This is a genomic window from Exiguobacterium sp. s16 (assembly GCF_018618115.1).
Lineage (GTDB): Bacteria > Bacillota > Bacilli > Exiguobacteriales > Exiguobacteriaceae > Exiguobacterium > Exiguobacterium mexicanum_A.
Genome location: NZ_JACSLM010000002.1, coordinates 173,014 through 230,142, shown reverse-complemented (window position 1 = coordinate 230,142; position 57,129 = coordinate 173,014). Strand labels below are relative to the sequence as shown.

58 protein-coding genes and 1 other annotated feature (2 of these 59 cut by a window edge) are annotated in these 57,129 nt (G+C 51.9%); of the genes, 18 read left to right on the top strand and 40 right to left on the bottom strand.

Annotated elements, in window-relative coordinates; translation table 11 throughout:
- The 12 genes from pnpS to dnaE form a co-directional block, all read right to left on the bottom strand.
- A protein-coding gene (gene pnpS / locus KNP86_RS04660) for a two-component system histidine kinase PnpS (protein WP_214753049.1) crosses the window boundary here: on the bottom strand, positions 1–815 show its 5' end (the start). The gene continues 913 nt to the left of window position 1, outside the view; only the first 815 of its 1,728 coding nucleotides appear in the window; the start codon lies at positions 813–815; its stop codon lies off the left edge, out of view.
- Complete coding sequence (locus KNP86_RS04655; protein WP_214706348.1) at positions 812–1,516, bottom strand: response regulator transcription factor; 705 nt, start codon at positions 1,514–1,516, stop codon at positions 812–814. Before KNP86_RS04655 ends, pnpS begins: the two co-directional genes overlap by 4 nt.
- A 195-nt stretch (positions 1,517–1,711) precedes the next feature.
- Positions 1,712–2,647 carry a malate dehydrogenase gene (gene mdh, locus KNP86_RS04650; RefSeq protein WP_214753047.1) on the bottom strand — a complete coding sequence of 312 codons (936 nt, stop codon included), beginning with the start codon at positions 2,645–2,647 and terminating at the stop codon, positions 1,712–1,714.
- Between the two features lie 30 nt (positions 2,648–2,677).
- Positions 2,678–3,946, bottom strand: a complete 1,269-nt coding sequence (icd, locus tag KNP86_RS04645) for an NADP-dependent isocitrate dehydrogenase (protein ID WP_034779982.1) — start codon at positions 3,944–3,946, stop codon at positions 2,678–2,680.
- Positions 3,947–4,064: 118 nt separating this feature from the next.
- Positions 4,065–5,177, bottom strand: a complete 1,113-nt coding sequence (gene citZ / locus KNP86_RS04640; RefSeq protein WP_034778221.1) for a citrate synthase — start codon at positions 5,175–5,177, stop codon at positions 4,065–4,067.
- Positions 5,178–5,362: 185 nt separating this feature from the next.
- A complete protein-coding gene (locus KNP86_RS04635; protein WP_034778223.1) occupies positions 5,363–5,827 on the bottom strand; it encodes a DUF441 domain-containing protein in 465 nt (154 codons plus the stop codon).
- 66 nt (positions 5,828–5,893) lie between these two features.
- Positions 5,894–7,636, bottom strand: coding sequence for a pyruvate kinase (gene pyk / locus KNP86_RS04630; protein ID WP_214753045.1), 1,743 nt, complete (start codon positions 7,634–7,636; stop codon positions 5,894–5,896).
- Positions 7,637–7,731: 95 nt separating this feature from the next.
- Positions 7,732–8,700: a 6-phosphofructokinase gene (gene pfkA / locus KNP86_RS04625; RefSeq protein WP_034778227.1), complete on the bottom strand. Its 969-nt coding sequence runs from the start codon at positions 8,698–8,700 to the stop codon at positions 7,732–7,734.
- Positions 8,701–8,860: 160 nt separating this feature from the next.
- Positions 8,861–9,796, bottom strand: coding sequence for an acetyl-CoA carboxylase carboxyltransferase subunit alpha (locus KNP86_RS04620; RefSeq protein WP_034778229.1), 936 nt, complete (start codon positions 9,794–9,796; stop codon positions 8,861–8,863).
- Complete coding sequence (accD, locus tag KNP86_RS04615) at positions 9,789–10,643, bottom strand: acetyl-CoA carboxylase, carboxyltransferase subunit beta (protein ID WP_034779984.1); 855 nt, start codon at positions 10,641–10,643, stop codon at positions 9,789–9,791. Before accD ends, KNP86_RS04620 begins: the two co-directional genes overlap by 8 nt.
- Before the next feature lie 14 nt (positions 10,644–10,657).
- Complete coding sequence (locus tag KNP86_RS04610; protein ID WP_034778231.1) at positions 10,658–11,212, bottom strand: FadR/GntR family transcriptional regulator; 555 nt, start codon at positions 11,210–11,212, stop codon at positions 10,658–10,660.
- A gap of 75 nt (positions 11,213–11,287) precedes the next feature.
- A complete protein-coding gene (dnaE, locus tag KNP86_RS04605; RefSeq protein WP_214753043.1) occupies positions 11,288–14,458 on the bottom strand; it encodes a DNA polymerase III subunit alpha in 3,171 nt (1,056 codons plus the stop codon).
- Between the two features lie 103 nt (positions 14,459–14,561).
- Here dnaE and KNP86_RS04600 point away from each other — a divergent pair, with 103 nt between their 5' ends.
- Positions 14,562–14,753 (top strand): YtzJ family protein, encoded by a 192-nt coding sequence (locus KNP86_RS04600; RefSeq protein WP_034778236.1) that lies wholly within the window; start codon positions 14,562–14,564, stop codon positions 14,751–14,753.
- Between the two features lie 18 nt (positions 14,754–14,771).
- Here KNP86_RS04600 and KNP86_RS04595 read toward each other — a convergent pair whose 3' ends face one another.
- Positions 14,772–15,737, bottom strand: a complete 966-nt coding sequence (locus KNP86_RS04595) for a DHH family phosphoesterase (RefSeq protein WP_214706652.1) — start codon at positions 15,735–15,737, stop codon at positions 14,772–14,774.
- Positions 15,738–15,814: 77 nt separating this feature from the next.
- Here KNP86_RS04595 and KNP86_RS04590 point away from each other — a divergent pair, with 77 nt between their 5' ends.
- Entirely contained in the window at positions 15,815–16,129 is a 315-nt protein-coding gene (locus KNP86_RS04590) for a YtpI family protein (RefSeq protein ID WP_233004412.1), read from the top strand.
- 45 nt (positions 16,130–16,174) lie between these two features.
- Here KNP86_RS04590 and KNP86_RS04585 read toward each other — a convergent pair whose 3' ends face one another.
- Complete coding sequence (locus KNP86_RS04585; RefSeq protein WP_034778238.1) at positions 16,175–17,485, bottom strand: DRTGG domain-containing protein; 1,311 nt, start codon at positions 17,483–17,485, stop codon at positions 16,175–16,177.
- Between the two features lie 161 nt (positions 17,486–17,646).
- Here KNP86_RS04585 and KNP86_RS04580 point away from each other — a divergent pair, with 161 nt between their 5' ends.
- The gene (locus tag KNP86_RS04580; protein ID WP_034778239.1) at positions 17,647–18,744 is read left to right on the top strand and encodes a M24 family metallopeptidase; all 1,098 of its coding nucleotides are present in this window, start codon (positions 17,647–17,649) and stop codon (positions 18,742–18,744) included.
- A gap of 44 nt (positions 18,745–18,788) precedes the next feature.
- Here KNP86_RS04580 and KNP86_RS04575 read toward each other — a convergent pair whose 3' ends face one another.
- A complete protein-coding gene (locus KNP86_RS04575; protein ID WP_214753041.1) occupies positions 18,789–19,511 on the bottom strand; it encodes a metallophosphoesterase family protein in 723 nt (240 codons plus the stop codon).
- Positions 19,512–19,523: 12 nt separating this feature from the next.
- The gene (locus tag KNP86_RS04570; protein WP_034778243.1) at positions 19,524–20,249 is read right to left on the bottom strand and encodes an SDR family oxidoreductase; all 726 of its coding nucleotides are present in this window, start codon (positions 20,247–20,249) and stop codon (positions 19,524–19,526) included.
- Positions 20,250–20,432: 183 nt separating this feature from the next.
- Between KNP86_RS04570 and KNP86_RS04565 the strand changes: the two genes are divergently transcribed.
- Complete coding sequence (locus KNP86_RS04565; protein ID WP_021065608.1) at positions 20,433–20,870, top strand: universal stress protein; 438 nt, start codon at positions 20,433–20,435, stop codon at positions 20,868–20,870.
- Positions 20,871–20,923: 53 nt separating this feature from the next.
- Here KNP86_RS04565 and KNP86_RS04560 read toward each other — a convergent pair whose 3' ends face one another.
- From KNP86_RS04560 to tpx, 4 genes are all read right to left on the bottom strand, one after another.
- Positions 20,924–21,520 (bottom strand): 3D domain-containing protein, encoded by a 597-nt coding sequence (locus KNP86_RS04560; RefSeq protein ID WP_214753039.1) that lies wholly within the window; start codon positions 21,518–21,520, stop codon positions 20,924–20,926.
- Positions 21,521–21,951: 431 nt separating this feature from the next.
- On the bottom strand, positions 21,952–23,163 hold the full coding sequence (locus tag KNP86_RS04555; RefSeq protein ID WP_021065605.1) for an acetate kinase: 1,212 nt from the start codon (positions 23,161–23,163) through the stop codon (positions 21,952–21,954).
- A gap of 126 nt (positions 23,164–23,289) precedes the next feature.
- Positions 23,290–24,177: a class I SAM-dependent methyltransferase gene (locus KNP86_RS04550; RefSeq protein WP_214753037.1), complete on the bottom strand. Its 888-nt coding sequence runs from the start codon at positions 24,175–24,177 to the stop codon at positions 23,290–23,292.
- 99 nt (positions 24,178–24,276) lie between these two features.
- Entirely contained in the window at positions 24,277–24,765 is a 489-nt protein-coding gene (tpx, locus tag KNP86_RS04545; protein WP_131471299.1) for a thiol peroxidase, read from the bottom strand.
- Between the two features lie 155 nt (positions 24,766–24,920).
- On the opposite strand from tpx, the gene KNP86_RS04540 reads away from it, so the two are divergent.
- Positions 24,921–25,739, top strand: a complete 819-nt coding sequence (locus tag KNP86_RS04540) for an NAD kinase (protein WP_034778250.1) — start codon at positions 24,921–24,923, stop codon at positions 25,737–25,739.
- A 48-nt stretch (positions 25,740–25,787) separates the two neighbouring features.
- Here KNP86_RS04540 and KNP86_RS04535 read toward each other — a convergent pair whose 3' ends face one another.
- Positions 25,788–27,368: an amidohydrolase gene (locus KNP86_RS04535; RefSeq protein ID WP_034778251.1), complete on the bottom strand. Its 1,581-nt coding sequence runs from the start codon at positions 27,366–27,368 to the stop codon at positions 25,788–25,790.
- Positions 27,369–27,442: 74 nt separating this feature from the next.
- Positions 27,443–29,173 carry a septation ring formation regulator EzrA gene (gene ezrA, locus KNP86_RS04530; RefSeq protein ID WP_214753035.1) on the bottom strand — a complete coding sequence of 577 codons (1,731 nt, stop codon included), beginning with the start codon at positions 29,171–29,173 and terminating at the stop codon, positions 27,443–27,445.
- A 237-nt stretch (positions 29,174–29,410) separates the two neighbouring features.
- Here ezrA and KNP86_RS04525 point away from each other — a divergent pair, with 237 nt between their 5' ends.
- Both KNP86_RS04525 and rpsD read left to right on the top strand, forming a co-directional pair.
- Positions 29,411–29,893, top strand: coding sequence for a GAF domain-containing protein (locus KNP86_RS04525; RefSeq protein WP_138859180.1), 483 nt, complete (start codon positions 29,411–29,413; stop codon positions 29,891–29,893).
- A gap of 223 nt (positions 29,894–30,116) precedes the next feature.
- On the top strand, positions 30,117–30,716 hold the full coding sequence (rpsD, locus tag KNP86_RS04520) for a 30S ribosomal protein S4 (protein WP_029595169.1): 600 nt from the start codon (positions 30,117–30,119) through the stop codon (positions 30,714–30,716).
- Positions 30,717–30,760: 44 nt separating this feature from the next.
- Here rpsD and KNP86_RS04515 read toward each other — a convergent pair whose 3' ends face one another.
- Together KNP86_RS04515 and tyrS are read right to left on the bottom strand one after the other, a co-directional pair.
- Positions 30,761–31,384 carry a GTP pyrophosphokinase gene (locus KNP86_RS04515; protein WP_034778254.1) on the bottom strand — a complete coding sequence of 208 codons (624 nt, stop codon included), beginning with the start codon at positions 31,382–31,384 and terminating at the stop codon, positions 30,761–30,763.
- 106 nt (positions 31,385–31,490) lie between these two features.
- Positions 31,491–32,738: a tyrosine--tRNA ligase gene (tyrS, locus tag KNP86_RS04510; protein ID WP_214753033.1), complete on the bottom strand. Its 1,248-nt coding sequence runs from the start codon at positions 32,736–32,738 to the stop codon at positions 31,491–31,493.
- A gap of 47 nt (positions 32,739–32,785) precedes the next feature.
- Positions 32,786–32,983 (bottom strand) — a binding site (T-box leader).
- Between the two features lie 168 nt (positions 32,984–33,151).
- On the opposite strand from tyrS, the gene KNP86_RS04505 reads away from it, so the two are divergent.
- Positions 33,152–35,629: a transglycosylase domain-containing protein gene (locus KNP86_RS04505; RefSeq protein ID WP_214753031.1), complete on the top strand. Its 2,478-nt coding sequence runs from the start codon at positions 33,152–33,154 to the stop codon at positions 35,627–35,629.
- Between the two features lie 44 nt (positions 35,630–35,673).
- Here the strand turns inward: KNP86_RS04505 and acsA are convergent, their stop codons facing one another.
- Positions 35,674–37,380, bottom strand: coding sequence for an acetate--CoA ligase (gene acsA, locus KNP86_RS04500; protein ID WP_034778256.1), 1,707 nt, complete (start codon positions 37,378–37,380; stop codon positions 35,674–35,676).
- Positions 37,381–37,535: 155 nt separating this feature from the next.
- On the opposite strand from acsA, the gene KNP86_RS04495 reads away from it, so the two are divergent.
- The 3 genes from KNP86_RS04495 to KNP86_RS04485 are packed head-to-tail and all read left to right on the top strand — an operon-like array spanning position 37,536 to position 39,976.
- Entirely contained in the window at positions 37,536–38,165 is a 630-nt protein-coding gene (locus KNP86_RS04495; protein ID WP_034778259.1) for a GNAT family N-acetyltransferase, read from the top strand.
- A gap of 12 nt (positions 38,166–38,177) precedes the next feature.
- The gene (locus tag KNP86_RS04490) at positions 38,178–38,810 is read left to right on the top strand and encodes an acetoin utilization AcuB family protein (protein ID WP_214753029.1); all 633 of its coding nucleotides are present in this window, start codon (positions 38,178–38,180) and stop codon (positions 38,808–38,810) included.
- Positions 38,807–39,976, top strand: a complete 1,170-nt coding sequence (locus KNP86_RS04485) for an acetoin utilization protein AcuC (protein WP_034778261.1) — start codon at positions 38,807–38,809, stop codon at positions 39,974–39,976. The genes KNP86_RS04490 and KNP86_RS04485 overlap by 4 nt, the downstream gene beginning before the upstream one ends.
- Positions 39,977–40,025: 49 nt before the next feature.
- Here the strand turns inward: KNP86_RS04485 and ccpA are convergent, their stop codons facing one another.
- The 4 genes from ccpA to KNP86_RS04465 form a co-directional block, all read right to left on the bottom strand.
- The gene (ccpA, locus tag KNP86_RS04480; RefSeq protein ID WP_034778263.1) at positions 40,026–41,039 is read right to left on the bottom strand and encodes a catabolite control protein A; all 1,014 of its coding nucleotides are present in this window, start codon (positions 41,037–41,039) and stop codon (positions 40,026–40,028) included.
- Positions 41,040–41,165: 126 nt separating this feature from the next.
- Positions 41,166–42,257: a bifunctional 3-deoxy-7-phosphoheptulonate synthase/chorismate mutase gene (locus KNP86_RS04475; protein ID WP_034778264.1), complete on the bottom strand. Its 1,092-nt coding sequence runs from the start codon at positions 42,255–42,257 to the stop codon at positions 41,166–41,168.
- 138 nt (positions 42,258–42,395) lie between these two features.
- Positions 42,396–43,106 carry a YtxH domain-containing protein gene (locus KNP86_RS04470; RefSeq protein WP_034778265.1) on the bottom strand — a complete coding sequence of 237 codons (711 nt, stop codon included), beginning with the start codon at positions 43,104–43,106 and terminating at the stop codon, positions 42,396–42,398.
- 22 nt (positions 43,107–43,128) lie between these two features.
- On the bottom strand, positions 43,129–43,653 hold the full coding sequence (locus tag KNP86_RS04465; RefSeq protein WP_034778266.1) for a DUF948 domain-containing protein: 525 nt from the start codon (positions 43,651–43,653) through the stop codon (positions 43,129–43,131).
- Between the two features lie 172 nt (positions 43,654–43,825).
- Between KNP86_RS04465 and KNP86_RS04460 the strand changes: the two genes are divergently transcribed.
- Positions 43,826–44,938, top strand: coding sequence for an aminopeptidase (locus KNP86_RS04460; protein ID WP_034778267.1), 1,113 nt, complete (start codon positions 43,826–43,828; stop codon positions 44,936–44,938).
- A 39-nt stretch (positions 44,939–44,977) separates the two neighbouring features.
- On the opposite strand, the gene KNP86_RS04455 is transcribed toward KNP86_RS04460, so the two are convergent.
- The 6 genes from KNP86_RS04455 to KNP86_RS04430 form a co-directional block, all read right to left on the bottom strand.
- On the bottom strand, positions 44,978–45,433 hold the full coding sequence (locus KNP86_RS04455) for a Dps family protein (protein ID WP_251130426.1): 456 nt from the start codon (positions 45,431–45,433) through the stop codon (positions 44,978–44,980).
- A gap of 98 nt (positions 45,434–45,531) precedes the next feature.
- Positions 45,532–46,839 (bottom strand): UDP-N-acetylmuramate--L-alanine ligase, encoded by a 1,308-nt coding sequence (murC, locus tag KNP86_RS04450; RefSeq protein ID WP_034778269.1) that lies wholly within the window; start codon positions 46,837–46,839, stop codon positions 45,532–45,534.
- An 88-nt stretch (positions 46,840–46,927) separates the two neighbouring features.
- Positions 46,928–47,878, bottom strand: coding sequence for a hypothetical protein (locus KNP86_RS04445; RefSeq protein ID WP_034778271.1), 951 nt, complete (start codon positions 47,876–47,878; stop codon positions 46,928–46,930).
- A 53-nt stretch (positions 47,879–47,931) separates the two neighbouring features.
- Positions 47,932–48,552, bottom strand: coding sequence for a YtpR family tRNA-binding protein (gene ytpR / locus KNP86_RS04440; RefSeq protein ID WP_034778273.1), 621 nt, complete (start codon positions 48,550–48,552; stop codon positions 47,932–47,934).
- 48 nt (positions 48,553–48,600) lie between these two features.
- The gene (locus tag KNP86_RS04435; RefSeq protein WP_034778276.1) at positions 48,601–49,392 is read right to left on the bottom strand and encodes a DUF1444 family protein; all 792 of its coding nucleotides are present in this window, start codon (positions 49,390–49,392) and stop codon (positions 48,601–48,603) included.
- 5 nt (positions 49,393–49,397) lie between these two features.
- On the bottom strand, positions 49,398–49,709 hold the full coding sequence (locus KNP86_RS04430) for a thioredoxin family protein (protein WP_034778277.1): 312 nt from the start codon (positions 49,707–49,709) through the stop codon (positions 49,398–49,400).
- 114 nt (positions 49,710–49,823) lie between these two features.
- Between KNP86_RS04430 and KNP86_RS04425 the strand changes: the two genes are divergently transcribed.
- Complete coding sequence (locus KNP86_RS04425; RefSeq protein ID WP_084592832.1) at positions 49,824–50,156, top strand: hypothetical protein; 333 nt, start codon at positions 49,824–49,826, stop codon at positions 50,154–50,156.
- 50 nt (positions 50,157–50,206) lie between these two features.
- Here KNP86_RS04425 and KNP86_RS04420 read toward each other — a convergent pair whose 3' ends face one another.
- Positions 50,207–51,223, bottom strand: coding sequence for a PTS sugar transporter subunit IIC (locus tag KNP86_RS04420; protein WP_034778278.1), 1,017 nt, complete (start codon positions 51,221–51,223; stop codon positions 50,207–50,209).
- 125 nt (positions 51,224–51,348) lie between these two features.
- On the bottom strand, positions 51,349–52,422 hold the full coding sequence (locus KNP86_RS04415) for a M42 family metallopeptidase (protein WP_034778279.1): 1,074 nt from the start codon (positions 52,420–52,422) through the stop codon (positions 51,349–51,351).
- A gap of 136 nt (positions 52,423–52,558) precedes the next feature.
- On the opposite strand from KNP86_RS04415, the gene KNP86_RS04410 reads away from it, so the two are divergent.
- The 4 genes from KNP86_RS04410 to dhaM all read left to right on the top strand — a co-directional run bounded on the left by KNP86_RS04410 (position 52,559) and on the right by dhaM (position 54,919).
- A complete protein-coding gene (locus tag KNP86_RS04410) occupies positions 52,559–52,861 on the top strand; it encodes a PepSY domain-containing protein (RefSeq protein ID WP_021065576.1) in 303 nt (100 codons plus the stop codon).
- Between the two features lie 104 nt (positions 52,862–52,965).
- Positions 52,966–53,943: a dihydroxyacetone kinase subunit DhaK gene (gene dhaK / locus KNP86_RS04405; RefSeq protein WP_034778280.1), complete on the top strand. Its 978-nt coding sequence runs from the start codon at positions 52,966–52,968 to the stop codon at positions 53,941–53,943.
- A gap of 24 nt (positions 53,944–53,967) precedes the next feature.
- Positions 53,968–54,558, top strand: a complete 591-nt coding sequence (gene dhaL, locus KNP86_RS04400) for a dihydroxyacetone kinase subunit DhaL (protein WP_034778286.1) — start codon at positions 53,968–53,970, stop codon at positions 54,556–54,558.
- Positions 54,551–54,919, top strand: a complete 369-nt coding sequence (gene dhaM, locus KNP86_RS04395; protein WP_285800834.1) for a dihydroxyacetone kinase phosphoryl donor subunit DhaM — start codon at positions 54,551–54,553, stop codon at positions 54,917–54,919. Before dhaL ends, dhaM begins: the two co-directional genes overlap by 8 nt.
- Positions 54,920–54,943: 24 nt before the next feature.
- On the opposite strand, the gene KNP86_RS04390 is transcribed toward dhaM, so the two are convergent.
- Both KNP86_RS04390 and trmB read right to left on the bottom strand, forming a co-directional pair.
- Positions 54,944–55,453, bottom strand: coding sequence for a hypothetical protein (locus tag KNP86_RS04390; protein WP_235420207.1), 510 nt, complete (start codon positions 55,451–55,453; stop codon positions 54,944–54,946).
- Positions 55,454–55,558: 105 nt separating this feature from the next.
- On the bottom strand, positions 55,559–56,206 hold the full coding sequence (trmB, locus tag KNP86_RS04385; RefSeq protein WP_034778289.1) for a tRNA (guanosine(46)-N7)-methyltransferase TrmB: 648 nt from the start codon (positions 56,204–56,206) through the stop codon (positions 55,559–55,561).
- A 135-nt stretch (positions 56,207–56,341) separates the two neighbouring features.
- On the opposite strand from trmB, the gene cydS reads away from it, so the two are divergent.
- The gene (gene cydS, locus KNP86_RS15835) at positions 56,342–56,452 is read left to right on the top strand and encodes a cytochrome bd oxidase small subunit CydS family protein (protein WP_021065570.1); all 111 of its coding nucleotides are present in this window, start codon (positions 56,342–56,344) and stop codon (positions 56,450–56,452) included.
- Between the two features lie 45 nt (positions 56,453–56,497).
- On the opposite strand, the gene KNP86_RS04380 is transcribed toward cydS, so the two are convergent.
- Positions 56,498–57,129, bottom strand: partial view of a phosphotransferase family protein gene (locus KNP86_RS04380; protein ID WP_034779996.1) — the 3' portion only. The gene runs 163 nt beyond the window's last position; only the last 632 of its 795 coding nucleotides appear in the window; its start codon lies beyond the right edge, outside the window; the stop codon is at positions 56,498–56,500.

Below are 57,129 nucleotides of genomic sequence, written 5' to 3'. Positions count from 1 at the left end.
TATTGGAACATGTCACGATACGAGCGGTTGACGAGCGTCACGATGCCACGTTCGTCGACCAAAAGCAACCCTGCCCCCATGTATTCGATGAGTGACTCGAGCCTTGCCCGTTGCACGGATTCGCCAAGTGAGATCGTCTCCAAGTTACGGGCGAGAACGTTGATCGACCCGGCCAGACTGCCCGTTTCTTCATCATTGCGCAATTCGTAGACGCGGGCCCGATAGTTTCCGTCGGCAAGTTCACGTAACACGATTGTCGCCTCATCGATCGGTCGGATAAACTGATTCGTCAAATTGTGCAACACGAACAAAATCAAGAAGAATGAGAAAATCAAGGCCAAGGCAATCGTCAGCCAAATCCGGTCATACACCCCTTCTAGATCAGAGACGTAGCGGATGAAACTGAGATACACCGTATCACCCGAGGAGAGTTCGATCGGTTTTGTGAACTGAATCAAATCCTCACGCGTCTCGTTCCCAAACGTCCCGTCGTCTGGGATTGAAGCAGCGTCCATCCGAAAATCGAACGAACCGACCCGAAACGGTGTCCCGGCGATCACTTCCATCCGGCGATTGAGGAGCAGAATGTCGAAACTACTCTCGTCATCGATTTGCCGGACATAGTCTTGAATCGCCTCGAGGTCGCCCCCTTCTAAATATAAGGCGGCGAGCTCCGTGTCCTCTTTCAAACGATCGCGTTCGGAGTCCAAATAGAAGTCTTTGAACAATTGACCAAGCACAATCCCGAGGGTCAACAAGACGCCCGTCACGAGCAGGATGAGCGTCGTCAAAAAACGCGAGCGGTACGTCTTCATTCGGGCATCGGCTCTTCCATCTTATAGCCGAGACCGCGAATCGTTTTGATATATGTCGGTTTTTTCGTCATCGGTTCAATCTTTTCCCGAAGGTGGCTAATATGGACATCAACGATGCGCGTATCGCCGACGAAGTCGTAATTCCAAATAGCCGATAAGAGTTGATCACGCGTCAAGACACGGCCTTTGTTTTTAGCAAGATAAGCCAACAGTTCGAACTCTTTTGGGGTCAACTCAAGCCGCTCCCCGTTTTTGAACACTTCATAGTTCGAAGCGATAATTTTCACGTCGCCGATTTCAATGACGTCCGCGTCCACCGCCGGCACCTCTTGTGGAGCCGAACGCCGTAAGATTGCTTTGACCCGGGCCACGACTTCACGCGGACTGAACGGTTTCGTCAAATAATCATCTGCCCCTAGTTCGAGTCCGAGCACTTTATCGAACTCATCGTCTTTTGCCGTCAACATCAGGATCGGCGTGTTCACTTTCTGTTGGCGGAGTCGCTTACAAACTTCGAGACCATCCATCTCGGGCAACATCAAATCGAGGACGATCAATACCGCATCCTGCTTCTCGGCGAGTTCGAGACCGGTCTTCCCATCATGGGCCGTCTCAACCTCAAAACCGGCTTGCTCTAAATTGAATTTCAATAACGTCGCAATCGACACCTCGTCATCGACAACAATCACTTTTTCGGCCACGCTTAGTTCCTCCTCTAATCTATCTGTTCTGTCACGTACACTACCTATTTTACAAATCAATGCCACGTCCGACCAACCTCAAAGCAAATCTTTACAAAAACAAAACAAATCCACGTTCTTCTTTCAGTGTAGCACGCGACCCTCAAAAACCAAGCGTACAAAAAACCTCGCCTGCTCAGCAGACGAGGTGACGAATCAGTTAAGGACGTTCAAGACGGAGCGGACCGATTCAGCCGAGCGCTCAAGCGCGGCCGTCTCCTCTTCCGTCAATTCAAGTTCGAGCACACGTTCAATCCCGTTCGCGCCAAGTATCGTCGGGACACCGAGATACAAGTCGTGGAAGCCGTACTCACCGTCGAGATATGCGATGGCCGGTAAAATACGTCGTTGATCTTTCAAGATCGCTTCAACCATCTCGACGATGGCCGCTGCCGGCGCATAGTAGGCCGATCCGTTACCGAGCAGTTGGACGATTTCGCCGCCGCCTTTACGGGTCCGGTTGACGATCGCATCGATTCGGTCGCTCGGCAATAGCTTCTCGAGTGGGATGCCTCCCGCGTACGAGTAACGGATGAGCGGGACCATGTCATCCCCGTGCCCGCCGAGCACGAATCCAGAGACGTCCTTCACGGAAATATTCAACTCCGCAGCGACGAACGTCCGGAACCGGGCCGTATCGAGCACACCGGATTGACCGATCACTCGCTCTTTCGGGAACCCAGATTCTTTAAAGGCGGCATATGTCATCGCATCGACCGGGTTCGTCAAGACGATTAAAATCGCATCGGGTGAATAGCGGGCCACTTCTTTCGTGACGGCCCGCATCACTTTGGCGTTCGTCGAGACGAGGTCGTCCCGGCTCATGCCAAGTTTCCGGGCAATCCCGGCCGTGATGACGACGATATCCGAATCCGCCGTGTCGGCGTAATCCGACGTCCCCGTGATCCACGAGTCAAACCCTTGAATCGGCGCCGTCTCTTGCATATCGAGCGCTTTTCCTTTCGTCGGGTTCTCGTTCTCTTTGATATCGAGCAGGACGACGTTACCGAGCTCTTTTTGAGCCAGATAAAGTGCAGTCGTGGCTCCCGTGAATCCGCTACCGATCACCGAAATTTTATTGCGACGAATCATTGTGCTCTCCCCCTTGGTTTAACTGATGAATTACATGTTTTTGATTAGTTCATCTGCAAACTCTGAACACTTCACTTCTGTCGCGCCGTCCATAAGGCGGGCGAAATCGTATGTGACGACTTTCGAGGCGATTGTCTTCTCCATCGAGTTGATGATGAGGTCAGCCGCTTCGTTCCAGTTCATATGACGAAGCATCATCTCACCTGACAAGATGACTGATGACGGGTTGACCTTGTCAAGACCTGCATATTTCGGTGCCGTACCGTGTGTCGCTTCAAAGATTGCATGGCCCGTCACGTAGTTGATGTTCGCTCCTGGCGCGATCCCGATTCCGCCGACTTGGGCAGCGAGTGCATCCGAGATGTAGTCCCCGTTCAAGTTCATCGTTGCCACGACATCGAATTCACGTGGACGTGTCAAAATCTGTTGCAAGAAGATATCGGCGATCGAATCTTTTACGATGATTTTGCCTTCCGCTTCTGCTTTCGATTGAGCTTCGTTTGCAGCCGCTTCGCCTGACTCTTCTTTAATGCGGTCGTACTGTGCCCATGTGAAGACTTTGTCGCCGTATTCTTCTTCTGCGAGCTCATAGCCCCAGTTTTTGAAGGCGCCTTCTGTGAACTTCATGATGTTCCCTTTATGGACGAGCGTGAGCGATTTACGGTTGTTCGCGATCGCGTACTCGAGAGCCGCGCGAACAAGGCGTTTTGTTCCTTCAGACGAGATTGGTTTGATGCCGATTCCAGACGTTTCTGGGAAACGGATTTTGTTGACGTTCATCTCTTCTTTTAAGAATGAGATCAATTTTTTCACTTCGTCGCTGCCTGACGCGTACTCAATCCCAGCGTAGATATCTTCTGTGTTCTCACGGAAAATGACCATGTCTGTATCTTCTGGGCGCTTGACCGGTGATGGGACGCCTGTGAAGTAACGGACCGGACGCAAGCACGTGTACAAGTCAAGTTCTTGACGGAGTGCTACGTTGAGTGAACGGATTCCGCCGCCGACCGGTGTCGTCAATGGACCTTTGATGGCAATCAAATATTCACGGATTTGATCGAGCGTCTCGTTTGGAAGCCATTCGCCTTTTTGGTTGAAGGCCTTCTCCCCAGCGTACACTTCCATCCATTCGATTTTCTTCTCGCCGCCGTATGCTTTTTCGACAGCCGCATCAAAGACGCGCACCGATGCGTTCCAGATGTCTGGTCCTGTGCCGTCACCGATGATAAATGGAATCGTCGGTACGTTCGGTACGTTTAATACACCGTTTTCAACTGTGATTTTTTCGTTTTGTGTCAACATAATGAATCCCCCTAAGTACATTTATGTAGGCCGACGCGAACGCCGACCTACGTCAATTGTTAGTTTACCAAAGTTTATGTCTAAATTGTGACTCGATCTTCTCGTGTCGCGTCAATTAACGCTCATTCACCGGGACGTATGACCGGTTCGTCTCGCCAACGTACTCAGCACGTGGACGAATCAAGCGGTTGTCCGCATACTGTTCGAGAATGTGGGCGATCCAGCCCGACATGCGTGAGACGGCGAAGATCGGTGTGAACAATTCTTCATCGAGACCGAGCGCATAATAAGTCGATGCTGAATAGAAATCAACGTTCGGCTTCAAGCCTTTTTCTGTCTCGACGAGGTGATCGATCTTCTCAGACATCTCGTACCATTCCGGCTCGCCGATTTGGGCCGTCAATTGGCGGCTCATCTCTTTCAAATGTTTCGCACGCGGGTCGCCGTCCTTATAGACACGGTGACCGAAGCCCATGATTTTCTCACGACGCTCGAACTTGCCGCGAACGTAGTCTTCGACTTTGTCGACCGAACCAATCTCGTGGAGCATTTTCATGACCGCCTCATTCGCACCGCCGTGAAGCGGGCCTTTGAGCGCGCCCATCGCTGCCGTCACGCCTGAGTAAATATCAGACAACGTCGCAACGCAGACGCGGGCCGTGAACGTCGAAGCGTTCAATTCATGGTCGGCGTGGAGGATGAGTGCCTTATCAATCGTCTTCTCGGCTACCTCACTTGGTTCTTCTCCGTTCAACATGTATAGGAAATTGGCCGCATACGACAAGCCAGGTTTCGGCGCAACCGGTTGTTCGCCTTTACGAAGACGAGCGAACGCCGTTACAATCGTCGCAATTTGAGCTTGGAGACGAATCGCTTTGCGCATGTTCGCTTCTGTACTCATATCTTCAGCCTCTTCATCATAAAGCGCGAGCTGTGAAAGGGCCGTCCGAATCGTCGCCATCGCATTGGCCGATTTCGGCGCCCGTTCGAGCGTCGCGATGACTTCTTCTGGTAATTTGGCTTCTTTCACGAGCGCTTCAGAGAGCTCAGTTAATTCATCTGCTTTTGGAAGACGGTCGTTCCATAATAGGAAAACAACCTCTTCAAAAGTGGCGTGGTCCGCCAAATCGTCGATTGTGTATCCTCCGTAAGTCAATTGTCCGTCGATGATCGAACTGACTTTTGAGGCCGCTGCCACAATTCCTTCTAATCCTTTTGTCGTTGACATCAATAACTCCCCCTCAGTCTTTAAAAGTGATCGACCGCATCATACAGTCTGTTGTGTAGGGAATAAGGGCGGGAAGTCGAACACTTTCCCCAATCCGTTTCGAGCTCGCTCCACCCTGTCCTTTATCTAGTATAAACAATTTACTGAAAAAAAGAAATGTAAGCGTATCCAGCCGTCAAAAAATGTCAGAACCATTTTTCTAACAGGCTAAATCCACCTAAAATCAAAGCGGCGATCCCGGCTCCAATCAGCGGTCCAACCGGCACACCTTTCATGAAACCGACGGCTAGAATGGTGCCCGCGAGGAGTGCCGTCGTCACGACGGGTTCGACTCGCATCAATTGAACGCCTTGGGCCGCGGCGAGCGCGACGAAGATTCCTGAGCCGAAAGCGATGATGCCGACCGGCCCTTTAATACTATTCCACAATTCCCTAAATCCGATGTCACCGGTCGCAATCGGGACGAGCACGGCAATCGTGATAATCGTCACGCCCCAATGGATGCCTTTTGAGGCGAGCGTCGGGAACAGTTGATCACCGAATCCGATTGCTTTAATAATCAATAGGACGCTGCTGGCGATGATGATCGATTGGTTATGGGCAATGACACCGATCAACACGAGCAGCAATAAGAATAAATACGCACTCATTATAGACTCTCTTTCTGAATGGAAAAAGAACCGACTCATGAGAGAGTCGGTTCGATTGACATTCGATTACGCGTTGTAGATTTTACCAGTAAGTGGGTCGATCGAAATCATCTGTCCGTCACGGAACGTTGATGTCGCTGATTCGACACCGACGATGACCGGTTTACGGAGTGATGGTCCGACGATACCAGCATGGCTCGTCAATCCGCCGTCTTCAGTGATGATTCCAGCTGCTTTTTCAATCGCTGGCATCATTTCTTTGTCTGTGAATGGTGCGACGAGGATCATGCCGTCTTTCGCTTTCGCATTCGCTTCGTCTGCATTGTTCGCAATGACGACTTCACCGACGAGACCGCGCTCACCGATCCCGCGGCCGTTTGCGAGGGCGTGACCGACGATATGAACTTTCATCATGTTCGTCGTACCCGCAGTCGCAGCCGGGATACCAGCCGAGATGACGACGAGGTCACCGTCTGTGACGAATCCAGCGTGACGAGCCGCTTCTGAAGCTTGTACCAACATCTCATCCGTGTTGTTCGGCATTGTGTCAGCAATGATCGGGTACACGCCCCAAACGAGGTTCAATTGACGTGCCACACGCTCTGACTCTGTGACCGCGATGATGTTCGCCTCTGGACGATACTTCGCTGTACGAGCAGCCGTGTAACCTGATTGTGTCGGTGTCAAGATCGCTTTCGCGTTCAAGTTGATTGCCGTGTGGGCAACCGCTTGTGAGATTGCATCCGTGACCGTGTGCTCACTGCGTTTCTGACGATCTTTAAGCAAGTTTTTGTAGTCGAGCATTTGCTCAGTACGTACAGCGATTGCTGCTTGCATTTGAACTGACTCGATTGGGTAGTCCCCTGCTGCCGTCTCACCTGAAAGCATGACCGCATCCGTACCATCGAGGATGGCGTTGGCAACGTCAGATGCTTCCGCACGTGTTGGACGCGGGTTGCGTTGCATTGAATCAAGCATTTGTGTAGCCGTGATGACCGGTTTCCCGAGGTCGTTACACTTCTTGATCAATTCTTTTTGAACTGGTGTGACTTCTTCCGTTGGGATCTCGATTCCGAGGTCACCACGAGCGACCATCAAACCGTCAGAAATCGCCAAGATTTCGTCGATATTGTCGACACCTTCTTGGTTCTCGATTTTCGGATAGATTTTGATGTGTGACGCGTTGTTGCGTTCAAGAAGTTGACGAATCTCAACGACGTCAGACGCACGGCGGACGAACGATGCCGCGATGACATCGATGTCTTGTGAAATCCCGAACTCGATGTCGGCGATATCTTTGTCTGTAAGGGCAGGAAGGTTTACCTTGACGTTAGGCAAGTTGACACCTTTCTTCGTCTTGATGACGCCTTCGTTTTCGATGACGCAGCGAAGGTCACGGTTCGGGAGCTTCTCAACGACAAGGAGACCGATGAGTCCGTCGTCGAGCATGATGCGTGAACCGACTTCAACGTCTTCGTAGAGACCTTCGTATGTGACCGAGAAACGATCTTTCGTTCCGACGATTTCTTCTGTTGAGACGATGATGACTTCTTTGCCTTTTTCGAGGAGTGCTTTTCCGTCTTCAAACGTATGTGTACGGATTTCAGGACCTTTCGTGTCAAGAAGAACCGTCACGACTTTGCCGGCAGCTTTTGCTGCTTCACGGATGTCGCGGATACGTGCGCCGTGCTCTTCATAGTCACCGTGTGAGAAGTTGAGACGGGCGACGTTCATACCGGCTTCAATCATTTCCGGAAGACGTTTCTCTGAAGCTGGTCCAATCGTACATACAATTTTCGTTCTACGCATAAATAAAAACCTCCTAGGGGATGTATTACATTTACACACAGAAAACGGGGGGTCAACCGACCTGATCCCGTCTCTGTGGAGTTCACTGGTACTCGTTAAATCGAAAGTTGGTTCGAAAGATCGATCAACTGCATATCGAGCGTGTGCTTGTTGTGATCGAGCGCTTCGTCGATATCGAGATCCATCATCTTACCGGCACGAATGCCGACGACACGTCCTGCCTTGCCTTCGAGTAAAATCTCGACAGCGTAAGCACCCATGCGGCTCGCAAGCACGCGGTCCGCAGCAGTCGGGGAACCGCCACGTTGAATGTGTCCAAGAATCGTCACGCGTGTCTCTGAGTTTGTCTTCTCAGCGATCATCTTTCCGATCTCTTCCGCACTGCCGGCGCCTTCAGCGACGACGACGATCGAGTGTTTCTTACCGCGAGCCACACCATGGTTGATGCGTTCCACGATCGCACTCAAGTCTTCTGGACGTTCTGGGACGAGGATTGACTCGGCACCGCCGGCAAGACCGGCATAAAGTGCGATATCACCTGCGTCACGGCCCATCACTTCAATGACATACGTCCGTTCATGCGACGACGCCGTGTCACGGATTTTGTCAATCGCGTCAAGCGCCGTGTTGAGCGCTGTGTCGAATCCGATTGTCGCATCTGTACCCGGGATATCGTTGTCGATCGTTCCCGGCAGACCAATTGTTGGGAAACCGAGTTCTGTCAACTTTTGGGCGCCACGGTATGAACCGTCTCCACCAATTACTACGAGCGCGTCGATGTCGAATTTCTTCAACTGCTCGACCGCTTTCGCACGACCCTCTTCCGTTCTAAACTCAGGGCAACGGGCCGAACGTAAGAATGTTCCTCCGCGTTGAATGATATCGCCGACCGAACCGAGGTTCAATTCGACGAGATCTCCTTCGATTAGACCTTGATAGCCGTTATACACACCGTACACTTCTAGACCTTCGAAAATTGCTTTTCGGGTCACGGCACGGACTGCAGCGTTCATTCCAGGGGCGTCTCCCCCACTTGTCAATACCGCAATACGTTTTAAATTCACGTCACTCACCTCTTATGTGTTTTAACGAAATCTGAAAATAAAATACCATGTCTGACCTTTGTTTTACAACACAAGTATGTGAAAAAAAAGCATGGGGTGTGCTCAAAACCAGTCATCTCGTGAGTGAATGAACGTGAACCCGAAGCGGTTGTTAACGTTTTCACGAGCCAATTGTGCCAATTTGATGATATTTGGCGGCCCGCCCTTGCAACAACTCATTTTGAGTCCGGCCTCGCAACTCCGTCATGTGTTGTGCTAATACAGGCTTTAAGAGTGATGACTGTAATGACACATCGATGTGGGCGCCGCCGAATACCTCGGTGACGACTTCATCGACAATCCCTAAATTCAGCAAATCTTGTGCTGTGATCTTCATCGTCTCCGCTGCGCGTTCTGCGAGCTTCGCGTCTTTCCACAAGAGCGCGGCGGCGCCTTCTGGTGAAATGACCGAATACGTGCTGTTCTCTAACATGAGCAGACGGTCACAGACACCAATCCCGAGCGCTCCGCCCGACCCGCCTTCTCCGATGACGATCGAGATAATCGGCACTTTCAACGTCGCCATCTCGAACAAGTTGCGCGCAATCGCCTCGCTTTGTCCACGCTCTTCGGCGGCTTTCCCAGGGTAAGCGCCTTTCGTATCGATGAACGTGATGACAGGACGATTGAACTTTTCCGCTTGCTTCATAAAGCGAAGCGCTTTGCGATAGCCTTCTGGATGCGGCATCCCAAAGTTACGTTTCATGTTCTCTTTCGTGTTACGACCTCGTTGATGGCCGATAATTGTCACCGCTGTCCCGTCGAGTGTGGCCAATCCCGTTACGATGGCAGCATCATCATAGCCGTGACGGTCACCGTGCAACTCGATGAAATCTGGAAACAGTTGGGTGATATAATCGAGCGTCGTCGGCCGTTTCGGGTTACGCGCCAGTTGCACGCGATCCCACGGTTTCATATTCCCATAAATGTCTTTTTCTAATCGATGAAGCTTTGCTTCAAGATGACGGATTTCTCGAGATAAGTCGATGCCTTTCGTCTCTGCCGTCTCGCGCAACTTCCCGAGCTGTTCGTTTACTTCTTTGATTGGATCAAACATGATGGACCTCCCCGCCGTGTAACTCGATCATCTTCTTCAAGAACGAACGCATCTGTTCACGGTGAACGACGGCGTCCAGTTGCCCCGCTTCTAACAAGAACTCGGCAGTTTGGAAGTTGTCTGGCAATTTCTCACGAATCGTCTGTTCGATGATGCGGCGCCCGGCGAAGCCGATCAACGCCCCAGGTTCGGCGACGTTCACATCCCCGAGCATCGCGAAACTGGCTGATACGCCACCTGTCGTCGGGTGCGTCAAGTAGGCGACGTACAAGAGACCGGCCTCGTCATGTTGTTTCAACGCAATCGACGTATTGGCCATCTGCATCAAGCTGACCATGCCTTCTTGCATGCGCGCTCCGCCTGAAGCGGTGAACAGGACGACCGGCAATCGTTCTTTCGTCGCGGTCCGGACGGCCGAGGCGATCGCTTCTCCGACATACGCCCCCATCGATCCCATACGGAAGCGGGCGTCCATGACGCAGACGACGACCGGGAGCCCATCGATCGTGGCGCGGCCACAGACGATGGCTTCTTCAATCCCAGTTCGCTCCCTGTCTTTTTTCAATTTATCTTCATAATCTGGAAAATCAAGCGGGTTCTCTTTGACGAGCGGTCCCGCAAATTTTTCAAACGATTGACCGTCGACCAACATGTGAATCCGCTCATCTGCACTGAGCGGGAAATGGTAGCCGCAATCACACACTTTATGATTTTCGTTTAACTGTTTCGTGTAATGCATATATTTACAGGATGGACATTTTGTCATCAAGCCTTGTGGTGCGTCAATTTTTGGTTCTCGTTGACGCAAAGGCATATATCGTTTCGGTTTCTTGAAAAAAGCAGTCATCGCTTCCCCCTCGTTCATTCCGGCATCCCCGCCTCACGCCACATCTCCAACAATCGTCTACGTTCATCTTCAGTATACAAGTCGCCCGCGTCCGTCCCGTCATAAAATCGGTTTACTTCACTCCAAATTCGAATGAACAGTTCATTCTTCAACCCGAAGATGAGATGCTGCCGGAAGGCACGGTCCGTCTCCACACTCCCCTCGAGCAACGCGATGCGTTCCGGGGTCGGTTCGACTTCCGTCAACGCCAAGCGTTCGAGCAGTCGCAACATATCGACAATGTCTGACGCCTTCGTCTGTTTCGTGACGATAAATTCAGACAAAATCTCAATATACCGATGGCGATCTTGCTCACATAAAAACGTGCCGCCGCCATGTCTCGTCTCAACGATTCCAAGGAAGCTGAGTGCCCGTAACGCTTCACGGACCGAGGCACGGCTGATGGATAGGGTCTCGGCGAGTTCCCGTTCTGACGGGAGACGGTCGCCTGGCTCGAGTGAGGCCTGGACGATCAACGTTCTAATTTTAGAAATATTTTCGTGAAATGAGGATGCGTGTTTTCCATGCATCTGACCGTTCAACTCCCTTTTTGGATGGCATTTTCTCTAAAGTGGTCAGACCAATTAATCAGATTATACCACTTTTTATGACTTGGTACTAGTTTTCGTACCGGGCAATTTCGAGTCGACCCGCTTCAACACGACATCCGTTTCACCAAACCGTTGTTTCAACGCCAAGAGCAATGACTCCGTCGGATTGATCGCATACGCCGAGGCAAGTTGCTTCACTTCCTTTGAATCCGAGAACCGACAAATAACCGGCACATCCCCTTTGGACGTATGGAGCAACTCTTCGAGGTCGGCGAACGACTCCAAGCGCAGCCGGACAAAGAGCGCTTGTCCATGGAGCGGCCGGACCCGCTCGACGACGAGTTGACGCCGTCCGTCCCGTTCATTTGGATGCACCTCGAGCAAGAGGACGTTCCCGACGTAAAGCGAGCGCGAAAATTGCGCGAACACTCGCGGGAAGATGACGACCTCATCTTGCGACACACCGTCATCGACCATGACGACACCCATCTCTTCGTTCTTCTTCGTCTTAAATGTCCGAATCGCGTCCACATAGACGACGATGAATCCGCGTTCGCCATGGAGCACCTCATCAATCGTCACCGTCTCGATCGAGAGCGGCGCGACCGTCGTCAATGGCGAATGGACGATCCACGTCCCGAGCGCCTCTCGTTCTTCCTCGGACCAATTCGGCTCAATCGGCGCGGATCGTTTTAACCCGAGCGCGGACAACTCATCCGGGAGCAGATGCGTCTCCGTCTCCTCGCGAAGCCGTTCAACCGCTTCAAAGGCACGCCGACGCTCACCATGGTACATCCGATCCAACGCCCCAGCACCGAGCAGGCGTCGCAGTTTCATATGGTCTTTCGTTCCCCAGTCCATCAGTTCAAGCAGACGCTTCACATCCGTGAACTCGGCATGATGCTCAATCAACCGCTCGACGTCGCGTTTCGTCAACCCTTGGACCGCCTTCAGTCCGAGGCGCACGCCGGGCCCTTCTAAAAAGGCGGCGGCTTGGCCGTGCAGAACGTCGGGCGGATAGACAGGGATTTTTCCTTTCCGCAACATGCGGACGAGCTGATTCGTCTTGTCGTATGTCACGAGATAGAAGATTCGTTCAAAGTGCGCCTTCACATAAGCTAGACGGTAACTGATCAAACTGTAGGCGACGGCGTGGGAACGGTTGAAGCCGTAACCTGCGAACTTCTCGATCCACGAGAACACTTGTCGCATCGAGTCACTGTCGAACCGCTCCGACGAACGTTCTAAGAAGCGGGCTTTCTCGACGTCAATCGCTGCCACGTCTTTCTTGGCGATGGCGCGGCGTATCAAATCCGCCTCGGCGTATGAGTACCCCGCGAGCTCCCGCAACAAGCGCATGACTTGTTCCTGATAGACGAGCACGCCGTTCGTCGTCTGCATGATGTCGCCGACGACCGGATGGACCGCTTGATAAGGCATCCCATGCTTGCGCTTCGCATACGTATCGATGAACTGCATCGGCCCCGGACGATAGAGCGACATCGTGACAACGATATCCTCGAATTCGGTCGGCTTCACTTGCCGAAGCGCTTGTTTCATCCCTTCCGATTCAAATTGGAAGATCCCATCCGTGTCACCCCGGGCGAGCACGCGGAACGTCTTGGCGTCATTCAATGGAATCGTCTTCAACGAAAACAGTTCATCCGTCTCCCGAATCAGCGCCTCCATCTGCCGGAGCCTCGTCAAGTTGCGCAGGCCGAGCAAATCGATTTTCAACAGACCGAGCGCTTCGAGATCCTTCATATTATATTGGGTCACTTGCTCCCCTGTCGTCGGCTGCAACGGTGTGATCGCATCAAGTGCCTCCCGGCTGAGCACAAGGCCGGCCGCATGGACCGAAGCTTGGCGCGGTAACCCTTCCAACTCGGAGGCGATTTTCAAGAGCTGCGAGCGCTTTTGACTGCCGGCGAACCATTTCACTTTCGAAGGGTTGGCCAAAATCCCGGCCAACCCGTCATCTTTTACTTGTTTGCTGGCCGCTTGTCCTTCTTCAAGCGTCAGACCGAGCGCCCGCGCGACATCCCGTAACGCCGCCTTTGCACCGAACGTGGCGAGCGTACCGATTTGGGCCGCATGGTTTTCACCATACTTCTCCAACACGTAGCGAACGACCTCATCGCGTCGTTCATCCTCGAAGTCCAAGTCGATATCCGGCATCGTGATTCGTTCCGGATTCAAAAATCGTTCGAACAAGAGACCGAACCGGACTGGGTCGACCTCGGTGATGTGAAGCGCGAAACTGACGAGCGACCCGGCCGCGGAACCACGACCCGGACCGACCTCGATCCCTTGTTCCTTCGCATAGCGAACGATATCTTCGACGATGAGGAAGTAAGAGGCGAAACCCGTCCGCGCGATGATATCGAGTTCATAGCGGGCCCGTTCGATATAATCTTCTTGGAATAGGTCGAGCGCCTTTAAGCGGTCGGCAACGAGTCGCTTCAACCGGTCGATGGCACCTTCGAATTCTGGGATGGATGTTGTCGCTTGCGGCAACCGAGTGACGGACACGAGAGATTCGAATCGGTCGAGTGCCTCGAGTTCGATCGGTTCAAACCAATCGTTCATCTCACTCGGTAGGCGGACGTATTTCCCTTTCTGGTGAACGTCTTCTTGCGAGATGAGCTCTCCTTCGCCGATGGCGACGATGGCACGATACGCCTCGAAATCTTCTGGGCGCATGTAACACGTCTCGGGGGCCGGCACGAGCTTCGTGCCGAGCTCCTCCCGCATCTCGCGGAGCTGCCTGAGCATCAACGTCTGCTCCGTCGTTTGGGGCGCCGGCAATCCGAGCCATAGTTTCTCCTCGTTCACGTAACCGAGCAGATGGTTATACAAGCGCCTGCGGTGAACTGGGTCGTTCGTCTTCCAATTCTCCGGTAAGACGACTACCGCCAGTTCGGTCGTCTCGGTCACTCCATCGGCCTGCACAAGGCGATACAGTTCCGGCAACTGTTCCTCGGTCAACGCGTAGACGAGGACAGACACGTCAAACCCGTCCATCCGCAGCTTGGTCCGCAACCCGATGACAGGTTTGACCGCATAGCGTTCGCACAATCGGACGAACTGCGGCAAGCCGTATAATGCATCGTCAGCGAGCGCGACGGCCCGACTCCCTCTCTCAGCCATCAGCGCGACGTATTGTTCAAGTCGAATCGTGCTCTGCATCAAACTAAAAGCCGATCGTACATTCAAGTGGATCACAAGATCCCCCCTTTCTTTTTTTCACAATTGTCAAACTCATTCCGGCACTTGTCTGATACAATAATTATAGACAAAACTTCTCCTAAAAGGGGGTATAAACCGTATGATTATTAATCGGGGCAAAATCGCACGAGACAAGCTCGAAAATTTACAGAACGGCCAGACCGTCTTCGCCGATAGCCCGGAGATTATCGACCGACTTCGCCGCTATATCGCCGAGTATCAACTCGACGTCGTCGAGGACGTGACCGACCGCGGCACATGGTTCATCCCACAAGATCAGGACAAAAGCTGAAGAGAGCTGACCAACGGGTCAGCTCTCTTCTGTTTCGAACGTGAACGGTGCCGCGACTTCATCGAGTGCCGCAATCACTTCGTCCATCTCTTCCCATGTATCGATCGTGGCACCGGCTGCCATCGGATGGCCGCCACCGCGATAGCGTTTCGCCACTTCATTGATAACCGGCCCTTTCGAACGGATTCGGACCCGAATCTCATCTTTGTTCTCGACGAACATGACCCAGCACTTCAATCCTTCGAGTCCAGAGAAACTGTTGACGAGCAACGATGCCGCTTCCGGTGTCGCGTGGAACGTGCGCAAGACGTCCGCATCGATCTTGACATAGCCGACACCCGCTTCTGTCACGTTGACGTTTTGAAGCACATAGCCTTGGAGCTGTAACGTCGCCAAGTTCGTCTTATACATTTGACGATACAACCGATTCGTATCGATGCCGTAGTTGATCAATTCGGCGGCGACCTCAAACGTGCGCGGCGTCGCATTGCGGAACTGGAACCGTCCCGTGTCGCCGACGATTCCGGCGAACAACAAGAATGCGGACGCCTCGTCAAGGGCAAGCCCCCAGATTCCCGCAAGTTCAGCGATCATCTCCGACGTCGAACTGACCGTCGTGTCGACGATTTGATGGGTCGCATACGCGTCCTCATCAGGGTGGTGATCGATTTTGACGACCGTCTTGCCTGTTAAGGCGTGTGGCCCATCGATTCGTTCGTGGTTAGCCGTGTCGAGCACGATGACGAGCGCGTCTTTGTACATGTCGGCTTCAACATGCTCCATCTTGCCTAAAAATTCTAAGTCGCGGACGATGCCGCCGACGACGTAAATCCTTTTTTCCGGATAAGCGACCTCTAACATCCGCTTCAACCCTAGCTGACTGCCGAGCGCGTCAGGGTCAGGACGGACGTGTCGGTGGATCATGATCGTATCCGCCGCTTCAATCAATTTCAATATCGTTGCTGCCTCTGGCCAGTGTGCCATCGCCATTCCTCGCTTTCTTGAACACTATTCTATGGTATGATGATAACAGATTACACGTCTGAAAGGGGTTTCTTCACTTGGGTCAATTAATTATGATCGGACTCATTTTGTTTTCGTTAGGTGCCTATTTCGTTTCTAAACGACGCGCCTATTTGACGAAGACACCATACCGGAAAGCGCTCTTTAACACGCAAGCGCTCATCTGGTTGAGCCTGTTCCTCGCACTTTTCGCCGTCAACCAAATGATCGGCGGCCTCGGGCTCGGCTCGACAATCGGTTGGATCGTCAGCATCGCCATGCTCGTCCTAGGGCTAGGCAATGCCGTCGTCGGGTTCATCCGGTACCGTAAAATCTATCCGCTCGCGAACGAAGAGCCGATCAAACAAGCATAAGGGCAGACAGAAACGAGCTGATGACATCATCAGCTCGTTTTTTAGTTAACGGTCGATCAATTGCGCCGTAACGAGCGCTTTGGCAACGAGTTGCGTGCCTTGCGTCATCTCGACGTCGACTTTCCCGAACTTCCGGCCGAGGTCGAACACGTTGGCCGAGACTCGGATTTGACTCTCGATTTGAATCGGTTTCATGAAATAGACCGTGATATTCTCGACGACGAGGTCGCCTTTTTTCATATGACGCAGACTCCGGGTCGCCCCTTCGACGAGCAACGTCGTCAAGACACCTGACGACGCCGTCCCCATGTGGCTCGTCATTTGCGGCGCGACCTCGACGGTGAACGCGGTCCCGTTCGAGTTCGGATCTTCTTTCAATTGGTTCGTGATCATATTGTCGAACGTCTCGCCGACTTGCGGTTGGCGGTTGGCGAGTTGGAGCGCCTTCAAGACGTCTTGGCGACTGATGATTCCGAGCAGACGGCCGTAGTTGTCGACAACCGGCAACATCTCGATACCTTCCCATACCATTTGATGGGCGGCATTGGTGACGCTCGTCTGAACGCCGACCGTGATCGGGCTCTTCGTCATCACTTTCTCGATTTCGGTGTCATGCGGGCGGTCAATCAAGTCTTTCGCCGTGATGACCCCGACGACTTTCATCTGTTCGTCGATGACGGGATAGCGATTATGTTTCGTCCGTTCATTCAGCTCATGCCAGCGTTTGACCGTATCGTCCACTTTTAAATAGAACGTGTCGTGGAGCGGAATGACGATATCCGATACGAGTAGAATCTCTTTTTTGATTAAACGGTCATAGATGGCACGGTTGATCATCGTCGCGACGGTGAAACTATCATAGGAAGTCGAGATGACCGGCATGTGGTATTTATCCGCCATCCGCTTCACTTCGTCGGTCGTATCGAATCCACCTGTGATCAAGACGGCACCGCCAGACTGGAGCACGAGCTCATGCGCCTTTTCCCGGTTTCCGATGATGACGAGCGAGTCGACATCGATGTAACGCATCATCGCTTCGAGCTTCATCGCCCCGATGACGAACTTCGAGAGCGTCTTATGCAGCCCGTCACGGCCGCCGAGCACTTGTCCGTCCACGATATTGACGACTTCAGCGAACGTCAGTTTTTCGATATTCTCTTTGTGCTTACGCTTGATCCGGATCGTCCCGACCCGTTCGATCGTCGACACAAATCCTAAGTTCTCTGCTTCTTTGATGGCCCGATACGCCGTTCCTTCTGATACCGCCAACTCTTTTGCGATTTGGCGGACCGAAATTTTGGACCCGACATCGAGCGACTCGATATGTGCTATGATCTGTTCATGTTTTGTTGTCATGTCACGAGTCCCTTTCCTCAATACATTTTCTGTCATCCTCAGTATACTGTATCAGTCGTTCTTCTTCAAACTGTACTACTGAAATGGTGACATTTCCTTTCCGTTTTGGAAAACGTTATAATGAGAAAGAACGCCAATGAACGAGAAGGAAGGGAAACGAGTTGAATCAACGAACCAACCATATTGCACAATCTTTGGCCACGAAAGGGTTAGACGCCGCTTTCGTCACATCGAAAGCATCGGTCTTCTACTTTTCAGGAGTATACGCCGAGGCTCATGAGCGGCTCATCGCCATTCTTGTCTTGAAGAACGGCACGACCGCGATCGTCTGTCCAGCACTTGAAAAAGGAATCGTCGAAGCGAGCGAGTGGAACGGCGACATCGTCACGTACATGGATCATGAAAACCCATGGGACAAAGTCGTCAAACTGTTCCTCGACCAACAGATCATCCCCGAGCGAATCGGAGTAGAAGGCGAGCATTTGACGTACAATCGCGCCGAGCAACTCCGCGCCGGTTTCGCGGGACTGTCAATCATCGACTTGACGGAAGAGTTGCAGGCACTTCGCATGATCAAGTCACCGGACGAGGTCCGCTTGATGAAGCGCGCCGCCGAACTCGCCGATATGGCGATCGAGGCAGGGATTCGCGCATTGCGTGAAGGCGTGACCGAGCTCGAGGTCATCGCGGAAATCGAGTATGCGATGAAGAAGCAAGGCGTCCGGGAGATGTCGTTCGACACACTTGTGTTGTTCGGTGAGAATAGCGCCGACCCGCACGGTGTACCCGGCAACAATCGCTTGAAGAAAGGCGATTTCGCTTTGTTCGACCTCGGTGTCATTTGGCAAGGATACGCCTCTGACATCACTCGCACCGTCGTCTATGGAGAAGCGAGCACGAAACAACGAGAGATTTACGAGACCGTCCTCAAGGCCGAAGAAGCTGCGATCGAGATGGCGAACGTCGGGACGACGCTCGGCTCGATCGATATCGCGGCCCGTCAAGTCATCACGACGGCCGGCTACGGGGAATACTTCACGCATCGTGTCGGACACGGTATCGGCATCGAAGTACACGAATTCCCGTCAATGGCCGCCAATAACGACATGACGGCCCAAGTCGGGATGACGTTCACCGTCGAACCAGGGATTTATCTCCCTGGCGTCGGCGGCGTCCGCATCGAGGACGACATCGTCATGACCGAGAGTGGCCCGATTCTGTTGACGAGTTATCCGAAAACGCTCCAAGAAATCGATTGAGTCACAAAGAAAGACCAGCCGCGCGCGGCTGGTCTTTTTCACGGTCAATAAAAGAGTCGGAACATGACGTCTCGTTGTGGCACGTCACGGCGTTCCATCGTCTCAAGGAACGAGCGTTTGTCATACGGCACGGCTTGTGGGTGAATCGAGAAGCCGGCCTCACCCCACTCGAGGATGCCGTAACGGGCCAAGTCGTCACGGGCGACACCGAGCGCTCCCGGATTGAAATAATGTTTCACGTCATCCCGAAACATGTGCTCCGGATGATGATGCCCGAAGCAGATGACATCCGCCTCATACGCCGCGTAAAGCGACTGCATGTTCGAAAGTGTCGCCTCGACGATGTCGTGGAACGGTTCCTCGGTGATCGGCGTCTCCCGTTTCTCGGTCGGGATATGGTAATGGATGCCGTACACGCGAGTCCCTTCGACAACACGTTCAATCGTGCGCGGCAGCTTGAAGAGCGCCTCCGCATAGGCAGGTTTCAACGTACGCGCCACCCACTCATGATGCGGGCGCGTGTGTGCGTAGCTTTCGGGATGCCCTGTCCCAGCCATGAGCGACAACACGGCCTCGTCATGGTTGCCCGTAATCATGTGCACGCCGCGGTCGAGCAGTCGCGCCATCACTTCGTTCGAATCGGGTCCCATCGCAATCATGTCCCCTAAACTCCAGATTTGATCGATCCGTTGCCGGTCCAGTTCGGCAAGCACCGCATCGAGCGCTTGGACGTTGCCATGGATATCGGTCAATATGGCCAACTTCATGCAGACCCCTCCTTATTTCCGGTATTGATGGACGACGTTGACACCGCCGGTCACATCAATGACAGCACCCGTGACCATGTCAGAATCGCGAGCGAGCAGGAATAGAATCATTCGCGCGATATCTTCACCTGTCCCGTGACGGCCGACCGGTGTCTGGTCATCCGGTTCGGCCGCTTCGATTCGCATCTCTTTTTGTGCCCCGACAATATTACCTGGATTGATCATATTGGCCGTGATCCCGTAGGCCGCCTCTTCAAGCGCGACCGATTTCGTCAAACTGACAAGTCCCGTTTTCGCTGCCGCGAACGCCGACCGGTGAATCCAGCCTGGTGCCGTCGCACTTTCCGGGAAGCCGTACGTGATGATGCGGCCGAACTGTTTCGACCGCATGCTCGGGATGGCTCGGCGCATCAACCAAAACGAGGCTGACAAGTTACCCGTGATCACCTCGTCCCATTCCTCGTCAGACAAGTCGACGAGACATTTCCGTTCAAAGATATATGGCCCGGCATTCAAGATGAGCGCGTCCGGTTCTCCGAACTTGGCCACCGCCTCTTCATAGGCACTCAAGACGGCCTGGCGGTCCGTCAACGGCGTCTCGATCATATGTAACCGCTCGTGGTTCCAATCGATCGGCTTCCGTTGCAATACGCTGACGTGCCAACCTTCTTCTAACAGTCGTTCCGTCACAATGCGGCCGATCCCTTTCGCACCGGCCGTGATGACTACGTGTTTCATCGTCATCCCTCCTCTGTATCATCTTACCCGTTCCGTCTGCTCATTTCCAAACTTCAACCTGTTCGGTGAGAAAGTTGTGAATATTTCACACATTTCTGAAAGAACCGGGCGTGAATTTAGGCAGAAGTGGTATACTATACATGTAAGCCGCACGTACATTTCAAGCGAAAGGTTGGGATTTACATGGCAATTGTCTACAAACATATTCTATCTGCCGTCGACGGCTCGAAAGAGGCGGAACGCGCATTTGAAACAGCAATCGACGTCGCCCTTCGAAACGATGGCAAGCTGTATATCGGTCACGTCATCGATACACGGACGTTCGCCACGGTCGAAGCATATGACCGGACGATTACCGAGCGTGCTGAAACGTATGCGAAGGAATTGCTCGAGGACTACGTCAATCGCGCGAAAGAACGTGGTGTCAAAGAAGTCGAGACAGTCATCGAGTACGGCTCTCCAAAAGTGACGATCGCTAAAAAAATCGCACCGAATCACGACATTGACCTCATCATCTGTGGAGCGACCGGCTTGAACGCCGTCGAACGCTTCTTCATCGGTAGCGTCTCTGAAAGCATCGTCCGCTATTCGAAGTGTGACGTTCTCATCGTCCGCCAATAACATGATTCACAAAAGGGCCATCGCAAATGCGATGGCCCTTTCTCGTTCACCTATTATAACACTTTGACAGTAACCGTTTTGCGGCCAAATTTGAGGGCCGCACTTTGTGAGTACATCAAGATGTCGATTTTGTTGCCTTTGATGGCGCCGCCTGTATCGGCCGCTGTGTATGTGCCCATCAACTTCCCGCCGACGTACACTTGTACTTTCTTACCGAGCGGGATGACGCGCGGATCGACAGCGACGACGTTGCGTTTTTGGGCCCGGACGTTCCAGCCTAATGCCGTCACACCTGAACACCCTTTGCAATACGGTGTGTAAGCCGATGCGTTCATCGTATATGTTTTCACACTAGCCTTCGCGACCGTCTTTTTCACGGTGCGTAAGTATTTAGTAGCGATCCAACCTGCTTTGCCTTTGTAGTTGACGCGAATCCAAGCTCCTTTTGAGCCGGTACGCTGTAATTGTTGTCCTTTGTTGATCTTGCCGATGACTTTTCCGTTGAGTGAACCTGCCGAGCGGACGTTCAATCCGTTGACTTGGCTTTGAACGTAAACTTTTGAAGATGCCTCAACTTGTTGTTGTTGTGGCAAGAGCATAGCGAGTGTCATGACCGTCAGTAGTAAGACCGTTCCAATTTTTTTGAGCATGTGGTTTGTCCTCTCCTAGTCGGTTTGTGAGTTGTAAGTTCATGGTGTCGAATCTGTGGTGCCGTATTCACTGTCACATTTCGCGTTTATTGCTGAATGTTTCGTCCAGATAACTATATGACGAAACATGACGACGTGCGTTTACAACTAAAATTCATTTGAGTGTCATCAAAGTTACGGTTAGATTACAAAACCGCCATCTTTTAAAGAAAGATGACGGTTTTAATAATAATCTTTAGTTTTTGTCACATTAATTACCATTTAAAGGAATTAATATATCTGGATTGTTACGAAAACCTGCTTTTCTTACGTCGAATATTACAAACGAGCTGGATTCATTCGGTCTATTGTCACAATCCCTTCCCCCTTCATGCGTCAAAAGCACTAAAAAAGTCCGTCTCGCAAGGTTGCGGGACGGACTTTGTAATAACTTAAACGTGTGACTCAACGAGGTTGGCGATGCGTACGGTATCGCGTGCGATGACCAACTCTTCGTTCGTTGGGATGATGATGACTTTGACTGGTGAGTGCGGGTAGTTGATGAACAACTCTTTGCCGCGTGCTCCGTTGTTGAGTGATGGATCCCAGTAGACGCCCATGAACTCAAGGCCACGAAGGATGCGCTCACGGATGACGTCAGAGTTTTCTCCGACACCAGCTGTGAAGATGATCGCATCGACACCGTTCATCTCTGCCGCATATTGACCGATATAACCGTGGATGCGGTTCGAGAAGATTTTGAGCGAGACTTCGGCACGGTGGTTGCCTTCAGCCGCTGCTTGCTCGATGTCACGCAAGTCACTCGAGATACCCGAGAGACCGTAGACACCTGACTCTTTGTTCATGACGTTCAATACGTCTTCAGCCGACTTGCCAGTCTTCTGCATCAAGAACGGGATGAGAGCCGGGTCAAGTGATCCCGAGCGCGTTCCCATCGTGATTCCTTCGAGTGGCGTGAAGCCCATTGTCGTGTCAATTGAACGACCACCGGCAACCGCTGCGATTGATGCACCGCTACCGAGGTGGCATGAGATCAAACGAAGGTCTTCAAGCGGACGACCGAGAAGCTCTGCCGCACGTTGCGTGACGTACTTGTGGCTCGTTCCGTGGAAACCGTACTTCCGGACGCCGTGCTCCGTGTAATACTCGTACGGAAGGCTGTACAAGAAGTTCTCTTCCGGCATCGACTGGTGGAACGCCGTGTCGAAGACCGCGACTTGCGGTACGTTCGGCAAAATCGTTTGGAACGCACGAATCCCCGTCAAGTTTGGCGGGATGTGGAGCGGTCCGAGTTCGACGAACGATTCGATGTTCTTCATGACCTCATCGTCGATAACGACCGAATCCGCGTACAACTCTTTTCCGTGAAGGACACGGTGACCGACGCCTGCGATTTCGTCGAACGACTGAATGATATCAAGGTCGATCAATTTTTCGAGCGAGAGCTCGACCGCTTCTTTATGTGAATGAAGCGGTGTGACGATATGGAACTTTTGTCCTTCGCCATATTTAATCGTGAAGATCGCATCTTCTTTTCCGACACGCTCGACGAGCCCGACGGCGAGCATCTTCTCAGATGGCATCTCGAGAAGCTGGAACTTTAATGACGAACTACCTGCGTTGACTGCCATAATTTTTGTCATGTCATACACCTCTTACCTTTCGATTTAAACACGAGTCTTTATCTGTTCTCTTAAAAACCGATAACTGTATCATAATGAAGATACTTGATATGGCATATGTTTTTCAAGTCTTTTGCCCAATAAAAATTATGTTGTTTTAAACCAATCGTCAATCTGTTTCACAATATTGGCAACCGCACGTACGTCCGTGAACGACGGCAATTCGACGAGGAGCGCTTGTTTCGGGCGTTTGACGCCTTCCCCGAGCTTTTGTAACATCAATAGGCTCTTCGCATATCGCTCATCTTTGAACATCGTCGTCGGGAGTTGCAGAACTCCTTTGACGACGGCCTCACGGTCCATCCACTGTTTTAATTTCCCTTCGTCATCCTGTTCAAACAAATTGTTCGGGATGACGAAGATGCCATGCGCGCCCGGTTTCAGGTGGCGCATCGCTTGTTCGATCAACAAGAAGTGGGAATAGGAATGGCCTTCCTCACGTTTCAAGGCGTAGCCTGACGCCACCTCATCGTTCGGATAGTAGCCGATCGGCAAATCGACGAGCGCTAAATCGCTCGGCTCGACGAACAACGGTGCGAGCGCGTCCTGGTGGAAATACGACACCGGTTTCCCGAGTAAGTTACTGATCGCGTAAGACAGACGTAGCATCGTCTCATCGACTTCGACGGCTTGTGCGGTGGCGTCTTTCAATTGTGTCAACACGGCATGCACGAGTGTCCCCGTCCCGCTCCCAAGTTCGAGCACGCTCGACCCGTCTTTGACGAGCTTCGTTGCCAAGTACCCGATGAACAGGCTGACAGCGTCCGGTGTCGGTTGGTGGTTCGGCGGGAGTGTCGTCGTCTCCTCGAGCACGAGCAGACTGACGGCTTTGCGGACATCATCCGTCTTCTCTTGTTCGACATCGACCCGTTCAAATACTTCAATCAACGCCTCGAGCGGTAACAAATCAAGGTCGGTCGTCAGCTTCTTCGCCTCTTTCTTCCAATCCCGATACAATTGTTCAAATCGTTCCATCTTCGATCATCCTTTCCATACAAAACCGGCCCTCTGATGGAGAGCCGGTCGGTTCACTTCTATTAGTGTAAGCGATTCATGGTCATTTCGCCAAGCGAATCAGTTCGCTTTATCAAACGCTTCGAGCGCCGCATCGAAATCGACCTCGTCTGTCATCTCATCCATGTACTGGACGTATTGGACCGTACCTTCTGAGTCGATGACGAACACCGAGCGTGCGAGTAGACGGAGCTCTTCCATCAACACGCCGTAAGATTTCGCGAACGATTGGTCGCGGTGGTCCGATAACATGATGACGTTATCGAGGCCCGAGGCCGCACACCAGCGACGTTGTGCGAACGGCAAGTCGTTCGACACGGTCAAGACTGTCCCTCCAAGCGTTGCCGCTTTCTCGTTGAACGCACGCGTTTGTGCATCACAGACGCCTGTATCAATCGACGGGACGACACTAATCAATTTTTTCCCTGGGTATGACGCGAGCGTCACCTCTTCAAGTGCCGTCGTGAGCGCTGTAAAGTCCGGTGCAGCATCTCCGACTTTGACCGGATTCCCTTGCAGTGTAACGGTATTGCCTTTAAATGTTGGCATCGTTTCATCCCCTTTGGTTTGATTTATACTTCTTCATCATATCGATGGTGCCGTCTCGATGACAAACTTCCTGCCTCAGACGGCCTGATTGTGATTTTCCCTATATCGAGCGTCTAAAACGCTGTATAATGAAAGAGACTCAATTGACAAAGGGGATGACATGGATGAGAAACAACGTTTATTTGTACCATCGTAACGTCAACGACTTTACTAAAGAGGTAAAGAAACTAATCGAGATCGGTGAGAAGCATGGCTTCAACGTCGTGAATCGTCCGGAAGACGCCAACATCATCGTCGCCATCGGGGGAGATGGCGCGTTCTTACAGGCCGTCCGTTATACAGGCTTCCGTCAAGACGCCATCTACGTCGGGTTCGGACGCGGATTGAATGAGTTTTATTGCGACTTCGACATACATAAGCTCGACGAAGTCGATCGTTTATTCTCAGATAACTCTGCTCGGATCGAAGCCGGGCTCGAGGTACGGAAATATCCGCTCTTATCGGCTTCAATCAATGAATCGACACCGATGCTTTGTTTGAACGAAGCCTCGATCAAGTCGAGTATCATCAAATCACTCGCCATTGAAGTATACATCGACGATCTTCACTTCGAGACGTTCCGCGGCGACGGGATGGTCGTCTCGACGCCGACCGGCTCGACGGCCTATAATAAATCACTCGACGGCGCGATCGTCGACCCGCTCATCCCATGCATGCAAGTGAGCGAAATCGCTTCGGTGAACAACAACCGTTACCGTACACTCGGTTCTTCGTTCATCGTCCATGATTCACGCAAACTGTCGCTTCGCATCGTCGAAGACGGGAACGACTATCCGATCATCGGGATGGATAACGAGGCGCTCAGCCTCAAATATACCGACCGAATCGATATCGAGCTCTCTGACCAAGTCGTCAAAACGGTCAAGTTGAAAAACAACTCGTTCTGGCACAAAGTACAACGCTCATTCTTCTAAACGACAAAAGGCTAGCCGTCCATTTTACTTAGACGGCTAGCCTTTTTATTATGCGTTGACGACGTCGGCCTCATACACCGGCGACCCTTCGACGACCGTCATGACGAGTCGGTTGTCGAGGATGTCGCGCCCGCGAAGTTCGAAGAAGTCTTCTTCCCACACCGTGAACGTGGCGTTATAACTTTGAATCAACAAGCCGTCACGTCCGTGCGTGCCTGTGGCGACGCGCGGTGCATACGTGAAGCTACGGAGCGCTTCATACATCGACAGGCGTTCCGGCGGATTGAGCGCGCCCGACTCCTCGAACGATTGACGGGTGACGGCACCATACAGGCCTTTTCGTACATCGACCGAAGAAATTGGGGCGTCACTGCCCCCGAGAACGAGCGCTCCCGTGTCGAGCATCGATTTGAAGCGGTAGGCGTTATCGACCCGGTCGTTTCCGAGCCGATCGAACAACAAGTTCATGTCGTCCGACAAGAAGATCGGCTGCGCATCAATCAATACCGGCAGCGCCTGGATCCGTTTCAACAATGCATCGTTCAAGAGCGAGGCATGGATGATTCGGTCCCGCGTCCCGCGCTTGGCCGGATACTTCTCGAGCAACGTGATGAACTGTTCGGCGGCGGCATCCCCGATGACGTGGGCTGCCACGTTCATACCGTACGACCGCGCCTTTTTGACGAGCGCCTCGAGATGGTCCGGACGATGGACCTCGATTCCGCGCTGACCCGGCTCGTCCGTATACGGTTCCGATAAGAGTGCCGTCCGTCCCCCGAACGACCCGTCGACGAACAGTTTCATCGCCCCGAAATCGAAACGTGGTCGTTTCGCGAGCGCATCGTGACGAATTAATTGATCGACGACTTGTTCATGGACAAGCAGATGGGCGTGGAACGGGAGATCTGCTAACACGTCCTCATACGCTTGAATCGTCTCGAGCGGGTCGCCATGATAGAACAGGTCTTCCGTATGGGCGCCGACAATCCCGTGGGCGAAAAGCGAGTCGATGGCCCGGTGGAGTGAGGCGACATTTTTCTCGCGATTCCCCCCCAGTTCTTTATGGAGCAAATCGAGCGCCGCATCGTATAGCACCCCGTTCAGTTTCCCTTCCGCGTCGCGTCCGAGCTTTCCGCCTTCGATGACGGTATGGTGAATCAAGCCAAGTCGTTCCAATCCTTTCGAGTTGACGACGGCGACGTGGCGACAGACCCGCTTCAAGACGACGGGCCGGTCTGGGATGACGGCATCAATCATCTCACGCGTTGGCATCTCTCCGAGCAGACGGTCATTGAACCCTTCCGCGACGAGCCAATCGTCACTTCTGTCACTGCCGTCCTTTTGTTTCATCGACTCGAGCAGAGCTTGCAAATCCGTCGTCTCGGTCGCATCGATGCGGTCGAGCGCTTCCCCGTATCCGATCAAATGGATGTGCGAGTCGGTGAACGCCGGATAAACGCTCTTCCCTTCAAGGTTCACAATCTGTTTGATCCTTCCGGCGTATGTACGACGAAGGTGGCCTTCCTCACCTAGCTTCAGAATGCGACCGTGCTCGACATACATGGCGCGAGCCTGTTCATGCTCTTTATTCATCGTATAGATCTTTCCGTTTACCCATAGCGTTCCCATCACAAAATTCCTCCTCGATTCAAAAAAGATTGACGTCTACGTTAATTCCCGTTTACGTCAATCTTCATGCATCATTATTTTCGTAATAGCTCTTGTTGCTCCAAACCTTTTTCGACACGCTGACGAATCTCGCGGGCCGCGCCTTCATCGAAGCGGCCGAGGACGCGTTCACCGATTTCGACGGCCGTGCCGTACTCTCCGTGCAAAAACTTGTTCTCGGCGAGCGTCAAGGCGATATGGACCTCATTGTCACGCCGGCGATAGCGGTTCGCATATTGCAGGAGCTGTTCGGCGTACGTGACTTGGCGTAAGAGCGCTTTGACCCGGTCGCGGAAGTTGTCCATCGTCTCTTCGACGTCGTGGCTGAGTCCAACGATATACGTCATATTGAACGGCGCCTTCTCGAACTGTTCGTCCAACGATTGAACGCCTTTTTGCAATTGGCGCATATCGTTCGTCAAATCTGTCGGGACGACCGGCATGGCGCTCTTCGTAAGGAGTCGGCGATGGGCCGACAATTCCTTCTTCCAAGACTCGAGCTTGTTACGAACCTCGAGCTCTTCTTTACGGAGCGAGTTCGTATTCTCGATGAAGCGTTCATGCATGGCACTGAACTGGTCGAGCGACCGTTTTGCTTCTTGTACTTTCGACTTGATCATGCTGAATGGGATCATTTGGGCGACGAGCGCCTGTTCGATATCGAGCACGTTCGCCGTGAGCGTCGCCCGCTCACGTTCAAGCTGTTCAAATTCTTCACCGACTCGAGCGTTGATCTCATAGTTGCTGACGAGTCGAGTCATCTCTTGATGGAGTCGCGCCATGACTTCGCTCGTCTGGCGGTCACGGTCTTTCACACTCGCGAATTCTTTCTTCACGTATTGGCGCGCGTCGACTTCGGTCCGGAACGCTTCGAACAACTGGTCGATGTCCGAACTGAGCTGTTGCATGTCCATCTCGAAATGATCGAAGTCGAGCTGTTCGATGCGGTCCATGAGCGCCGATCGGCGATCTTCCGCCTGCTCGATTTCTTCCATTAAACCGAGCGGTTCGAGCGCGTAGCCGTCCATTTGCATCTCTTTATGCCCCGAGCGCAACTGGTTGAGCTGTTGTTTCAAGTCAACCTGCACCGTGCGGACGAACTGAGGGATGACACTGACGAGTTCACGAATCTTCGTCACTTTCTCAGACAAGACTTGGCCGGCGACGTACGCCTCCGATACTTGGCCTTCTTGCTTCAACGTGATCATCTCGGTCCGTTTTGCTTCCGCTGCCGCAATCTCAGATTCGACGAGTTCATACGTCGGGCCGAACGCACTGTTTTGCGCGACGAGTGTCTTCCGGAATTGGTACAGCTCTTTCTCGTCTTTTTTGACGATATCGAGCAGCGACGAATGATGCTGATTAAACTCATCCATCTCGTCGAGCATGGCGTGTACCATCGACTCGAGCTCTTCAATCAACTGTTCCGTCGCATTCAAATCCGATTTGACTTTGAGGAAGCGATATTTGTCCAAATCTTCTTCGGCATGATAGAGCGCCTCATCGATTTGCCCGGTATGTACACTGACGAGTTCGTCCCATGACTGATGCCAACGCTCGAACTTTTCTTTCGTCTCGCCCTCCATCGGCCACTGTTTGAACTTCTGCAGTTCGGCCGGGACGCTGGCGCTGAGCACGCTTTGTTTGCGCATGTCTAAATCATCAATTTTCTGGTAAAAATTCCTTCGCACGAGCATGCTTCCCAGCATCGCCCCTAATGCGATGACAATGATTCCAATTAAAATTCCGTAGATTCCGTAATCCATCTCTGTCACAACCTCCAAGCCGCTTTCGTGGACTTATGTATCTGAATGAATAAATGAAGTATTTTATGAGTATAGATAATACTAATCATATTATAGAACCAATGATTTGCATAGGTTTTCCAACGGTTTAGGGAGAGAATGTTATTTTTCACATGAATCTTTTAAGAAGACAAAATAAAAAAATGCGTGTACCATAATGCTAATCAATCTTGCTTTCATTCATTAGGAGGGAATCCCATGTTCCAAACGACTACTTACTCTGGCGACTTGGCCGCCGGTTACGACCTACTAAACAAACAACTCGCCGCGCTACTCGAAGGCGAGACGAACCGTGTCGCGAACCTTTCGAACGCGAGCGCGTTGCTCAACCAATTCCTCGACCGGATCAACTGGGTCGGCTTCTATTTAACAGAAGGCGAAGACGCCCTCATCCTTGGACCGTTCCAAGGTCTGCCGGCTTGCGTCCATATCGCGTTCGGCAAAGGAGTTTGCGGGACAGCCGCCTCGACGCAAGAGACACAACTCATCGCAGACGTGCATCAATTCCCGGGCCACATCGCTTGTGACGCGGCTTCGAACTCGGAAATCGTCGTCCCGCTCGTCCGTGACGGTAAGACCATCGGCGTGCTCGATATCGACAGCCCTGAGTTCGATCGCTTCTCGGATGTCGACCGTCAAGGGTTGGAGCAATTCTGTCAGACATTACTTCGCTTCATCTGATTGACAAGCGAATCATTTCGTCGTATACTGATTTTTGTGCATGAAATGACGATAGCAGTCATTGACAGACGTATCCACCTTTCGGGCCTCGACTGAGTCGGAGGAGCATCTCGTAGCTTCGCTATCAAGTGAAGGTGCTTGAACCTATGAAAGGGGCGTCACCAGTCTTTGACACCGTTGTTCTTTTGTGCAAAATACATGAACAACAAGGAGGAGTCCAAACATGGCTCGTTACACAGGTCCAGCTTGGAAACTCTCGCGTCGCTTAGGCATCTCGCTTAGCGAAACGGGTAAAGAATTAGCAAAACGTCCTTACGCACCAGGTCAACACGGAAATGGTCGTCGTAAAATCTCTGAATACGGTCTTCAGCTTCAAGCGAAGCAAGCACTCCGTCACATGTACGGAATCAACGAGAAGCAATTCCGTCGCATCTTCAACGATGCAGGGAAAATGCAAGGTATCCACGGTGAGAACTTCATGTTCTTGCTCGAGTCACGCCTTGACAACCTCGTTTACCGTATGGGTCTCGCTCGCACACGTCGTGGAGCGCGCCAACTCGTCAACCACGGTCACATCCAAGTTGACGGTTCACGTGTAGACATCGCGTCTTACCGTGTAAAACCAGGTCAAGTCATCTCAGTCCGCGAGAAGTCTAAAAACTTCAAAGCGATCGCTGAAGCTCTCGAAGTAGCACCAGCTACAAAAGACTACGTAACATTCGACGCTGAGAAGCTCGAAGGTACATTCGTACGTCTTCCTGAGCGTGCTGAATTGAACGACCAAATCAAAGAGCAACTCATCGTTGAGTACTACTCACGTTAATGCTTTTATCCCCTTCCCTGCTTTGGCAGGAAAGGGGATTTTTTTTACTTTAATATTTGTTCGCGAATCCGGCCCATCTGCGTATCGAGCGCGTCCGCCATCTTGGCCGCTTCAATCAACTCGAGTTTCGACGCCTCTGGGACGACGTGTTGGTATTTATAATGAAGCTTATGCTCCGTCGCCGCCCAAAAGTCCATGGCGAGCGTGCGAATCTGAATCTCAGCCGGCACCCAAATGACGCGTTCCGCCAAATAGACTTTCGTCCGGACGATGAGATGCAGGCTCCGATAACCGCTCGGCTTTGGATCTTTGATGTAGTCTTTGATCTCATCGATTTGTAAATCGTCCCGCTTCTTCAAATGATCGAGGATGGCGTAAATGTCATCGCGGAAACTCGTGACGATCCGGACTCCTGCGACGTCATAAATATTGTCCCAAAGTGCTTCCACTTCAAGTGGGAGCCCTTTTTGGTTCATCTTCTTGATAATTGACGGCAACGTCTTCATCCTCGTCTTCACATGTTCAATCGGAGAGTAACCGAGCCGCGTCTGCCAATCGAGATCGATGATGCCGAGGTCGCTCTCAAGCTCGGTGATCGCCATCTCATAGTAACGGAACCGCTCCCGCCATTGGTGGAACTGTTCGCCAAAAAACTCTTCAATTTCCATAGGAAAGCCTCCTTATCGTCTATACTTGCCATCGTATCAGACCGAAACCAATTTGAGATATAAAAAAACGTCCATGTCCGCAACATTTGGGACATGGACGAATGCATCAGACGTGACGGATCACGAAGTATTTTTTCTTGCCTCGGCGGATGACTGTGAACTCACCAAGTGTATCAGCACGAGTCACCGTCTTGTCGAGCGCTTGTTCGCGCTCCCCGTTCAAGTAGATCGCCCCGTTTTGAACGTCTTCGCGGGCTTGACGTTTTGATGGCGCAATCTTCGCTTCGACGAGAAGATCGACGAGGTTACGTTCGCCGTCAAGTTCGAACTGAGGCATGCCTTTGAATGCAGCATCCATATCTTCTGGCTTGAGCGTCTTCAAATCACCGCTGAAGAATGCCGTCGTGATGCGGAGCGCTTGATCGAGACCTGTTTCTCCGTGCACGAGTTTCGTCATCTCTTCGGCGAGGCGACGTTGGGCGATACGTTTTTCCGGTGCAGACGCCACTTCGCTTTCAAGCGCCAAGATGTCGTCATGCGACAAGAACGTGAAGTATTTGATGAACTTGATGACGTCGGCGTCGTCGACGTTGATCCAGAACTGGTAGAACTCGTAAGGTGTCGTCTTATCGGCGTCGAGCCAGACCGCACCACCGGCCGTCTTACCGAATTTTTGTCCATCCGACTTCGTCACGAGCGGTACCGTCAAACCGAACGCCTTCTCCGAGTGACCAAAGCGACGAATCAGTTCGAGACCGGCCGTGATGTTGCCCCACTGGTCGCTGCCCCCAACTTGAAGACGGCAGTTCTCAGTTTCGTACAACTTCAAGAAGTCGAACGATTGCAATAGCATGTACGAGAATTCCGTGTACGAGATCCCGTTCTCCAAACGCGAGTCGACCGAGTCTTTGGCGAGCATGTAACTGATTGGGAAGTGTTTGCCGATGTCGCGCAAGAAGTCGATGATCGACAACTCTTCCGTCCACTCGTAGTTGTTGCGGATTGAGATTGGATTCTCTCCTTCAAGCGGCAAGAAGCGGCTCAATTGGTCTTTGATTCGATCCGAGAACTGTTTGACCGTGTCGAGCGTGTTGAGCGAACGCTCGTCCGAACGACCTGACGGGTCACCGATCATGCCGGTCGCCCCACCGACGAGGGCGATGACGTGGTGTCCCGCCTCTTGGAAACGTTTGAGTGTTAAAATCGGGAGCAAGTGCCCGATATGAAGCGAGTCCGCCGTCGGGTCGAACCCGGTGTAAAGCGTCGTCGGTTTGTTCAACTGTTCTTTCAATCCTGCTTCGTCCGTCATTTGGTTGACGAGACCTCGAAATTCTAAATCCTTCAATAATTCCATCTGTTCCACTCCTTCGATTGACATAAAAAAACGTCCCTTCTCATATGAGAAGGGACGGAGATTCCGCGGTACCACCCTAATTGCCACAGCTGTGGCCACTTGTAGCGAGAGATAACGGTCTCGACCCGGCCGAATGGCACGCTCCAAAAGTGTAATTCATCGGCTGACATTGGCTAGTTCACAGCACCCACTAGCTTTCTGGACAAGCGGTCAGTCGACTACTTCGCTTTCTTCATAGCATCTTTGTTTATGGACTATGCTTTACATTTTATAAGTTCCATTTCCAAATTGTCAACCGAGAATATGGAAACTTGCATCCGGTAGTCGATTCGGGGTAAGGTCAGGAAGGACTTGTGCTATAATCGTATATATTACTGTCAAAAATAGTTTTACACCATATTAAGGAGGCTGTCATGCTGCAAAAGATTCGAGACACATGGAACCAACCAAAGTCCTTGAAAGCCCGCCGTTATGCCAATGTATTTTACGATGTATCGTGGAACGTACTGCTCTTAACGATTATATCGGTCGTTCTCATTGGATTTTTAGGCGCCGGGATCGGAGCGGGTTATTTCGCTTCCCTCGTCAAGGATATGCCGGCACCCGCATATAAGACGATGACGTCGCAAATCAACACCTACTCATCGACTTCTGACATTTATTTTGGAAGCGGTGAACGCATCGGAAACTATACGACGGATGAAGTCCGCGTTCCCGTCGCCGTCGAGAAAGTCTCTCCGTTCGTCGTCGACGCGTTACTCGCCACAGAGGACGTCGAGTTTTACGAACACGATGGTGTCGTGCCGAAAGCGACGCTCCGTGCCATCTTACAGGAAGCGACCGGATCGGAAGACCGGACCGGCGGTTCTACGCTCACACAACAGCTCATCAAAAACCAAATGCTGACGAACGAAGTGTCGTTCGAACGAAAAGCGAAAGAGATTTTACTCGCCCTTCGCCTCGAGAAAGCAATGAACAAAGATGAGATCTTGAACGCGTACTTGAACGTCGTCTCATTCGGACGAAACTCGATGGGACGCAACATCTCAGGGATTGAAGCAGCCGCTCGCGGTGTCTTCAATACATCGGCTGAGAAGTTGACGTTGCCACAAGCCGCTTTCCTCGCCGGGATCCCGAAAAACCCGTTCCTGTATACACCGTATTATCAAGGCGGTGTCATTAAAGAGGACGTGTCACCGGCCATCAACCGGATGAAAACGGTACTCAACCGGATGTACGTTGCTGGGAAAATCACAAAAGAAGACTATGACGCTGCATACAACTATGACATCACGCAAGACTTCATGAAGACGCAATCGAAGCCGCGTGATCGCTATCCGTATGTTGTGCAAGAAGCTGAACTTCAAGCAAGACAAATTGTCACGAACTACTTGCTCGAACAGGACGGCATCGTCTTGGCAGATTTAAAAACGAAAGAACAAAATGAAATTAGAACGACTTACGCCAAACGCGCCCACAATATGCTGCGCCAGGGCGGATTCAAGATTCATATGACGCTTGATAAAAAAGTTCACGAGGCAATGCAACAACCCGCTAAAAATGCCAATAACTTTGCTCCGAACCAATATATCGATGAAGAAGATCGCACATTGCCTGAACAGACGGCGTCTATCATGATCGAAAATAAAACCGGACGTATCCTAGGTTTCGTTGGCGGCCGCTATATTAACGGAAAGACAGACGAAGTGAACCGCGCCATGCGTATGGAACGTCAAATCGGATCGACAGCAAAACCGATCTTGGTTTATGCGAATGCGATTGAAGCTCGGATGATCACGCCCGAAACGACGATTCTCGATGAAGAATACTTCTACCGATTCACCGGTCCTGGTCAACCGAAAAAGGAAGTTGAAAACGAGAGTAGAACGCACAGCGGCCCAGTAACGGCTCGCGAGGCGCTGAAACGTTCCCTTAACGTTCCGGCTGTTAAAATTTACGAAGAACGGAACCAAAAACCGGCCGATACGCAAAAACTTGTCGACATGGGCATCGAAGTGTCAGAAGCGAACCGCAACGCTTCATCGATGGCATTAGGGGTCGGAGAAGTCAGTCCGGTCAACTTGGCCGCATCTTACGCGATGCTCGCGAACTACGGCGAACACGTCGAACCGTATTTCATTGAGCGTATCGAGTATAACGGTGAAACTATCTTTGAGAAACAACCGAAAAAGACGCGCATCTATACCGATCGTACATCTTATCTCGTCATCGACATGCTACGTGACGTCTATACGTCAGGAACAGGGACATACGCCAAGTCACTCTTGAACGTCCCTGGCGATTGGATGGGTAAATCCGGTACGACGAACGATCGTCGCGACTCGTACTTGGTCGGCTCGAATCCGAACGTCACGCTTGCCGTATGGTCAGGTTTTGACTCACAATATGGTGAGTTAGTAGACAGTTGGGAAGTAGGCCAGTATTACCAGCGGACGCAACGTATCTGGTCACAGACGGCCAACCGCGTATACGCCGACAATCCTGAAATCTTCAACACTGGGGCGCGCTTCAACCAACCTTCTAGCGTTTCTGCCGCTGACTTCAAAGACTCTGGCTCATTCTCGGAGAAGAAGAAAGTCGAAGAGAAGAAGAAGGAAGAGGAAGCGAAGAAGAAAGCCGAAGAAGAGGCGAAGAAGAAAGAAGAAGCTGAAGAGAAGAAACAAGAGGCTGAAGAAAAACAAGAAGCTGACGCTGCTGCGAAAGAAAAGGCAGATGCTGAGGCTAAAGCGAAAGCTGAAGCGGAAGCGAAGAAAAAAGCTGAAGCCGACAAGAAGAAAGCTGAAGAAGAAGCTAAAAAGAAAGCCGAGGCTGAGAAAAAGGCTGAGGAAGATAAGAAGAAAGAAGACGCCGAAGAAGCAGACGGCGCCTAAACCGACAAGAAAGGTCGACACATCGCGTGTCGACCTTTTGTCGTTCAATCTTCCATTGTCGATAAGTCACCTGTCTCAAGGTTCAATTCCCAAGCTTTCAAGACGCGACGCATGATCTTCCCGCTTCGTGTTTTCGGCAGCTTGTCTTTGAATTCAATCTCACGCGGGGCCGCATGGGCCGCGAGCCCTTCTTTGACGAACTTTTGAATCTCCGTCTTCAGCTCGTCTGACGGCTCATAGCCTTTACGGAGCGCGATGAACGCCTTGATAATCTCTCCACGGACCGGATCTGGTTTCCCGATGACACCGGCCTCGGCAACTGCCGGGTGCTCGACGAGACGACTCTCGACTTCGAACGGACCGACCCGTTCGCCTGCCGTCATGATGACGTCATCGACGCGGCCTTGGAACCAGAAGTAACCATCCTCGTCCATATAGGCCGAGTCGCCTGAGACGTACCAATCACCCCAGAAATAGCTCTCATACTTGGCGTCGTTCTTCCAAATCTTTCGCATCATCGACGGCCATGGCGTCTTGAGTGCCAAGTTGCCCATCCGATGTGGCGGGAGCGGTTGACCACGGTCGTCTAAGATAGCCGCTTCACAACCCGGGATGGCTTTCCCCATCGAACCCGGTTTGATATCCATCGTCGGATAGTTACAAATCATCATCGCACCCGTCTCTGTCATCCACCACGTATCATGAATCCGTAACCCGAACGATTCGTTCCCCCAACGAATGACTTCCGGGTTGAGCGGTTCACCGACCGAGAGGATATGGCGGAGAGATGATAGATCATATTTCTCGAACGCTTCTTCGCCGGCACCCATGAGCATCCGGAACGCCGTCGGCGCGCTGTACCAGACGGTGACCCCGAACCGTTCGATGACCGAATACCAGAACTCCGGATTGAATCGTCCCCCGACGATCACATTCGTCGCCCCGTTCAAGAACGGAGCGAAAATCCCGTAGCTCGTGCCCGTCACCCAGCCTGGGTCGGCCGTGCACCAGTAAATATCATCCGGTTGTAAGTCGAGCACCCATTTTCCCGTCATCAAGTGCTGCACCATGGCGTTATGGACGTGCAGGACGCCTTTCGGCTTCCCGGTCGACCCTGACGTATAATGCAAGATCATACCGTCCTCACGGTCGACCCATGTGATGTCGAGGTCAGTCGAAGCTTCAGCCGCCAATTTGCGATAGTCGATGATTTTCCCGGCTTCTTCTACCCCGTCGCCGACGATCAAAATCGTCTCCAAGTGTGGGAGCTGATCGACCGGGATGCGCGGCAAGAGCGCCTCGGTCGTCACGATGACTTTCGCTTCCGAGTCGAGCAGACGGTCATGAACGGCTTGTTCCATGAACGCCTCGAACAACGGACCGACGATGGCGCCCAATTTAAGTGTGCCGAGCAAAATAAAATAAAGTTCTGGACTCCGCGGCATGAAGATGAAGACGCGGTCGCCTTTCTCCACTCCAACCGATTTCAGAACGTTTCCGGACCGATTGCTTTCTCGTTTCATATCTTCATACGTATAGCGCTCTTCTCGTTCCCCATCGAAATAGAGCAATGCCAGTTTTGTGGCAAGTTCACCTTCGGCGTGACGGTCGATCGCTTCGTACGCCATGTTGACGTTCCCCGTCAAATTCCAAGAAAATAGTGCTTCTGCTTGAGTCCACTCGAACGACTGACAAGCCTCTTCATACGACGCCAATTGATGTTCCCCTGATAACGCTTTCAATTTTTCCATCGCTAAAGATTCGCCTCCCCTGTAATGAATGGTATAACCACTTTCAGTATAGTGTTAATATTGTGACAAATCAATGAATTTCCAAAATCTCCAAAAGAGCGTGAAAGAAGGAGAATGAAAGCGCTATAATAGAAGGTGGAAAAGGTGGTGACTCCATGGAAAAACAATATCATTCAAAGGTGTGGGAAACCTCACTCGGAGCCGTAATCATCGATGGACCCATCGAAAGCGATGTACTGGCGACGTATCGCCTCGATGAGGGATTGACCGCATTTCGTGAACCAGAGGACCAACATAAGGCCCTCGTTGAAATCGCTGACTTGAAAGAAGGTCGCATTATCGTGGCCCGCGTCGACAATCTCGTCATCGGCTACGTGACGTATTTATATCCAGACCCGTATGAACGTTGGAGCGAAGGGAACGACCCTTACATTCTCGAGCTCGGCGCCATCGAAGTGAGTCCGCGCTTCCGCGGTCAACGGATCGGCAAACAGCTGCTCGAAGTGTCGATGATGGATCCACATATGGATGACTTCCTGATTTTGACGACGGAATATTATTGGCACTGGGATTTAAAAGGAAGCGGACTCTCCATTTGGGATTATCGGAAAGTGATGGAGAAGATGATGAACCACGGCGGGCTCGTCTTCTTCCCGACCGACGACCCGGAGATCGCTTCGCACCCGGCCAACTGTCTCATGGCACGGATTGGCAAGAACGTCCGGCAAGAGACGATTGACCACTTCGATTCACTCCGGCTGCGACGCCGGTTCATGTATGACTGAGGAGGGATCTGGATGCTGATTGAACAAATGATGAACCGTCATGTCGTGACGATTCAACCGACCAATACGATTGCCCATGCGGCCAAGCTCATGCGCGACCACAAAGTACGCCATCTCATCGTCACAAATCCGGCCCGTCAAGTCGTCGGAATCGTCGGCCAGTTCGAGATGAGCGGTGCGACGAGTGTGTTCCACCCCGAAAGCGAGAGCGCTGACTTTAAAAACCCCGTCTCGAGCATCATGCGTCAAGATGTGACGACGGCGCACCCGTACGATTTTTTCGAAGACGCGGCCGCCTTGTTTTATGAATATCGTTTGACGTGTCTTCCGATCATCGAACAAGGAAAGCTCGTCGGCGTGTTGACCGAGACAGATTTATTGCGTTATTTCGTCCAATTGACCGGTGCACTCGAGCCAAGTTCACAAATTGAAATCTTAGTCGAGAATACGACCGGCACGCTTGAGAAAGTGACACGGCTCCTCGCCAAGACGAACGTGAATATCATCAACGTGTTCGTCCACCCGACGGCCGACCCATATAAACGGATCATCTCGTTCCGCGTGCAGACGATGAATCCACTCCGCATCATCGAACGGTTGAAGCGTGAGGGCTTCGATGTGCTCGGTCCGGAGATGTCCCCATGAGACCGGCCTACATATTCGGCGAGAACGAGAACTCGTACCGCTTTCACGAAGATCATCCGTTCAATCCGATTCGCCTGGAGCTGACGACGTCTCTCCTGATCGCCTCAGGCAAGCTTCAGGCCTCCGAGTGTATCGCTCCTCCCCTCGCCTCAGTCGAGTCGCTGGCGCTCGTGCACGACCTCGATTATATCGAGGCGGTCCAAGCGGCTGCCGCAGGTGAGCTGTCGACGTTGAAAGCGAACAAATTTGGGCTCGGTACTGAAGACACTCCGATTTTCCCAACCATCCATGAAGGGGCGGCCCGGCTGGTAGGTGGGACGATGCACGCCCTTGACTTGGTCGCGAGCGGAAAAGTCGAGCGTGCGTTTCACGTCGGGGGCGGTCTGCATCACGGGATGAGACGAAAAGCGTCAGGTTTTTGTGTCTATAACGATGCGGCCGTCGCCATCGCTCACGTCCGTCAGACGTACGGGTCGCGTGTCTTGTACGTCGATACCGATGCCCATCACGGTGACGGCGTCCAATGGCTGTTTTATGACGATGCGGATGTGATGACCTTATCCATCCATGAGACCGGCCGCTACTTGTTTCCTGGGACAGGATCGGTCACGGAGCGTGGTAACGGGAACGGCTATGGATACAGTTGGAACGTCCCGGTCGATGCGTTCACCCAAGATGATTCCTTCCTGCGCTGTTACGAGACCGTGTTCCGGGAAGCGTGCGAGTGGTTCAAACCGGATATCATCCTGACACAGAACGGCGCCGACGCCCATGCGTTCGACCCGCTGACACACCTCGCCTCGACGATTCGGACGTTCGAACAGATCCCACAAATCGCCTCTCGACTCGCCGATGAGTACACGGAAGGTCGCCTCGTCGCCCTTGGCGGCGGCGGGTATGACTGGTATCGAACGGTGCCGCGCGCCTGGTCCCAAGTATGGGCCGGTCTGACGCGTGAGGCGCCGTATCGCGGTGACATCCCGATCGAATGGATTGAACAATGGCAGGCCAAAGCCGATCAAACGTTGCCGACGCGGTGGGATGACCACACGTACACGTTCCAACACATTCCACGAAAGCAACAAATCGAGGAGAAGAATTGGGAAGTGTCGAAACGCGCCTTTTGGCCGTTCATCTCGAACGATCGCAAATCAATATATGTCTAAAAAAATCCCCTCGCCTGCGGAGTGACTCCGACAGGCAAGGGGATTTTTTTCAGTCTTGACGTACCGAATCACGACGTTCGATGCGGTGAGGCAAGACGACGTTTTTCTCTTCGATTTCTTCGGCGTTCAAGATTTTCGTCAAGAGACGCATGGCAACGGCACCGATGTCATACATCGGTTGGACAACCGTCGTCAATTTCGGACGAATCATCGTCGCGAGACGCGTGTTATCATGGCCGACGACTTCAAAATCGTTCGGGACCGAGAAACCGGCGTCTTGAATCGCGTGAATGACACCGAGTGCCATCTCATCCGTACCGGCGAAAATCGCTTTCGGGCAATCGTCACGTTCGAGCATCTTCTGCATCGCCTCAAGGCCTGATGCGTACGTGTAATTCCCGAGGACGACGTCACTCTCACGGAACGGGAGTCCGGCGTCGTCAAGGGCACGGCGGTAACCAGAGAATTTCTTCTCGCCATTGATTTGTTGCTCGAGTGGCCCTGTGATGAAGCCAACTTGTTTGTGGCCGTGGCCAATCAACATTTCGGTCGCATCGTACGCTGCCTGCTCGTAATCGATGTTGACCGCCGGAAGGTCATATCCTTGGTTGAGCGTCGCCGCAAGGACGATTGGCACCGGCGACTTCTTGAACTCGTTGACGAGATCTTCGTGCAGACGTCCACCCATGAAGATGATGCCGTCGACTTGTTTGCCGAGCAACGTGTTTAACAAATGGATTTCTTTGTCACGGTTCGAGTCCGAGTTCCCGAGAATGATGTTGTACTTGTACATCGTCGCCACGTCTTCAATCCCACGCGCGAGGTCTGCGAAGAAGATGTTCGAGATATCTGGGACGATGACGCCGACCGTCGTCGTCTTCTTGCTGGCGAGTCCGCGGGCAACGGCGTTCGGACGATAACCAAGACGGTCGATGGCGTCCTGGACTTTCTTACGGGTCGTCGGTTTGACGTTCGGGTTTCCGTTGACGACGCGTGAGACGGTTGCCATCGACACCCCGGCTTCTCGTGCGACATCATAGATGGTTACATTATTACTATTCATTAAAACTCCTCCTACAAGCAATGATTTTCAAACGATTTTCAAAAAACGTGTCAAAAAAGGAAGACAGGTATCTGTCATCATTTTACCCTGTCTTCACGCTATATAAAACGTTTCCAATTGGAAAGCTTACTTTTTCACCAAATCAAGTTGAGGGAACTGGGCCGTAAGCCCGTCCACGAATTGATCGAATTGGTCGAAATCGAGTTGTTGCTGGGCATCCGACAAGGCAATCGCCGGATTCGGGTGCACTTCGACCATGACGCCATCGGCTCCGACCGCAAGCGCCGCCTTGGCCGCCGGCAGTAACAAATCACGTCGTCCCGTCGAATGGGTGACATCGACCATGACCGGTAAATGCGTCTCTTGCTTCAAAATCGGTACCGCCGTAATATCGAGCGTGTTGCGTGTCGCCCGCTCATACGTCCGAATCCCGCGTTCGCACAAGATGACTTGGCTATTTCCGCTCGCCATGATGTACTCCGCCGCATAGATGAACTCCTCGATTGTCGCCGCGAGACCGCGTTTCAACAAGACCGGTTTTGAGGTCTTCCCGACTTCTTTCAACAAATCGAAGTTTTGCATGTTACGCGCGCCGACTTGGATGATGTCCACATAAGGGAGGGCCGACTCGACCGCACCTGGTGTCATGATCTCCGAGATGACCCGCAAGTCGTGGCGATCCGCTGCTTGTTTCAACAGCTGCAATCCATCAAACCCAAGTCCTTGGAAATCATATGGGGAGGTTCGAGGTTTATACGCCCCGCCGCGCAAGATTTTGACACCAGACAACGCTAACTTTTCAGCGACGGCATTCACTTGTTCGAATGATTCGACCGCACACGGTCCCGCAATCAATTGCGGACGTCCGTTCCCAATCGTGACATCGTCGAGCGTGACAATCGTATCTTCGGCTTGACGCTTACGCGAGACGAGCAACGTCTTATCACGGTCTTCTCCTTGAAGCTCGGCCGAGGCTTTGAACATCTCTTTGAACAAGTGCTGCAAGCGAGCCGTCTCGAAAGGACCAGGATTCGATGCCGCAATAAAGTCTAACATTTCTCGTTCCCGGACCGGGTCGTACCGTTCGACGCCTTGCAGACGTTTCACTTTACCGATCTCGACAGCGAGCGTGCCGCGGCGGCTGAGCAAGTCGAGCATCTCACGATTCAACTCATCCATCTCGCGACGTAAACGATTCAATTGATCTTGTGGACTCATAAATACCCTCTCATTTCTAAGCCGTTCTTTCCAGAAACCTAATTATATCGAACTTTAACCGCTTTGTCATAGGGAAATGGGCTAGCGACACAAAATCAACAAAAAAAAAGCGTCCGGATGGTCCGGACGCTCAATGCATCACTTGTTGCCGTTTTTAAGATCGTTTTTCAAGTCCTTTAATTCTTGTTTCGACTCATCGTCGAGCAAGTCTTTTACAGGGGCCTCAAAATCCGATTCATAGTCTTCTGACTGATCACGGCTGCTTGATGCTTCTTGTTTGTTCGCTGCCGATTTGTTTGTGTTTGCTTTGTTCGCGTTCGGCTTGCTTTCTGATGACTTCGGTTTATCAGATGAGGCATCCGTTTTGGCGTCTGCTTTCGATGAATCGTTTGAGTCGTTCGATTTTTTTGTTTCGCTCGACTGATCTTCTGAAGCGCGGTCGAGTTGTTCTTTCACTTCAGCTTCTGCCTCGGCTACGAGTTGATCGGCTTTCTCCATCGCTTCTTCGATTGACAACTCGTCTTCGTCGACTTGTTGCTTCAATTCGGCTGCTTCACGGGCCTTGTCTTTGACGAGGTTCAAGACAGGCGCTGCTTTATCGCTCGCCACTTTGATCCATTCGCCGACGACCGGCTCTGCTTTCTCGCGTACTTCTTTCGATTTGACCGTCAATCGCTCACGCGACGTCGCCGTCTTCTCGTCTAAATACGTACGCACTTCACGACCACTCTTCGGTGATGTGAGGAGGGCCACGGCCGCGCCGATTACGCCGCCAAGAACGACACCTGCCAAAAATCCACCGCTCGGTTGTTGTTCGTTGTTATATGTTTTGTTCTTGTCGTATGTCATCGTTACTTCCTCCTTGTGATGGTTATGATTTGATTGTATCGTCTGTCGCAATCAAGCCTGGTGAGACCGTTGTCGGTTCTTGTTCTTGTTTCCGGTCTCGACGTCCGCGACGACGTGATGGTCGTTCGTCAGAAGAGGTCTCTGTTTTATTTTTCTTAAATAGTTCTACAGCGACAGATCCCCATCGTACCGCTTGGGCAATCTGTTCTTTATTTTCGTCTGCTGCCACGTGAACAGAAGAAGAAACCGTTCGTACCGACTCCGTCACTTCGTTAAGCGACGTGCCGAGCTCATCAAGCGCGTGAGCCACTGGTGCGAGCAATTCTGTTTTCTCTTCGACGTTATCTACAAGACGGTTCGTCTTATGTAAGAGCGCCGTCACTTCCATTGTGATTCCGTCTAATTGACGTTCTAAGTTTTCAGTCGTGTTGGCGACGCTGCCGAGTGTCCGATTGACGTTCGACAAGACACGTGCCAAGAAAAATACGAGTACGACAAATGCGAGTGCCGCGATGAGCCCTGCAATGCCTCCTAATGTGATTTCCATGCATCCATTCCTCCTGTTCGATAATGTGGTGTTTTCATTATAGCACCATTATGACTGAAAAGATTTGTCACAACCGTTTTCGCCATCCGGTCTGATTATTCCTTTACCCGTTTTTATGTTTTCGATTACACTAAAATAGAAATAAATTTAAAAAAGTTAAAGGAGTGGACGTATGAGAGATCCAAGAATCACGCAACTCGCCGACGGATTGATCAATTATTCGGTCGAATTGAAGCCAGGGGAACGCGTTCTAATCGAAAATTTTGGTGTCGAGGAGTCGCTCGTCGAAGCGCTTGTCGAGAAGGCGTACGAAGCCGGGGGGCATCCGTTCGTCTTGTTGAAAGAGAGCCGTATTTTGCGTAAGCTCTACAGCGGAGCAAGCCGAGAGCAACTTGAGCTCATGGCCGACATCGAGCGCAAACAAATGCAGGCCATGGACGCCTATATCGGACTTCGGGCCGGTGACAACATTAACGAGTTATCAGACGTTCCGGCCGAGCAACAAAAACTCGTCGGGGCCACCATCGGTAAAATGCATACCGAGGACCGCGTCAAAGGAACGAAATGGGTCGTGCTGCGTTACCCGTCCCCATCGATGGCGCAACTCGCCGGCAAATCGACCGAGGCGTTTGAGGACTTCTACTTCAACGTCTGTACGCTCGATTACGGCAAGATGGACCGGGCCATGGACGCACTCGTCACGCTCATGAACGAGACCGACCGTGTCACGATCAAAGGGCCAGGAACGGACCTCAGCTTCTCGATCAAAGATATCCCGGCCATCAAGTGTTCCGGTCAGATGAACATTCCGGACGGTGAAGTGTTCACAGCGCCGGTCAAAGACTCGATCAACGGCGTCATCACGTATAACACGCCATCTCCATATCATGGCTTCACCTTCGAGAACGTGTCGTTGACGTTCCAAGACGGAAAAATCGTCAACGCGACGGCGAATGACACCGACCGAATCAATGACGTGTTCAATACGGATGAAGGCGCACGCTACGTCGGCGAATTCGCCATCGGCGTCAACCCGTACATCCAACACCCGATGAAAGATATCTTGTTCGATGAAAAAATTGACGGTAGTTTCCACTTCACACCAGGCCAGGCATATGACGACGCCTATAACGGGAACGACTCTTCAATCCACTGGGATCTCGTCAACATCCAACGTCCTGATTATGGCGGCGGCGAGATTTGGTTCGATGACGTATTGATTCGCAAGGACGGACGCTTTGTCGTCGACTCGCTCTTGCCACTCAATCCAGAAAATTTGAAATAACAAAAAACAAGCGTGCCGCAATCGGCACGCTTGTTTTCATTATAGCTTCGTCTTTTTGCCGAGCGCTGCCGACATCATCCAAATCTCTTTCTCGAGTCGCTCGATATGAGAGACGAACGTGTCTTCGATGGCTTCGTCCCCGTCTTCGAAGTTTTCCATCGCGTCTTGCATCTCTTGACGGATCTGTTTGAAGTCACTGATCACGTCCTTGATCATTTGATCGGTATCCGCATGGCGATCCCCTTCTTGCAACGTCGAATGTTCGAGATATTCTTTCATCGTCGCATACGGTTCGCCGTCATTCATCAAGAGCCGCTCCGCCACGTCATCGTACAGTTCAGCGACGAGGTTATACAGTTCCTCCAACTTTTCATGGTACGTGAAGAAGTGAGGTCCGCTAATGTACCAGTGGTAGTTATGCAGTTTGACGAATAAGAGGCCATAGTTGGCCACCTCTTTGTTCAATGTGCTCAATGCGCCTTGGCTTGCCATCATTAACATCTCCTTTTCCAAATTCAGTCGCTAATACTATTACCGTCTTGACTTGATGTTAAACACAAAAAAGCGAACGGCTTAAGCCATTCGCTCTCGATTCACGCTTCGAGTTGGACGTGATTCTCGTATTCACGTTGGTACGTTTGAATGTCTCCGGCTCCCATGAACAGGAGAACCGCGTCTTTATGTTGACTTAAGACACTGACCCCGCCCCGCTTCAAGACGTTCGCGCCTTCGATACGCGATTGCAAGTCTTCGATCGTGACGGTACCTTCTTGTTCGCGAGCCGAACCGAAGATGTCACACAAGTACACCGCGTCCGCTTCGGCTAATGCCGCAGCAAAATCATCCATGAATGACTTCAGGCGTGTATACGTGTGTGGTTGGAAGATGGCTACAACTTCACGGCCGGCGTATTTTTTACGTGCCGCTTCGACTGTCGCGCTGATTTCCCGTGGATGGTGGGCATAATCATCCACTAACACTTGGTTTCCGAGCGTCGATTCGCTGAAACGACGTTTCACGCCGTTAAACGTCTCGAGGCGGTCTTTAACCAATTCTTTCGGTAAGTTCTCATAGTCACACGTCGCGATGACGGCAAGGGCATTCAAGACGCTGTGGTTGCCATATCCCGGAATGCGGAACGTCCCATAGAAGTCGTCACGCAAGTAGACGTCAAACGTTGTTCCGTTGTCCGTCGAGTTCACGTTCTCGGCACGGAAGTCGTTATGGGCACCGAAACCGTAATAGACGATTGGCACGTTTGCTTGAATGTGTTGCAGGTTCTCATCATCGCCACAAGCGATGATGCCTTTTTTCACTTGCTTCGCCATCTCTTGGAACGCATCGATGACGTCATCGAGACCCGAGAAATAATCCGAGTGATCGAAGTCGATGTTCGTCATGATAGCGTAGTCTGGACGGTAGTATAAGAAGTGACGCTTGTACTCACATGCTTCGAAGACAAAGTTCTTCGAGTCTTCGACCCCTTCTCCTGTGCCATCGCCAATCAAGAACGACGTCGGCTCGATGCCGCGCATGACGTGAGCCAACAAACCTGTCGTCGATGTCTTACCATGAGATCCCGTAATGGCGACACTCGTGTAGTGGTCGGCCAATTCGCCGAGAAACTCATAGTATTTGTATATCGTCAATCCGAGCTCGCGCGCTCGAACGACTTCAGGGTGATCGTCAGCGAAGGCGTTGCCCTGTACGACGATTTGCCCTTCGGTAATATTTTCAGGATCAAACGGAAGGATTTCAATTCCTTTGCGATTCAATGCTTCTTCAGTAAAAAATGCTTTGTCAACGTCCGAACCTCGGACCTCATTGTTCATGTCATTTAAAATTTGAGCTAAAGGACTCATGCCCGTTCCTTTAATTCCGACGAAGTGATAACGGTTCATCTGTAAATAGCCCCCCTAATTCATTGCGGTCTGTTGAAAAAATGCGACAAACCTTTGTCATTATAGCAAAACTCCAGGAGTCATGCTATTACAGATTATTGTTTTTTTTCGCCAAACGACGACTCTTATACATCGCCATCCGGTCTTGCGGTGTCATCATGACATTGAGCGGAGGGCCTTCCGCTTTATACGAGACGCTCATCGCAGGCGTCAACTCTTCTTCGTCAGGCACTTCAATCGGTTCGTCAGTCTGTAATGTTTTCGCAACATCTTCGACAACCGGGGCCACCGTCTCAACCGGCGCATCGAGCGAAACGTCCTCTTCGGTCACGTCTTGCTTTTCTTCCCGGACGGCAATCTTCGATGATTTCAAATCGGTCGAACCCATGAACACAGAGGCGAACCCGCTCTCTACAATCGAGACTTCCCCGAGGAGCGGTTTAGTATCTTGTTCAGCTGTCTCGTCTTCAGAGACGAACGGGCTTTCCTCAATCGTTTCCGTGGAAATAATCGTCTCTTCGCTTGGCGTATCCGCGTGCTCGGGCACCATTTCCTCAAGCGTCTCCGCTGATGGCGATTCGTCCGCTGCGACATCGAGGTCAGGCTGTGACGTCGGCGCATCATCGACGGTCGGCACGGATTTGTCTACTGAATCAACCACGGGTTCATCCACTGATTCCATCACGGATTCGTCTACTGACTCCACCACCGGTTCATCTACGGAATCAATTACCGGTTCGTTCTTAGGCTCAGGCTCTACGATTGACGGCACCGCTTCTGACACTTCCTCTACCGGGACGGCCACTCGCTTTGCTTGGCGGATCGCTGAATCGTCACGCGTCTCCGGAGAATGTTCAGTCGGCAGAATGATTTTCGGTTTCGGTCGGGCGTATCCATAAATCGGAGATGGCACATCCGACGGTACAAATTCATCCTTCGGCTCGGGCTTCGGTGCAGGCGCACCTTTCTTCCCTTCCTGGGATAGTTCGCGTCGAATTCGGTCTGCTTGTTGTTTTAATGAACGTTCATATGCATCCATACTTGATTCCTCGCTTTTTCACTCAATCCTATTTAGCAAAAAATCGGTCGAATTTAGCGACCGATTTCAAATGCTTTCCCTACTTCATATTCGTCATCCAATACGAGAATTCCTTTTTCTTGCGGTGCATCAGGTAAGTTCAATTCTCGCGCTGAACAAATCATCCCGTGTGAACTTTCACCTCGTAACTTCGATGGACGAATGATTAAACCAGACGGCATGACCGCTCCCGGTTTCGCGATGACGACTTTTTGGCCGGCCGCGACGTTTGGTGCGCCGCAGACAATCTGGACATCACCTTGATCGGTCTCAACTTGACAGATCGACAATTTGTCCGCATCCGGGTGCTTCTCAGCTTCTTTGACGTAGCCAACGACAAATTTCGGGGTGAAGTCCACGCCCGAAAGCTCGGCTTCGATATTTTGTTTACGCAAGATGACACCGAGCGTCTCAATCAACTCGGCCGTCAACTCGACCGGCCCGTGCCAGTCGCTGACGTCAAAATAATTACTGGCATTGAAGATGTTATAGCCATTGACTTTTCCCGTCGTCGATTTGACGATGGCGACATCATCTTTCCGTTCAACGACTTGGTGGTGGCGATCGCCTTCTCTTAACAAGACCATGAGGACATCGCCGATTCCTTCACGGTTATAAAAAGCATTGATTTGCATACGTAAAAACGCCCCTTCTTTCAAACTAGACACAAATAGTTTAGCAGATTATGCGTCCGTTGGTGGGTTCTTTTTTCCGACAATGAAAATTGGTTCGAGAACGCCGTCCTCATAATGGAAAGAAAGAGCCGTCACCGGAATCCGCCCATTCGTGAAAAAGTCGAACATGAGCTGTTGCATCGCATCATAACCTTGATCGTTGCGGATGTCCGCGATGATCATCACGTCCTGATGCGGTACCCCGACGAGCATATCGCCTTCGATACGGCGCTCCATGACCCGCAAAAACTCATCATTTAAAATCCGTGACGCTTCATACCCGTCCCGAGCAGCCAGAAAATAGAACGTATTCCCGGCCACGGTATCTTCTTTTAAATCGGTCGGCAACTTCTTGACGTTGTCCCGTGCCAATTCGTCAAGACGCGTCAAAGGCATCCCGCCCAAATGCCGCTCTTCGATCAAGCGATAGCCGTTGCCCAAATCGAGTGCATAAAAGACAGCCGTCTCAGCTGTATGTGGCGTCATCGCGAGTGCTTCCCCACGCTTCGTCTCCGTCGAGAACGAGGCCGAACGGATGACGGGATAAATGTTGGCTTCATTGCCAGCGAGTGTGACCGCATCGTCGGCCGAGAGCGCTGTCTTGATGTAGTCGACGACCTCTTCAATGGCGACTTCTCCCCGGACTTTCGCTTTCGCTACGAGCGGGGCGAGACGGATGTTGACGCCGAACCGGTCCGTGGACCGCTCGATGCGCAACACCTCGTTCTCACGGTCATACGAGGTCCGGTACCCTTCCGTAAACCGGCTTTCGAGATGGCGACGTAATTCATTCCGTTCCATCTAGCTCACCCTAACCCATGAAGGAAGGCTTCGACTTGCTCAGGCGTCTTCCGTTCGCGTCCGACATAGCGGTCGACTTCTTGTCCGCCGTTGAAGGCGACAAAGCTCGGAATCCCAAAAATGTCGAGCTCTTGCGCGAGCTCCATCCAGTCGTCACGATCGACGTAGTAAAACGTCCAATCTTCGAATTTCGCTTCGATGTCTGGCATGAACGGATCGAGGAAACGGCAATCGCCACACCATGTCGCTGAAAACATCAAGATGCTCTTCCCTTGTTTTGCTTCTGTATACTCGTTCATCGTTGTCAATTGTTTCATGTTCACCACTCCTGTTCTTTTTTCCCCATTCATGATAGCATAAGTCCGTTGTCACATTCCGCTCTCATGTTTTATGATCATCGGGAGCGAAGACTACGTGAAAAAGGTGAAGTCATGACAAAATGGACACGTGAACAGTTGAATCCAGAAATGAAACATCCTCTCGAGCAACTCGTCGGCGTCATCGGCATGCTGGCGATTCTGCGCTACGGTTACTTGTTCATCGATACGGACAAGACGCGAGGCGAGATTTTAGTATGGCTCGTCGTCGGGTTCGCCGTGATTTACATACTCGAACGGGTCGGCAAGCGTCTTGTGCGCAGGCTGCCCATCATTCGAAAACGGTTTTTACTCCCCGTCTATGTCGTCTTGCTCGTCTTATTCTTGGCGAGCTTCCGCGTCCCTCGTGAAACCGTCGAGACCGTCCGAAATCTTTTCGGTTGGTGAACGAAAGAGAGCGTCCCGCTTATTCGCCGGGACGCTCTCTTTCATGTCGCTCAATATTCGATTTTCATATCGTTCGGCCGGATCCGATTCATCCGGACCAACACTTGATAGACCGCATAACTGAGCACTGCCGGACCGACAATCAAAAAGCCGAAGACGACGATGAACATGTGCCAACTGAAGCCCATCGTCTCGAGCATGACAATCGGACCGACGAGTCCGCTCGTCCCCATCCCGGCACCAGCCGCGACGCTCTCGAGCTCGAACAACAGAATCGCGATTGGGGCGAGCACCGCCCCCGCTATCGTCGGCGGCAACAAGATCCAAGGATTCTTCACGATATTGCCGACTTGAAGCATCGAAGTACCAATCCCTTGGGCGATCGCACCGCCGATGCCATTGTCCCGATAACTCGTGATCGCAAAGCCAACCATCTGGGCGGCGCAGCCGACCGTCGCCGCGCCTGCCGCGATGCCGCTCAAGCCGAGCATGAGCGCGATGGCCGCACTCGAGATCGGTGCCGTGAGCGCGAGTCCCATCAGTGTCGCGACGACGACGCCCATGAACAAAGGCTGTTGTTCCGTGCCCCACTCGATCCACGTCCCGAGCTGCGTCATGAACAAGCCGACATACTTACCGATATAGGTTGCAGCCAAATAACCGACGCCAATGGTCGTGAACGGTGTGACCAAAATATCAAGTTTCGTCGATTTCGAGACGAGTTTGGATACCTCGACAGCGAGCAACGTCGCCACATAACTGCCGGCTGGCCCGAACTCGTAACCGAACGCCCCGACGACGAGCGCCGAGAACAGGATGAGCGGCGGTGCTTGAAGCGCATAGGCGATTGCAATCCCGATGGCCGGACCGGTCAAGCCGATGGCCACATCACCAATCTCGATGAGCGTCGACCCGAAACCGGTCAGACTCGTTTCGAGCAATTGCCCACCCGCCGTCTTCATGATCAAGCCGATGATGAGCGTACTGAATAAGCCGAGTGCCATATAACTGAGTGCCGTCACAAAATAAAGCGACGGACTGAGCGTGATCCCTTTTTTCTTAAACATGGAAATCCCTCTTTCCTGTCTTGTCAGTCGTAAAGTTTCTGTCTTCACACTTTTATCAGTATAAGCGTTTCTCGGGAAATTTCAATATAAAAAACGCCACTACACGAGTGACGTTCTCCCTACCTTTAGCGTGAAGCTCGAAGCGTCTCCATCGTCGAACGATCGAGGCGTTTGACGAGCGCCTTGAGTAGCGCTTTCGCCGCATCATAGTCGTCCGTATGCAGAATCGAGGCGTGTGTATGGATGTAACGCGCCGCGACACCGATCACGGCCGTTGGGACCCCTTCCCCGCTCATATGGATGCGGCCTGCGTCCGTTCCACCTGGCGAGACGAAGTACTGCGTTTTGATGTTTTCATCAGACGCCGTGTCGAGTAAGAAGTCACGCATCTCTGGAGACATGACCATGACCCGGTCAAGGATTCGGATGAGCGCCCCTTCCCCGAGTTGGCCGAACTCCGTCTTATTGCCAGACGCATCGTTGGCCGGTGACGCGTCGAGGACGAGCGCGACGTCCGGACGAATCATTTCGGCTGCCGTTTGCGCTCCACGGAGTCCGACTTCTTCTTGGACAGTCGCACCCGAGAACAAGATGTTCGGATGATCGGCTTTTGTCGTCTCTTCGAGCAACTCGACCGCCAGACCAACCCCATAACGGTTATCCCATGCTTTGGCCATAATCTTTTTCGGGTGTTTGAGCGGCGTGAAGTCGCTTGTCGGCACAGCCGGAAGACCCGGACGGACACCCCATGACTCGGCTTCTTCTTTCGTGTCGGCGCCGATGTCGATAAACATCTGTTTCATGTCCATCGGTTTACTCATTGCGTCCGGTCCGAGCAGGTGCGGAGGTGTCGATGCGACGACGCCCGGAATCAATCCATCGTTCGTCACGATATCAAATCGTTGCGCCATGAGCACTTGGCTCCACCATCCACCGAGCGGCTGTATGTATAGCATCCCGTTTTCTGTGATCCGGGTGACCATGAACGCGACTTCGTCCATATGTCCAGCGACCATGATGCGTGGTCCCGCCTCGTCCCCGACCCGTTTCCCAAAGATTGAGCCGATACCGTCCGTCATGACTTCATCGACATGCGGTGTGATTCGGTCACGAACAAACTGACGAACCTCTGATTCGAATCCAGGTGCGCCCGGAAGTTCTGTCAACGTCTTGAATAAGTCTCTCGTTTTTTGTTCCATTTCCATCCATCCCTTCAACCGTTCTTGTTTCATTATATACAGAACTTTTCGGCAGATGCGAATGGTTTTCGTTCCAATGGGGTACAGGTTTTGGTACGATGTACATGATAGCCATAGTTCAAGGGGAGGTAGTCATATGAAGAAAAGGTATTGGTTAGTTGGGATCGGGGTTGCCATCGCGGCCGCACTTATGACGAAAAAAGTGTTAGATGAACGAAGCTTATCGGCCGAGGACGCGCTCGAGTACACGAAACGGGCATTCTCAGCCAAAGGTCACGTTCAAGGCGCATGGATCTCGGCATCACCTGAGATTTACACGTATGACGGACGTGAGTATGACGTCTTTAAAGGCGGCATCTCGGTTCTCGAGAACGACGAAGAGAAGACGTACCAATTTACAGTCGATTCAGAGACTGGCGCTTTACTTGAATATGCATGATGTGGGGTCGGCGATGACATTCGCCGACTTTTTTTGTTTAATCTGGGCGAAAGAGTGGAAAATTGAATATGGTACTTTTCAAACTCAAAAAGGAGTGATCCCACGTGAAGAAACTGATCGGTGAAGCAAACGAGCTCGTGTCACAAATGGTCGAAGGAATGGTCCATGCCCATCCTGAACTGTACGGTCGTGTGGAAGGTTTCAACGTCATCTGTCGTGCTGACGGGGCCAAGTCCGGAAAAGTCGGACTCGTCTCGGGTGGAGGCAGCGGTCATGAACCGGCCCACGCTGGTTATGTAGGTGACGGGATGCTCGATGCCGCTGTATGCGGTGAAGTGTTCACGTCCCCGACCCCGGACATGGTGCTCGAAGGCATCAAAGCGGCCGATGGAGGAAACGGGGTATTACTCGTCGTCAAAAACTATGCCGGTGACGTCATGAACTTCGAGCTCGCCGCCGAACTTGCGGACGCCGAAGGAATTAAAGTCGACCACGTCGTCGTCGCAGACGATGTCGCCATCTCGAACAAGGAAGATCGCCGCGGTGTTGCCGGTACCGTGTTTGTGCATAAGATCGCCGGTGCGGCCGCAGCGAGCGGGAAATCACTTTCCGAAGTGAAAGCGCTTGCGGAGAAGGTCGCGGCAAACGTTCGCTCGATGGGTATGGCTGTCGAACCTTGTTACATGCCGGTAAGCGGCAAGCCAGGTTTTGATTTGAATGAAGAAGAGATGGAAATCGGCATCGGCATTCACGGGGAGCGCGGCGTCGAACGGAAGCCGACGACGAACGTCGATGCCATCGTGGATGACCTGCTCGACCACTTGAAAAAAGAAGTGAGTCCTGGCGAAGTTGCCGTTATGGTCAACGGTATGGGCGGTACGCCCTTGTCTGAATTGTACGTGACCTATCACTTTGTCGCGAAAAAATTAGAGGATGCCGGCTACACGTTGAAACGGAAATACGTCGGCAACTATATGACATCCCTCGAGATGCACGGGTTCTCGATCACGCTCTTGCCGCTCGACGAAGAAATGACGGGCTATCTCGATGCACCGTCGGCGGCACTCGGTTTCAAACTCTAATCTAATGAATGAGGTGTTTATGCAATGTTGACGATTGATGGGTTTAAGCAAGCATTACGACACGCCCAATCCGAGATTGAGGCGAACAAGGATACACTGACCGACCTCGACCGCGCCATCGGCGACGGAGACCACGGCATCAATATGTCGCGCGGCTTTGAAGCGGTCGTCGCCGTACTCGATGACGACTATGCCAGCCTTGGCGACTTGAGCAAGAAAGTCGGGATGACGCTCATGTCGAAAGTCGGCGGCGCAGCCGGTCCACTATACGGGTCGGCATTCGTCAAGGCTGCACCTAAGTTTGGTGACGTGACCGAAGCCGATTTCACGCTCGTTAAAGAAGCGCTTCTTGAGGCGTCGACAGCGATCAAGGCGCGCGGGAAGTCAGAAGTTGGCCAGAAGACAATGGTCGATGTGTGGGAACCGTTCTTGTCTGACTTGAGCGAGGGTGACGATTTTGATGCCAAACTCGACCGCCTCGTCGGTGAGACCGAAGATATGATCGCCACGAAAGGACGGGCATCTTATTTCGGTGAAAACTCACGCGGTACGGTCGACCCTGGCGCACTCTCGAGTTCCATCGTGTTGAAAGCGATTATGAAGGAGGTTGAGTGACATCGTAGAGCTCATCATCGTATCCCATAGCGCTAAAATCGCTGAAGGGATTCAAGACTTGATGAAAGAGATGGCCCCCGCCGTTCCGATCCATTTAGCGAGCGGGCTTGAGGACGGCAGCATCGGGACAGATGTGACCCGTATCCTCGAGGCAATCGAGGCCGTCGACAAAGAAGCGCTCATCTTATCCGATATCGGTTCGGCCACGATGAACGCAGAACTCGCTGTCGATATGTATGAAGGCGATAAAACGATTCAGTTCTATGACGGTCCGATCGTCGAGGGTGCCTTCGTCGCTTCCGTCTCATCCGGTAACGGCATGGATGTCGCTCAAATCGTCGAACAATTGAAAATGGCATAAAAAAAGAGCCTCGCGGCTCTTTTTTTAACGTGGGTTATCGTTTTTCTCATAAATCGGGTTCATGAACTCGGTCGTCGAGTAGAAACGTGGAACAACCACGAACAAGATGACTACCGGGATCGCGATTAAGAGTAGCAAAATCAACACAGGCAACCAATAGACAATTTGTTGTCCGAGCATGTCGATGTTCGCATCCGCAAATTCAGTCGCGCCTTCGACTTCTGCGAGGTCAGCTGTTGCGAGGATTTTGTTGTCCGTCGCATCATAGTAATGGAACTCGGTCTTACGTGTGATGAAGATGCCGTCACGGATCGTATCAATTTCAACGACCGCCGCGATGACTTCATTGCCATTCGAATGACGGAGCGTCTCTTCTTTTACGATTTCAGCCGTTCCTTCTTTGTAGTCATAATGCGTGGCTTTCAGATCCTCTTCAAGGGCGTCCAAGAACGCCTCGTTTGCCGAGGTATTAAGTGGTGCGATTGTTAGAATGAAGATTAGTGCAAGCAGGCTTGCCCATGCTTTTTTCAACATCCCCATGTTCCCCCTTCTCTAATTCCAGTTTAGCGTCATTCCTATTGTACCAAGAAGAAAGAAAAAAGTGTGAAGAAAATGCTATTAAAATAAGAAAAAAGCGTGTCAAATTTTCGGACGGAAAGCTGCCTCCATCCGATAAATCGGTTGTCCCATGGCGCTGAAGCGCTCTTCGTACTCGGTGCGCACGTTATCCGCCGGTTCGTTCACATGAAGATCAAGTGAAATATCTGTGAAGTACATGCCGTATTGGCTCATGCTTTCGAGCGAATATTCGAATAACCCCCGGTTATCCGTCTTGAAATGAATCTCGCCTCCGCGTGGCAACACAGCCTCGTACGTGGCGAGGAACGTTTTATACGTCAAACGACGTTTCGCATGGCGTGTCTTCGGCCATGGATCGGAGAAGTTCAAATAGACGCGATCGACTTCACCGGCTTCGAAGTAGTCGACGAGTTGCTTGGCATCAACAGTCAACACGCGGACGTTTGGCATCGGTGTCTCGACGAGCTTTTGCACGATCGATACGGCGACGCTCTCGAATAACTCGATGGCGATGAAGTTGACGTCCGGGAACTGTTGGGCCATCCCTAAAATGAATTGGCCTTTCCCCGAACCGACCTCGATGAAGAGCGGATTGTCGTTCTTAAATTCTGCTTTCCAGTTCCCTTTTAACGTTTCGGGATGAGTGATAAAGACGTGTTCTTGAGCTTCCATATATTCTTTGGCCCAAGGTTTGTGACGTAAACGCATGTTTTTCCAACCTTTCGTTCAAGAAATGTTCAAGTTTATGCTGACTAGCCGCTTCGTGCGAGCAGTCCCCTTGCGATTATACACGAAATCATTGTTTAATGAACATGAATCATCCTTCACAAGGAGGTTATATCGATGAGCACGTTGGATCAATTTTTAATCTTTTACGCGGCCCCGCTGACGTTTTTCGGCGCCGTCATCGCCACGTTCGTTTGGGCGTATTTCATGAAACCTGATGATGTCTAATGCATATGGAAAGGGATGGCTCACACTCGTGATCCATCCCTTTTTTCATTGTGTCCGTTCATCTGCCTCATCGAGCAGTTCACGGAGCACGGTCAATCCTTCTGCCCGGGCGATGCCGTTCTGTTCCCCATACAACGTGAGAACCGTCTGGGCAATCGCATACCAGTGCATCCGGTAATGGAGCTCTGACGTGTAACGGATGCCGTAATGGCTAAACCACGTCTCCCACTCCGCCTCATCGACATAACTGTAAACGACCATCGCCAAGTCAAAGGCACGGTCGGCGATGATGGCGTCATCCCAGTCGGTCAAATACAACAGACCCGTCTCGTCCTCGATCCAGTTATTATGGTTAAGGTCCGAATGGCAGACGACAAGTTCACGTTCGTCATCAATCGGTTGATGCATAGTGAGCCAACGGACCGCTTCATCAATCGTCACATCCGCCTCGTCTTGCTCATAGGCGGCACATTGCCGAAGCAATAGCGTCGACGTGACCGGTGTATGATTCAATTGCTGCAGCATGAATAATAGCTCTTTCGAATGATGAATCTTCCCAAGCTGTGCCGCCACATCAGACCGTTTCATATCGGTTGGCGATAGCTCACGACCTTCGATAAACTGTTGGGCACTGAGGACGTCGCCGTTGAACATCCGCTTCGTCCACAGCAATTTGG

What these genes read in the sequence shown, in the direction of transcription:
- mdh (WP_214753047.1), bottom strand. Translation starts at nt 2,647, where the DNA reads ATGATTCGTCGCAATAAAATTTCGGTGATCGGTAGCGGATTCACGGGA.
- citZ (WP_034778221.1), bottom strand. Translation starts at nt 5,177, where the DNA reads ATGTCAACGACAAAAGGATTAGAAGGAATTGTGGCAGCGGCCTCAAAA.
- KNP86_RS04635 (WP_034778223.1), bottom strand. Translation starts at nt 5,827, where the DNA reads ATGAGTGCGTATTTATTCTTATTGCTGCTCGTGTTGATCGGTGTCATT.
- pyk (WP_214753045.1), bottom strand. Translation starts at nt 7,636, where the DNA reads ATGCGTAGAACGAAAATTGTATGTACGATTGGACCAGCTTCAGAGAAA.
- KNP86_RS04620 (WP_034778229.1), bottom strand. Translation starts at nt 9,796, where the DNA reads ATGTTTGATCCAATCAAAGAAGTAAACGAACAGCTCGGGAAGTTGCGC.
- accD (WP_034779984.1), bottom strand. Translation starts at nt 10,643, where the DNA reads ATGACTGCTTTTTTCAAGAAACCGAAACGATATATGCCTTTGCGTCAA.
- KNP86_RS04610 (WP_034778231.1), bottom strand. Translation starts at nt 11,212, where the DNA reads ATGCATGGAAAACACGCATCCTCATTTCACGAAAATATTTCTAAAATT.
- KNP86_RS04600 (WP_034778236.1), top strand. Translation starts at nt 14,562, where the DNA reads ATGATTATTAATCGGGGCAAAATCGCACGAGACAAGCTCGAAAATTTA.
- KNP86_RS04595 (WP_214706652.1), bottom strand. Translation starts at nt 15,737, where the DNA reads ATGGCACACTGGCCAGAGGCAGCAACGATATTGAAATTGATTGAAGCG.
- KNP86_RS04585 (WP_034778238.1), bottom strand. Translation starts at nt 17,485, where the DNA reads ATGACAACAAAACATGAACAGATCATAGCACATATCGAGTCGCTCGAT.
- KNP86_RS04575 (WP_214753041.1), bottom strand. Translation starts at nt 19,511, where the DNA reads ATGAAGTTGGCCATATTGACCGATATCCATGGCAACGTCCAAGCGCTC.
- KNP86_RS04570 (WP_034778243.1), bottom strand. Translation starts at nt 20,249, where the DNA reads ATGAAACACGTAGTCATCACGGCCGGTGCGAAAGGGATCGGCCGCATT.
- KNP86_RS04565 (WP_021065608.1), top strand. Translation starts at nt 20,433, where the DNA reads ATGGCAATTGTCTACAAACATATTCTATCTGCCGTCGACGGCTCGAAA.
- KNP86_RS04560 (WP_214753039.1), bottom strand. Translation starts at nt 21,520, where the DNA reads ATGCTCAAAAAAATTGGAACGGTCTTACTACTGACGGTCATGACACTC.
- KNP86_RS04555 (WP_021065605.1), bottom strand. Translation starts at nt 23,163, where the DNA reads ATGACAAAAATTATGGCAGTCAACGCAGGTAGTTCGTCATTAAAGTTC.
- KNP86_RS04550 (WP_214753037.1), bottom strand. Translation starts at nt 24,177, where the DNA reads ATGGAACGATTTGAACAATTGTATCGGGATTGGAAGAAAGAGGCGAAG.
- tpx (WP_131471299.1), bottom strand. Translation starts at nt 24,765, where the DNA reads ATGCCAACATTTAAAGGCAATACCGTTACACTGCAAGGGAATCCGGTC.
- KNP86_RS04540 (WP_034778250.1), top strand. Translation starts at nt 24,921, where the DNA reads ATGACATGGATGAGAAACAACGTTTATTTGTACCATCGTAACGTCAAC.
- KNP86_RS04535 (WP_034778251.1), bottom strand. Translation starts at nt 27,368, where the DNA reads ATGGGAACGCTATGGGTAAACGGAAAGATCTATACGATGAATAAAGAG.
- ezrA (WP_214753035.1), bottom strand. Translation starts at nt 29,173, where the DNA reads ATGGATTACGGAATCTACGGAATTTTAATTGGAATCATTGTCATCGCA.
- KNP86_RS04525 (WP_138859180.1), top strand. Translation starts at nt 29,411, where the DNA reads ATGTTCCAAACGACTACTTACTCTGGCGACTTGGCCGCCGGTTACGAC.
- rpsD (WP_029595169.1), top strand. Translation starts at nt 30,117, where the DNA reads ATGGCTCGTTACACAGGTCCAGCTTGGAAACTCTCGCGTCGCTTAGGC.
- KNP86_RS04515 (WP_034778254.1), bottom strand. Translation starts at nt 31,384, where the DNA reads ATGGAAATTGAAGAGTTTTTTGGCGAACAGTTCCACCAATGGCGGGAG.
- tyrS (WP_214753033.1), bottom strand. Translation starts at nt 32,738, where the DNA reads ATGGAATTATTGAAGGATTTAGAATTTCGAGGTCTCGTCAACCAAATG.
- KNP86_RS04505 (WP_214753031.1), top strand. Translation starts at nt 33,152, where the DNA reads ATGCTGCAAAAGATTCGAGACACATGGAACCAACCAAAGTCCTTGAAA.
- acsA (WP_034778256.1), bottom strand. Translation starts at nt 37,380, where the DNA reads ATGGAAAAATTGAAAGCGTTATCAGGGGAACATCAATTGGCGTCGTAT.
- KNP86_RS04495 (WP_034778259.1), top strand. Translation starts at nt 37,536, where the DNA reads ATGGAAAAACAATATCATTCAAAGGTGTGGGAAACCTCACTCGGAGCC.
- KNP86_RS04490 (WP_214753029.1), top strand. Translation starts at nt 38,178, where the DNA reads ATGCTGATTGAACAAATGATGAACCGTCATGTCGTGACGATTCAACCG.
- KNP86_RS04485 (WP_034778261.1), top strand. Translation starts at nt 38,807, where the DNA reads ATGAGACCGGCCTACATATTCGGCGAGAACGAGAACTCGTACCGCTTT.
- ccpA (WP_034778263.1), bottom strand. Translation starts at nt 41,039, where the DNA reads ATGAATAGTAATAATGTAACCATCTATGATGTCGCACGAGAAGCCGGG.
- KNP86_RS04475 (WP_034778264.1), bottom strand. Translation starts at nt 42,257, where the DNA reads ATGAGTCCACAAGATCAATTGAATCGTTTACGTCGCGAGATGGATGAG.
- KNP86_RS04470 (WP_034778265.1), bottom strand. Translation starts at nt 43,106, where the DNA reads ATGACATACGACAAGAACAAAACATATAACAACGAACAACAACCGAGC.
- KNP86_RS04465 (WP_034778266.1), bottom strand. Translation starts at nt 43,653, where the DNA reads ATGGAAATCACATTAGGAGGCATTGCAGGGCTCATCGCGGCACTCGCA.
- KNP86_RS04460 (WP_034778267.1), top strand. Translation starts at nt 43,826, where the DNA reads ATGAGAGATCCAAGAATCACGCAACTCGCCGACGGATTGATCAATTAT.
- KNP86_RS04455 (WP_251130426.1), bottom strand. Translation starts at nt 45,433, where the DNA reads ATGATGGCAAGCCAAGGCGCATTGAGCACATTGAACAAAGAGGTGGCC.
- murC (WP_034778269.1), bottom strand. Translation starts at nt 46,839, where the DNA reads ATGAACCGTTATCACTTCGTCGGAATTAAAGGAACGGGCATGAGTCCT.
- KNP86_RS04445 (WP_034778271.1), bottom strand. Translation starts at nt 47,878, where the DNA reads ATGGATGCATATGAACGTTCATTAAAACAACAAGCAGACCGAATTCGA.
- ytpR (WP_034778273.1), bottom strand. Translation starts at nt 48,552, where the DNA reads ATGCAAATCAATGCTTTTTATAACCGTGAAGGAATCGGCGATGTCCTC.
- KNP86_RS04435 (WP_034778276.1), bottom strand. Translation starts at nt 49,392, where the DNA reads ATGGAACGGAATGAATTACGTCGCCATCTCGAAAGCCGGTTTACGGAA.
- KNP86_RS04430 (WP_034778277.1), bottom strand. Translation starts at nt 49,709, where the DNA reads ATGAAACAATTGACAACGATGAACGAGTATACAGAAGCAAAACAAGGG.
- KNP86_RS04425 (WP_084592832.1), top strand. Translation starts at nt 49,824, where the DNA reads ATGACAAAATGGACACGTGAACAGTTGAATCCAGAAATGAAACATCCT.
- KNP86_RS04420 (WP_034778278.1), bottom strand. Translation starts at nt 51,223, where the DNA reads ATGTTTAAGAAAAAAGGGATCACGCTCAGTCCGTCGCTTTATTTTGTG.
- KNP86_RS04415 (WP_034778279.1), bottom strand. Translation starts at nt 52,422, where the DNA reads ATGGAACAAAAAACGAGAGACTTATTCAAGACGTTGACAGAACTTCCG.
- KNP86_RS04410 (WP_021065576.1), top strand. Translation starts at nt 52,559, where the DNA reads ATGAAGAAAAGGTATTGGTTAGTTGGGATCGGGGTTGCCATCGCGGCC.
- dhaL (WP_034778286.1), top strand. Translation starts at nt 53,968, where the DNA reads ATGTTGACGATTGATGGGTTTAAGCAAGCATTACGACACGCCCAATCC.
- KNP86_RS04390 (WP_235420207.1), bottom strand. Translation starts at nt 55,453, where the DNA reads ATGTTGAAAAAAGCATGGGCAAGCCTGCTTGCACTAATCTTCATTCTA.
- trmB (WP_034778289.1), bottom strand. Translation starts at nt 56,206, where the DNA reads ATGCGTTTACGTCACAAACCTTGGGCCAAAGAATATATGGAAGCTCAA.
- cydS (WP_021065570.1), top strand. Translation starts at nt 56,342, where the DNA reads ATGAGCACGTTGGATCAATTTTTAATCTTTTACGCGGCCCCGCTGACG.